The organism is Lactobacillus sp. N54.MGS-719 (genome assembly GCF_000980505.1).
Lineage (GTDB): Bacteria > Bacillota > Bacilli > Lactobacillales > Lactobacillaceae > Lactobacillus > Lactobacillus amylovorus.
Genome location: NZ_LARO01000004.1, coordinates 1 through 57,671 on the forward strand (window position 1 = coordinate 1; position 57,671 = coordinate 57,671).

Sequence of the window (57,671 nt, forward strand, 5' to 3'; positions counted from 1 at the left end):
ATTAAAGAAAAAGCATCAGACTACTATTTAGCAGCCTAATGCCTTTCCCTATTATTTAATTTTTAATTGACTTTTATCAACACCATTTGACAAAGAGCCATTAAAAAGACCAGTAAAATAGTCAATTACTGGTCTTTCTTCTTGATTAAAATGTGGGTAAAACTTACTTGCTTGTCTACGTTCCATTAACCTACTAGCCTCAATAAAAGATTAAAAATCCAAATCAAGACATAATTTTGTACGAAATACAAAATGAATAACGCAATTATTGGAGAAACATCAATCCCCGTTGAATAAGCTAATCTAGCAAGTGGGCCTCTTCTAAATAAGTTTAGATATGGATTAACAACTTTATCTAAGAAGCGCCCCACAGCTGAGTTGCGCAACATTGGCAACCAACTCATAATTGCATCGATTACGATAAAAAGACTGTAGAGCCATAATATCCAAGTAAGAATTAAATAAATTGTATGTATTACGTTGAACATTAACTTAAATTATCTTTCTTATCCACTAAATCACTAATTTTTCCATCAGTGACAAACTTTGGTGGCGTAGCCAAAAAGATTCGATCACCGATGCGTTGGATTTCACCATTCAAGGCATAAACCGTGCCTGTAATGAAATCAACGATTCTACGAGCTGAGTCGTCTTCCATTCTACTAAAATTGATCACCACTGCTTTATTGTTAAGCAAGTTTTGTGCAACATCTTTAGCATCTGAATAAACTCTAGGTTCGTACAACACGATTTTGCTCTTAGATGAATTTAAACCGGATTTAATTGATACTACATTATCACGGCTTACAGAATTTAGAGGTACATCTTCGTTGTTTTCGTTACTCTGAGCAGCATATTCTTCATCATTTTCCAATTCATCATCGTTTGAAATTCCAAAGAATCTGCCTAATTTATCAAAAGCCATCGTTATTTACCTCCAACTACTAGTTTTCGCCACGATGCTTGAAGAATGGGATATCACTGTTATCATCATCGTCATCTTGAGCACTAGTTTCAATTTGAGAAATACTGTCTTGGCCATCATTACCAAAAGCATCAAAACTTTCTTGATCCTTCTTTGGTTCAGCAAGCTTGGCATTTCTTCTTTGATTATCTTGATTATCATTCAAACCCCAAACACTAGTAGGATCTACCATAGTTTGCTTTGGAGCTTCATGCTTTTCTTCTGTTTCAGAAGCTGGGTGAACAGTTTGTGGCCGATCAACTGGTTGAGTTTCAGTTTCAGGTTGAACTGTCTTATTAGCTTCTGATTCAGCAGCCTTCTTAGGTTGAGCCTTAATTTGGTGACTGCGTCCTGGTAATTGCTTTGATGCAGCTTCTTCGGCTTCAGAATCAATACCAGTAGCAATAACTGTTACAACAACTTCATCACCTAAGTTTGGATTAATTGAAGTACCAAAGATAATGTTTACGTCATCGCCAGCTGCCTTAGAAACGATTTCTGATGCATCTTGTGCTTCAAACAAAGTAAGGTCAGGACCACCAGTAATGTTAAGAAGAACTTGCTTAGCACCATCGATTGAAACTTCAAGAAGTGGTGAAGAAATAGCAAGCTTAGTTGCTTCAACAGTTCTGTTTTCACCACTAGCACGACCGATACCCATCAAGGCTGCACCTTGGTTTTCCATAACAGTCTTAACATCGGCAAAGTCCAAGTTAACGTAGTCAGTTGAAGTGATCAAGTCTGAAATACCTTGAACACCTTGCTTCAAGACATTATCTGCTTCCTTGAAGGCATCCATCATAGGGGTCTTCTTGTCAACCATTTCAAGCAAACGGTTATTAGCAATGATAACTAAAGTGTCAACGTATTGCTTAAGTTGAGTAATACCTTCAGCGGCGTTTTTTGAACGCTTAGGGCCTTCAAAACTAAATGGACGTGTAACTACCCCAACAGTTAAAGCACCAGTCTCACGTGCAATTTTGGCTACTACAGGAGCTGCACCAGTACCGGTACCACCACCCATACCAGCGGTAATAAAGATCATATCTGCACCCTTGAGTGCATCTTCAATTGTTTGTTCACTTTCTTCAGCTGCTTTTTGTCCAACTTCTGGATGTGAACCAGCACCTAAACCACGTGTCAATTTAGGTCCTAATTGAATCTTGTTTTCAGCTTTATTGCTGTTTAATGCTTGCACATCAGTGTTTGCTGCAATAAAGGAAACTCCTTGTACACCATCGTCAATCATTCGGTTAACAGCATTGCCTCCGGCACCGCCAACACCAATAACTTTGATGACAGCATTTTTATTGTCGTCTGAATCGAATGTAAAATCCATTAAATTTAACCACCTTTAATCAAAGAATTTCTTAAAGAAACTCTTTAAGCCATTAGTTTTTTCTTGATTATTATCTTTTTCATCCATTGAAGATGCGTCTTCATCGGATATTTTGTTTCTATTATAAGCTTCTTTGGCTTGACTTTCACTATTAGAAGCCGTACTTTTCGAAATCTTGGAACTTTTTGTTTGAACAGGTTCTTCAACTTCGGTTTCACCAAAGCCGTAAATTACTCCGTTAACTAAATAGTCGATTTCTGACATCTTGTATGAATAATTTACAATACCATAAGCAGCAGTATAAATTGGATTACGCATTCCAATTTGATCAGGTTGATAAATACGTGCTTTTACATTTAAACCATTGGCCGTCAAACTATCAATGCCTTCTAACAAGCTTGTACCACCGGTAATTACGATACCACCTGGTTGCTTTAAGGCATGGTGCTTAGCAAGCCCTTTACCTAATCTGGTCAAAATTTGCTCCAAACGAGCATTAATGATTTCACTGAGGTAAACCTCATCAATCATTTGTTGTCCATTAGCGCCTACGCTGTTAATTGCAAACTTATCATTCTTTGAGGCAAAATCAGGATCTGCATAACCATAATCTAATTTAATTTGTTCCGCATCGCTCTTAGAAATACTTAAAACAGTGGAGATATCATTAGTAATATCGCTGCCACCTTCTAAGTCGATGTTAGCGTATTTGATTTGACCATCTTTAATTACAGTCGCAGTACTTACACCGCCACCTAAGTCAATAATAACTGACCCAAAGGTGCGCTCGCTTTCGTTTAATGCAACACTGGAAATTGCCAATGGAGTTGGTACGAAGAAGTTATTATGATATCCAGCTCGTTCGATTGCTTTCTTAATGTTGTGCAATGGACCTGTAGGAGCAGTAAGCAAAATGCCACTTACGCCTAATGAACGAGCAATCATCTTTCTTGGATCGTCAACTTCGGTCTTACCATCGATTAAAAAGCGACTTGGCAAGAAAGTGATTGCATCACGATTATCCTTAGCTGCAGATTTAATAGCAGATTGGATTGCACGCTTAACATCACCATTACTTACTTCTTGGCCTTGTTCGCCAACATTGCTAAAACCAGTAGCTGTCTCTAATTGCAGCATCCCTACTGGAATCCCAGCAACAACGCTATATATTTTAGCGTTAGTCTTTTCAGCTACACTCTTAAGTGCTCTACTAATTGCCGCAGCAGTTTGATCGATATCAACGATTTGACCATGTCTCATGCCAGAATTAGGCGTGGTAACTGCACCGATCACTTTACCTGAATCTGCAACAACGGCTTTTATACTTGTGGTTCCTATATCGAGTCCCACTAAAAGATTTGAATTCTCCAAAATTAAGCCCCCATTAATATTTGCCCTGGAAAAATTTTAACATAGATAAACATTTATAGCAGTTACGATATACCGTAAGCCTTTTTCTCACTAGAAGTTAAAGGTCTACTAAATGCGCCTACTTCCAAATCGATTAAGCTGTTCTTACCAGCCTTGACTTTAATCTGGTCGTAATATTTAACTTTATCTTTGATAGTAACAACATTACCAACAACTACATTGCCATCTTTCATGACAAAAATAATTTGCGAATTTCGTCTAGTGTTCCCACTTAATAATTTTACCTGATTTCTGAAGTTTTTAGGTAAACTATTAAACAACTTTAAATCTTCTTTTAAGAAACCTGATTTGTTATAACCAACGAAAATAGGTTTAACTTGATCTACCTTTGACCAAGTTAAAGACTTACTGCCGATTTGGCCATTATTTAAAATCTTGCGATAATTATCTCCATCTTTCAAATATCCCATTGTTGGCCGCTCATTAACCTGTAAAATCAATTGATTAACATGGCCTAAATGAGCTTGTGCACTTTGAATTTCAGGATATTTCTTGGACAGCTTTTGACTTAAGTCTTTCTGCTGGAACAAATAATCAAAAACCTTATCGCTTGCTTTAATTTTAGAGACCTTAACAACCTCTTTAATTGGCAAATCATCAGCACCTACTACTTTAACCGTACTAATATTTGCTAAGGGCGAAATATAATAGCCTAAACCTACAACTGCCAAAATTGAAACAGTCATTATTAAACCTAGTCTGCGTCTCAATGAACGACGTCTTTCGGCTTGCAGACTAGAAAGCGAGGCAGAGATCTTGGCTTGTCCCTTGCGGCTATTTTTCTGCTGATTAAATTCATGATTCAAGTAAGGAGACAATTCTTTTCTTGGATCAATTTTTGTTACCGGCTTTTTGGCCATCTGCCTCACCTGCTTTCTAACGAGAAATTTCTTGCATTACCTTAATTACTTGATCAGAGGCATCTGGAACACCTAAAGCCTTGGAGGCTTTGCTCATTTCATGAGCATATTTTTCATCAAGCAAAATGTGATCGATTGAAGAGACAAAATTATTTGGATTTAAGTCATCTTCAGGAATAACTAATGCTGCACCAGCTTTTTCCAAATCAAGTGCGTTCTTCATTTGGTGATTATGAGTAACATTTGGACTTGGAATTAAAATTACTGGAACACCTAATGCAGTAAATTCCGCAATACTGGTTGCACCTGATCTAGAAACAACACAGGTCATTTGTGGCAAAAGCTCAGGCATGTTCTTAATATATGGCAAAATCTTAATGTTTGTACCAATATCAACATCCTTTAACTTCTTTTGAACAGAGTCAAAGTAATAAGTACCTGTAGCCCAGATGATTTGATATGGCTTCTTTTTAAGTGTCATTAATGACTGAAGCATGATGCGGTTGATTGCCAATGCACCACGTGAACCACCAAAAACCAACACTGTTGGCATTTGTGGGTTAAGACCCCATTCTTTCTTCAAATCGATCTTTTCCTCGTGCAAGCCTAAAACTTGTTGTGAACGAGGATTACCTGTCTTAACCAATTTTTTCTTTTCAGAAAATTCTTTGGCAGCATCATCAAAGGTGTAACAAATTTTGTCAACATAGTGACCTAAAAACTTGTTAGCTAAACCAACTACAGAGTTTGATTCGTGGATCATGGTTGGAATATGCATCTTGGCAGCTTCATAAACCATCGCACCACTTACATAACCGCCAGTACCTAACACAACGTCTGGTTTAAATTCTTGCAAAATCTTACGTGCACTCTTGGTAGCTTGCAAGAACAACTTTATCGTCTCAAAGTTCTTCAACGGATGCTTACGGTTGAAGCCTTGAATCTTAATGGTTTTAAAGTTAACCCCAGCAGCAGGAACGATTCTTGATTCTAGACCCTTTTGCGTACCTACAAACAAGATTTCATCGTTTTTGCTAATTCCGCGTTCTTTCAAACGTTCAATAATTGCCATGATTGGGTAAATGTGGCCACCAGTGCCGCCGCCTGTAAATATAACTCTCATTTTATTTAGTCTTTAATTCCTTAACAAATCTAACAAAGTAATCGCCACGTTCTTCGAAGGTTCTGAATTGATCCCATGAAGCACATGCTGGTGAGAACAATAATACGTCGCCAGGTTCAGTCAATTCATAAGCTCTTGGAACAGCTTCTTGAAGGGTATTAACGATCACGATATCCTTAATGCCAGCTTTTCTAGCTGCATCAGCCAAAAGATACTTAGTTTCACCATAAAGAACGATTGACTTAACGTGCTTCTTAAATAATGGTACCAAATCGTCAAAGGTGAATCCTCTATCTAGACCACCAGCAATTAATACTTCTGGTTCCTTAAATGCAGGAATGGCTACCGTAGCAGCTTCAATATTAGTTGACTTAGAATCATTATAAACCTTGCGACCATCAAGTGTTGTTACATATTGCAAACGATGCTTAGCACCAGTAAAAGTGCTTAAAACTGCTGCAATATCATCATTGTCAGCACCCATAATCTTAGAAATAGCGATCGCTACTAAACTGTTTTGCAAGTTATGGATACCTGGCAACTTGATATCAGCAATCTTCATAATCTTTTCGTTTTGGCTTTCAAGATATTCATCACCGATAAAGTAATCTGCATTATGATCAGTTTCTGAGAAAGTTTGCATCTTAGCTGGAGATACTTTCTTTTCTTGAGCCAAAATGTCCTTTTGATCATAGTTAGCGATAAAGTAATCGTCACTAGTTTGGGTTCTAGTTACGTTCAATTTTGCGTTGACATAATTTTCAAAGGTCTTGTGGTAGTCCAAGTGAACATTGTGATAAATATCAACGATAGCTGCAACCTTAGGATCAATGTCAGTTACACCTAGAAGTTGGAAGCTTGAAATTTCCACTACTAAGATATCGTCTTTAGTAGCCTTAGGAACAACTTCGGAAATTGGCACACCAATGTTACCAACGGCATAAGCGTGGTGACCAGATTTTTGCAAATGGTGATCCAAAATTCTTTGAGTAAGCATTACTGTAGTAGTCTTACCGTTTGAACCTGTTACACAAACATAAGGCGCCTCACTGCAGCTTAGAGCAATTTCTGGTTCAGTAATAATTGAAATACTTAATTTCTCAGCCTTTTGCACCATTGGGTTTTCATAAGGAATACCTGGGTTTTTAACTAAATAATCAAAGTGTTCTTTTTCAAGAAGATCAACTGGGTGATGCCCGCCAATTACGCGAACGCCTCTAGCCTTTAATTCTTGTGCCTTCTCATTTTTATCAAGATCAGCTTTATCATTTAAAGTCAATTTTGCGCCCAACTTTAAGAGCAACTCACTAACAGCAAAACCGCTTTTTCCTAAACCTAAAACTAAAATATTCTTATCAGTATAAGTTTTAATATCCTTCATTTTTTATCCCCAAATTGCTAAATACAAAATACTACCAATTAAACCAACAATCCAAAATACAGTGTCAACTTTCCATTCGGACCAGCCCAGCATTTCGAAGTGGTGGTGAATAGGAGTCATCTTAAAGATTCTCTTACCTGTTGTTTGGAATGAAATTACCTGCAAAATTACACTAGCAGTTTCGCAAACGAAGACAATTCCGACAAGCAAAAGTGACCATGGTTTGTTAAGCATGATACTTACAGTAGCCAAACCGCCACCTAAAGCAAGGGAACCAGCATCCCCCATAAAGATCTTAGCTGGTTTATGGTTGAAAATAAAGAAGGCAATTAAACCACCGATTACACTCATACAAAAGGCCAAAACAGCAAAATTCTTTTGTTTAAATGCAATATAAGCATAAGTACCGTAAGCCACAACCGATAAGCCAGTTGCTAAACCATCAAGTCCATCTGACAAGTTAACAGCGTTTGAGAAACCAACCAACCAGAAAATAATGAAAATGATGAATAAAACTACGCTATGTACAACTCCGGCGAAAGGAATGTACAAGCCAAATTGGAAATGATCACTTGCAGCAATCATAACAATTACAATCGCAATAATAATTTGAAGAGCTAATTTTTGCCATGCTCTCAAACCTAAATTACGCTTGAAGTAAAGTTTGATTCCATCATCAAGGAAACCAATTATACCGTAGCCCAACAAACTGATAACCAAAATCCAGACTACTTTGTTCAAATTATGTTGCCATGCAGCAACCCAAATAACGGAAATACCAGCAGCGATAACGAAAACTGTTCCTCCCATAGTTGGCGTACCAGATTTTTTCTGGTGCCACTTAGGACCTTCATCACGAATTTCTTGTCCTTCATGGTGTGAACGCATAAATCTAATCAACAACGGTATAAAAATCACTGTCAAAATCAGTGAACTAACTAAAGCAATACAGCTTGCCAGCATAATATTCATTCTATGCTACTCCTTTAAATTAACTTTTATTTTCTTCTCGGCCTTTATTTCTGTCCCTTTAGCCACATCTTGGCTAGCAACAGTTCCGGTTCCCTTTATACTAAATTTAACGTCTGTGAGGTTCGAGAACTCATGTAAATCGTTAATGCTCCAGCCACGCATGTCTGGGCAAGTCACTTTACCTGACGTAGATACAAATATCTTATCGCCTGACTCTAATCTTTCGCCCTTCTTGATGCCTTGATCAGTAATACGCTTGCCACTGCCAACTTTAACTATATTCAAACCAACTTGATTTGCTTTAGTTGCAGCCTGCTTATATGTCATGCCTTTAAAGTTAGGTACTTCAACAGTGGTTGAAGAATTATCGTTTTTAGACATCGAGATGATTCTGCTCATCATTGGTTTAAAGATAGATGCCAAGATCTTTTCAGCAGTAGCACCGCCACCTAAATGAGGCTGCTTAAGAGTCAAGTAAATGCAATAACGTGGATTGCTACCTGGGTAAACACCGACTACTGAGAAGATGTAGTTGCTATCACCTTTCAAATAGCCACCACCTTTTGGATTAGCTATTTGAGCAGTACCGGTCTTAACAGCAATATCTGCATTGCCCATCTTGTAGGCATTACCAGTACCAGATTGCTTATTAAGCACTCTCTTCATATTGGCCAAAACAACTTTTTTAGTCTTGTTGCTATAAATCTTTGAACCAACTTTTTTGATCTCATAGCCCTTAAGGGTTTTACCGTTAGAATCAGTAATCTTATCAACTAATTGTGGCTTTACCATTTGACCATTATTAGCCAATGAACTGTATGCCTGCATCATTTGCATTACATTAACATTTACACCCTGACCAAATGCAGTAACGGCTTGATCAACTGGCGTCTTGAATGAAATGAAGCCAGGTTGTTCTCCCGGAAGTGTAATTCCAGTCTTTTGACCAATGTGGAACTTCTTTAAGTACTTATTCCAAGTCTTTGCACCCATCTTTTGTTCCAGCTTAACAAAACCAGTGTTACTTGAACGCTCAAATGCTTGTGAAAATGGAATCGTACCCCAACCAGAAGTCAACCAGTCATGGATAGTTGAACCACCGACATTTACTGATCCTGAACGGTAATATTCATTCGGATTGTAATTGCCACTATTAACTACTGCCGAAAAAGAAAGAAGTTTAAATACAGAACCTGGTTCATAAGTATCTTGAACCAAGATATTACGATATGCTTTGGTTAAACCTTTCTTAGTCTGAGGATTAAATGTTGGACGCTGTGAAGCTGCTAAAATTTTACCAGTCTTCATATCTTCAACAACTGCAGTTATCGAAGTAGGATCATATGCTTTTTGTACATCAGTCATATGTGATTCAAGATAACTTTGCAGTTGTGAATCAAGCGTCAAATATAAGTTATTACCATTTTTAACTGGCTTATATACTTGATTGCCATTAGGCATTTGATATTCTGAAGCATCAACTGAGGAAATTCTGTAACCATCAGTACCGGTTAAAGTCTTGTTGAAGTAAGCCTCAATTCCCATAGTACCAACCAAATTTTGTGCATTGGTCTTTTTATCATATACAGGCTGAGCTAAACCAACAATGTGAGAAGCAAAATTACCATTAGGATAAAGTCTTGATGGCGTAGCTAAGAATTTGATTCCTGGCAATTTCATAGCTTCAATCTTTTTCTTCTGCTTACTCGTTAATCCACTACCTGCTGTACCAAATTGAACCTGGAAAGCCTTCTGCTTGGGATTCAAATAGCGATAAATTTTATCTGCCGACATCGGCAAAACTGTAGCCAACTTTTCAGCTGTTTCAGACTTATTCACAACATATTCTGGCTTATTCTTGTAGTTGATCGATGACTTATCCAAAATCGCGTAAGATGACTTATCCAAAATCGCGTAAATAGTATATAAATGTGAGTCTTCCGCAATTGCTAATCCATTCCGATCATATATCGTACCACGTGTTGCTTTAATAACTTGATTACGCTTATAAAGCTGCTTGGTACGTGCGGATAAGTTCTGCCCATTAACTGTTTTGGATATACCTATATATAAAAATCTAGCCGTAAATACAAGAAAAACCAAAGCGACAGCTACTTGGAGAAATCTCCCCACTGTAAAGCGGTAGCTGTGGGCTTTGGATTTTTGTAATTTTAAATTACTGTTTTTTTTCATTAGCGAATTGTCCTAATGTTTTTATTAATAAGAGTTAAGCCCTTTTGACGCGCAATCTTGTTCAAACGCGTAGTGGAGGTCAACTCACCAATTTCCTGACGTAAATCGGTAACCCTGTTCTGTTCCTTAGCAACTGACTGTTGTGTTTTTGTCAACTCATGTTGAGCCGAAGTTGCAGAAATGCTAGAAGAAACTAAAAAAATCATCATCCCAAGCGTAATCACGCTTCCAACAATTAATAAAGTTTTTTCTACCCAATTATAAGGAACTTTACGCGGATCAAGGATAATTCGTTGACGTTTCTTAGAACCATTTTGCTTACTTGGTTCATATTCTATTCTTCTTGCTGAACTGTCAGCCATAACATTTTCCTCTTTATAACTTCTCTGCAACCCGTAGTTTTGCACTGTGTGAGCGGTTATTTTTCTCTAACTCCGAAGTCGAGGCGGTAATTGGTTTGCGATTAACCAAACGCAGCGTTGGTTTCATATCGTCTGGTACAAAAGGCATCCCTCTTGGCACCTCTACTTCTGAATACTTCTTAAAAATCTTTTTAACGATTTTGTCTTCATGAGACTGGAATGTAATCACGCTGATTCGACCGCCAGGTCTTAAGACCTTAATTGCTTCTTCCAGAGAAGCTTGCAATACATCTAATTCATGATTAACGGCCACTCGCAAAGCTTGAAAACTCTTCTTTGCCGGGTGTCCTCCTGTCCTTCGTGCATATGCAGGGATTGCCTCTTTAATTATGTCAACCAGTTCAAAAGTTGTCACAATTGGCTTATCCTTACGTCTTTCCACGATTTTGTGAGCTATTTGACGGGAGAATTTTTCATCTCCATATTTGTACAAAATATCCGCTAGTTCTTTTTGACTTAAAGTATTAACTAACTGATAAGCATCTAAGCTTTGACTTTGATCCATCCTCATATCAAGCCGAGCATTATAGCGGTATGAAAAACCGCGATCAGCCTGATCAAACTGAGGGGATGAGACACCTAAATCATAGTATATGCCATCTATGCCATCTGAATAACCTAGCTCAACCAGATCCCGCTGCAGATTCGTAAAGTTGTCATGTACGAGCTTCAATTTAGGTTCACTATCCGGTTCCAATAAATTAGCAAAGTTCAACTTTGCCGATTTTATTGCGTATTCATCTTGGTCAAAACCTATCAACGTACCGGTGTCAATTTTGCTGAGCAAATATCTTGCATGCCCACCACCGCCAAAAGTTGCATCTACATAAAGACCACCGTTTTTTGGTTTCAAATTGTCGATAGTTTCATGTAAGAGTACACTGGTGTGTTTGAATTTCATATTTTATAGTTCAATGTCGTCCAAATTTTCAGCAATGTCATCATAGTCTTCGTTAGCTTCTTCTTCGAAGCTATCCCAACGCTCCTTAGACCAAATTTCAATTCGGTTAGAAACACCTATAATGACACATTCTTTTATGAGTTTAGCATGGTCTTTGAGCGTTGCTGTCAGATTAACGCGACCCTGCTTATCAAACTCACATTCCATCGCACCAGAGTAGAATAAACGCATAAATTTACGCGCATTCCTCTTAGTCAACGGAAGTTTTGCTAATTTAGCTTCAATCTTTGACCATTCGTCCATCGAATAGCCAAAAATGCAGCCTTCCATTCCTCGCGTGAACACCATCTTGTCGCCAATCTGTTCACGCAGTTTCGCTGGTATAATTAAACGACCCTTGCTATCCAGATTGTGGTGGTATTCACCCATGAACATGGTCTAGCCCCCTTCCACTAAATAATTTACCACAATTCACCACTCTCTACCACCTGCATGGGCAAAAAATACAGATTTTTAGATTTATTTATAATTTTTCTTTTTACAAAATTTAAAAAAGGTGCAAAATATTATCATTTTGCACCTTTCGTATATACAAATAAGATCTATCTCATATAAGCATCATTAATAATAATCCCACGTACCATAAACTAGTACATGCGGCTAAATAGTCCCATAATTTGCGTAATGTTTTGCTTAAAGAAATATTTTTATTCTTTATCGCATCATTCAGTGAAACAACGATAACCAAAATAAAATAAATCAAAAAGCCATATGGTAAAAAAGAAGGTTGATTCATATGCGCCGTAATTAAATTGCATCCCGCGATGAAAAAGAATGGCAAAACATCGTAGCCTCTAAACTGCGCATGTGGAAATAATAAATTGATTACAAAAGCAACCGCTAAACCAATAATCGGCATTAGGAAAATATAAAGCATAAAAGTTCCTCCATTCCTTTATTCTAAACTACAATTGATTTGAAAAAAACTATTAATAAGCATAAAATATTGTTCAAATAGGAGGGCTTTTTATGGCACGAAAGAAGAAAAAGAAATCTGGTTTTCAAAAATTGACTATTGTCATGGCATGGCTAATGGCTTTCATTACCTTAGCAGCAGTTATCGCTGGAGCTGTTGGTGCAATGGCCAGTGCAGGAATGTTTTAAAAAAAGACACGGAAAAATTTTCCGTGTCTTTTTTATTTATACTCGATAAGCATTCAAATCAATTAAGAATGGATAATCTTGTGCTAAGTTGCCCCAAATCCAATACAAAAGAGTAAAAACTAAAGTAGACCAGCCTAAGTTGACTAATAATGATAATAATAATGCATGCATTGAGACATCAGCAAAACCTACCGCTTTAAAGATCAGCCAACTATAAGCAATAAAAACTGTAGTTCCAAGCAATATTACTATTAATCTTGCCCAAAAAACTTCAGGTAAGAAGCGTGCGATTCTTTGGCAAAGCCAACAGCTAACCGGTAAAAATACAGTATAGATACCGATAATGCCATAGAAATAAACATCCGCCACGATTCCTGTACCGATTGCCAGCCAAATTTCATTTTCATTTGTATCATCGAATAGCCCAATCAACATCATACTGATTGGCAAAATCACACTGGCTGCACCGAAGCTGCCATAGTTCATGAACTGATGCAAATAAAATGAGCAAATACCATCGATAATCAATGCGACAAACATAGCAATAGCTAAAACCCATTTACGAAAAATAGACATTAGTTAGCCACCTGTCTTTCAATGACTGTGACAACAGAAGGATCATTAATATCGCCTGCTGGCTTAATTCTAATTTGGTCAGACAAGCCGAAAGAATCACGCGTGGTAGTAGTTACAGTACCAATTAATAAGCCCTTAGGTGAATTGCCACCCATACCACTAGTGTAAACTCTAGTACCAGCCTTTAACTTACGGCCATCAACTACTTGAGTAAAGGCTAAATTATTATTAGAAGTAACAGTAATAATTCCGTGCACTGTTTTTCCGTTAACGGCATCTGCTTGCACTGCGAAACGGTTAGCTGATTCATCAGTTGTAGTAATTAATTCAACCTTAGATGAAGCAGCATTGGCTTCAATAATTCGGCCAATAACACCGCCACCACACATAACGGCCATGTTCTTTCTAATACCTGCAGAACTACCCTTGTTAATAGTCAATAAATCTGACCAAGTATCAGGTGATCTCGAAATCACTGATGCATTAACTAAGGTATATCCACTCAATGTGTCCTTTAGTTTCAATGCAGACTTTAATTGACGATTTTCTTTTTCAAGAGCCGAATTCCGTACCTTGGTTTGACCCAAGTTAGTAACTTCACGCTTTAAGTGATTATTCTCTTCTTGAGTATTTAAAATGTCATGAGCACTGTTCAAGCCGCCAGAAACCCAGCCAACAGGAATATCAACAATCCTTGTACCTAAAGCAACAATATCATTGCCTAAGCTTTGGATCAGTAATGGTGTATTACGTTTCTTGCGTAAACTGACGCTTCCACCTAAAACGACTAAAACAACGATAACTATAATAAATGCTGATAATAATTTTTTATTTTGCAGAAATTTTTTCATTAAGAATTGATCCCAAAGAAAAACCGGCAACAGCCGGCTTTTTTATTATTTGCGACTTCTACGCATTACTTCAATATTCTTAAGTGATTCACCAGTACCAATTGCTACACAATCAAGCGGATCTTGAGCAATAAATACAGGTACTTTAGTTGCTTCAGAAATAACTTCTGGCAAATTCTTAAGAAGTGCGCCACCACCAGTTAAAACGATACCGTGATCGATAACGTCAGCGGCAATTTCTGGTGAAGTTTGTTCCAAAGTTTCTTTAATTGCTACGATAATGTCTTGAACAACATCTTGAATAGCCTTAGCAATATCAACTGCTTCAACATCGATTGATTTTGGCAAGCCGGTTACCAAATCACGACCACGGATATTCATTGATTCAATTTCCTTAGCCTTTTCAACAGAAGCTGAGCCAATTTGAATCTTAATATCTTCAGCAGTTCTTTCACCGATTAATAAGTTAAAGTTTGAGTGAATGTAGTTAATAATTGCATTGTTAAACTTGTCACCAGCTTGACGAATTGAAGTTGATGAAACGATACCACCAAGTGAAATAGTAGCAACATCAGTAGTACCACCACCGATATCAACAACCATTGAACCTGTAGGATCCATAACTGGAAGACCTGCACCAATAGCTGCTGCGAATGGTTCTTCAATTACGAAAGCTTCACGTGCGCCAGCTACTCTAGCAGCATCAATTACAGCACGCTTTTCAACTTCAGTAACACCTGATGGTACACAAACCATTACTGAAGGCTTAGAATTGCCAACTGTCTTTTCCATAAAGTATTTAAGCATAGCTGCTGTAGTATCGTAGTCAGCAATTACACCGTCCTTCATAGGACGAATTGCTACAATAGTACCAGGCGTTCTACCAATCATTTCCTTAGCTTCTGAACCTACAGCGATAACTTCACCTGTTTGCGTATTCTTTGCTACTACGGAAGGTTCTCTTAAAACGATTCCTTTACCTTCCATATAAACGAGTGTATTGGCTGTACCTAAATCGATACCAATATTTTTTGTACCTAATCCAAACACAAAAATCTCTCCTTAATTGTTGCGGTCTCTAAATCTTGAATAATTATAGCATACTATAACTTTAAAGGTGATTTTCGCGCGAATTTTAAAGAAGTTTAAACTAATTTTTCTTCACGCATGCTCAGATAGTGACCTTGCCCCACAATAAAGTGGTCCAAAAAGTCAATTTTCATCATCTTTGCTACTTGGCATAAATCCTCCGTTAATTCAAAATCACTGGAAGACGGCATTAGTTTGCCACTCGGATGATTATGAGCAATAAAAATCCCTGAACAGCCATAGATTACAGCCCAACGAAAAATCTCCCGCGGATGGGCTACTGATCTGTTTAATGTACCTTGAAATAATTTTTTCTCGGCAATGATATGACTAGCATTATCAATATATAATGCCCAAAGCTCTTCTTGTTTATGTCCTACTAATTTATCAGCTAAATAATTGCCCACTTCTACGCTGGAAGTCAAAACCGCTTTGCGTTTAGGCGAAGCCAGGCGCAAACGATCTAATACTTCCTCGGCGGCAATAGCAATATCATCTGAACAGTCAGGACCGGTAATAAACTGAACTAAATCATCAAAATTAGCCAACTGATTTTTACCCAAAAAGTTTTCTAATTCTCTAAAATCGGTTATTCCCTTATCCTCAAACTGTCTAAATAATTGAACTAATAACTCTAGGTCTGTTCTTACAAAGCAATGACTTGAATTTTTTTCTTTCATGAAAATTCCTCCTCATTACTTATTACGCAAAAAAAAGCTAAATTCTCTTGAGAAATTCAAAAAAGTTTTGACAAATCATTGCGGCGTTAGTCCGATCTTTTTCCGTTGGGGGAATCAAATCGGGCACCATCACGCATTTTAAACCAGCACTGGCTGCTGATTGAACACCAGTAGATGAATCTTCAAACACCAGAATATTTTCTTTAGGCAAATGCATCTTCTTAGCAGCTGTTAAATAAATATCTGGTGCTGGCTTTGGTTCAATATGACCCTTTTGCACATCTAGGTAACTGATATGGAAATCAAAATAATTTCTAATACCAGTTGCCCAAAGCACGTGTTGCACAACGTCTTCATAATTACTTGAAGCAATGGCCATATGCATTCCACGCTTTTGAAATTCATCTAGTGCTTCTTGCACGCCAGGCTGTAATTTCAATTTTCCTTCATCGGTCCACTGCCAAACGAGGTCGTCGGTTCGCTTAATGAAGCGATCACGATCAGCGTCGGTTTTGAAATACTTATGATAAAAATCCTGCATTTCCTTAACTGTGGCACCAGTTAATTTCAAATATGCATCGCGCGGCGTACCAAGATCTTCCTCTTCTGCCGCTTGGATATTTGCATCCCAATACAGTTTTTCTGAATTAACCAGCAAGCCATCCATGTCAAAAACAATGCCTTGAATATCATCATTTATTCCTTTAACGTGCATCATTTTTTCCTTTCCAATTTAAAATTGCGCTTACCAAATAAAACGAGCCAGTAACTAACAAAATATCGTTATCCGCCATTTTATTCTTTAACGTGGTAAACCCTCTTTGATAGTCCCGTTCATAATTATATCTTCTTTGCACATCAATTGGAAAATCATTTTGTTCGGCTACACGTGGATAATCTAGCGTTGTAAGCAAAACATCATCATTTTGCTTAAACAAGGCAAAGACTTGCTCTAAATCTTTATCCTTCATCATGGTTACTAGCGCATGGATATGACCCTGTCTTTTTTCAGCTAATTGATGAACCGTTTTAAGCAGATTAGTCATGGCCTGAATATTATGAGCACCGTCCAAAATAATCAATGGCTTGGTCTGCAATACTTGATAACGACCAGGTATTACTGTCTGATCAATTGCCTGCTCCACTTTTTCATTTGTTAAAGGCAAATCGAGTAAAAAGAAAGTTCGAACCGCGATAGCAATATCGAAACCCTCAACTTGCGGACGCAATTTAAAGGCAAGCTCATGTTCATTGTCTGAATAAACAATTTGTTCATCTAGTTTAACTTCAAAATCGCGACCTAATTGATAAAGAGGTGCCTGCTCTTTTTCTGCTTTTTGCTTTAAAATAGGCAAAACTTCTTGTGGCACATTACCCAAAACCACTGGTCTATTTCTTTTTATAATGCCACTTTTTTCACGGGCAATATCTTGAATCGTAGGACCAATAATTTGCTCATGATCCAAGCCAATGGTAGTAATAATGCTGGCCTCTGGCGTAATCACATTGGTTTTATCATGTTCACCACCAATGCCTACTTCAATTACGGCATAATCGCATTTTTGGTCTGCAAAATAGACAAAAGCTATCGCTACTTCATATTCAAAGGTAACCAATGAGAAGTCATTATCTTCTTTTTGAATTTCTTCAAAAGCTGCTTGCACCTTATTGGCTGCTTTTACCAAATCTTGATCGCTAATATCTTGATTGTTCAGTTGAATTCGTTCGTTAAAACGATAAACATAAGGTGAGACAAAAAGGCCAGTCTTCTGACCAGCCTTTTTAAGCAGAGTTGCTAAATAATATGAAGTTGAGCCTTTACCATTCGTACCTGTAATATGAACGGTTTTTACTTGATCTTGCGGATTGCCCAATTTTGCCAATATCTTTTTGATAAAAGATAAATCGTTTTTTGGATGCAAGTGTGGCAAAGAATACAAGCAAGAAATTACTTCTTGGGCATTAGTAAACTTCAATTATTTACTCTCCTTCAAGTCTTGAATTCTTTCACGAACGCCACTTAATTGACTTTCGTAGTCAGCCTTCTTTTCCTTTTCTTTGTTAACAACTGCTTCTGGAGCGTGGTCAACAAAGCCTTTGTTAGCAAGCTTCTTTTCACAACGAGCAACTTCGTCTTCAAGACGCTTTTCTTCTTTTTCCATCTTAGCTAATTCGTCATCAACGTTAACAAGTTCAGTCAATGGAACAAAGATTTGTGCGCCTGGAATAACTGCAGTCTTAGCCAATTTTGGAGCTTCAATTTTTTCAGCTACTTCAAGCTTCTTAGGGTGTAAGAAGTTTTCTACGTAGTCAGCATTTTCATCCAAAATGTGCTTATCCTTAGCATCATCCAATTGAATCATGATATCAATCTTAGATGACATTGGTGCGTTAACTTCCATACGGATGTTACGTACAGCCTTGATAGTTTCAATCAAGAAGGCCATATCATTATCTGCTTGCTCATTTTCAAATTCTTTATGAGTTTCAGGGTACTTAGCTACCATGATTGACTTGCCTTCGTGTGGCATTGAAAGCCAAAGCTTTTCGGTTACGAATGGCATAATTGGGTGCATCAAACGCAAGATTTGATCAAGAATCCAAATAAGGTTTTCTTGCTTTCTAGCCTTTAATTCTTCGTCATCACCGTTTAAAGCAACCTTAGAAATTTCGATGTACCAGTCACAGAAGTCGTTCCAGATAAAGTTGTAAAGTTCACGACCTGCTTCACCAAACTTGTATTCATCAAAGAGTCTAGTTACTTCACTTACAGTGTGGTTCAAACGATCAAAGATCCATCTGTCTGACAAATCAAACTTAGAAACTTCAGGCATGTGAGCTGGCTTAGCATCTTCTGGCAAGTTCATGATTACGAAACGACTTGCGTTCCAAATCTTGTTGATGAAGTTCCAAGCAGCTGATAACTTCTTAGGATCATAACGAGTATCTTGACCAGGAGCAGTACCGTTAAGCAAGAACCAACGAAGAGCGTCGGCACCGTACTTGTCAACAACATCCATTGGGTCAACACCGTTACCAAGTGATTTACTCATCTTGCGGCCTTGTTCGTCACGCATCAAACCGTGCAAAACAACATCGTTGAATGGACGCTTGCCAGTAAAGTGCAAACTTTGGAACATCATTCTGGATACCCAGAAGAAGATGATGTCGTAACCAGTTACCAAAGCATTGGTTGGGAAGTAACGCTTGAAGTCTTCTGAATCAGTGTCAGGCCAACCTAAAGTTGAGAAGGGCCAAAGAGCACTTGAGAACCAAGTATCAAGTACGTCTGGATCTTGTTCCCAGTTTTCAGCATCCTTAGGAGCATCAACACCTACGTAAGTTTCACCAGTCTTTTTGTTGTACCAAGCTGGGATACGGTGTCCCCACCATAATTGACGTGAAATACACCAATCATGAACATCTTCCATCCAGTGGTCAAGAGTACCTTCAAAACGTTCTGGGACAAAGTTTACCTTGCCAGCAGTCTTTTGATTCTCAAGAACCTTGTCAGCAAGTGGCTTCATCTTAACGAACCATTGCTTAGAAAGTCTTGGTTCAACTTGAACGCCTGAACGTTCTGAGTGACCAACTGAGTGAACGATTGGTTCAATCTTAATTAAGTAACCTTCTTCTTTAAGGTCCTTAACTAATTGTTCACGACAGTCAAAACGATCCATACCAGCATACTTGCCACATTCTTCGTTCATGGTACCGTCATCGTTCATGACGTTAATTCTCTTCAAATTGTGACGGTTACCAACTTGGAAGTCGTTAGGGTCATGGGCTGGGGTAATCTTAACCAAACCAGTACCAAATTCTGGATCTACGTGTTGGTCTTCAATAATTGGAATATGACGACCAACAAGTGGCAATACCAATTCTTTGCCAACAATGTTCTTGTAACGTTTATCACCAGGAGCAACAGCAACGGCAGTATCACCAAACATGGTTTCAGGACGAGTAGTAGCAATTTCTACATAACCTGAGCCATCTACAAATGGATACTTGATGTGATAGAAGGCACCCTTATCATCTTTGTGAATAACTTCGATATCACTCAAAGCAGTTTGTAAAGCTGGGTCCCAGTTGATGATGTATTCACCACGGTAAATCAAGCCTTCGTTGTAAAGTTGTACGAAGACCTTTTTTACAGCTTTAGAAAGACCTTTGTCCAAGGTAAATCTTTCTCTTGAATAATCAAGTGAAAGGCCCATCTTAGCCCATTGGCCCTTGATGATTGCTGCGTATTCATCTTTCCAGTCCCAAACTTGCTTAACGAAGGCTTCACGTCCCATTTGGTGACGATCCTTGCCTTGCTTACGAAGCTTAGCTTCAACCTTGGCTTGAGTAGCAATACCTGCGTGGTCCATACCAGGAAGGTAAAGCGTATCATAGCCTTGCATACGCTTGAAACGAATTAAAGTATCTTGAATTGCAGTATCCCAAGCATGACCCAAGTGCAACTTACCAGTTACATTTGGTGGTGGAATAACAATTGAATATGGGTGAGCTTTTTTGTCACCAGATGGCTTGAATAAATCTTCATCAAGCCATTCTTGATATCTGCCTTTTTCAACCTCATTTGGGTTGTATTTAGGTGCTAAATCTGTCATTAAAAATTTCCTCCAATAAAAAAGTCCTAGACAACGTTGTCTAGGACGATTTACTAACCGCGGTACCACCTACGTTAAACATATAAAACATGCTTCTCTTATAAGCGATAACGGCGCTGAAGTGTCCGGATTAACTTACTTAATTTCAATTAATCAGCTAATCAAGCTACCAATCAACTTCTGGCCTCTCAGCTATCTGGCTTTTCTCTGTAAACGAAGTCAATACCTCTTGATTCTGGCTTTGTTTTTGATTATAGCATGAATCTATTTTAGAAAAAAGGGATAGATGCATTGTATCATTCAATCAACTAATATTCTTCAACTTAATAACAACAATAATTTTTTCTGCTGATAGTTCTCAATTAGTGTTGTGATGCACCTGAAGTAGCATCTGATTCCGTTGGCATGTCTTCATAAGCAGTATTAGCAGCAATGCGACCGAAAGTGAAGATATCAGCCAATGAGTTACCGCCCAAACGGTTACCTGCGTGAATACCACCGGCATTTTCACCAGCTGAATACAAGCCATCAATAATCTTGCCGTCCTTATTAAGAACATGTGCTTTAGTATCGATGACCAAACCACCCATAGTATGGTGAATAGCAGGCTTACGAGGAGTTGCATAAAATGGAGCGACTTCACATTTCAAGCCTAAAACATTCTTATGAAATTCTGGATCTTTTCCTGCATCAACATATGAATTGTACTTCTTAATGGTATCAACTAAAACATCTGGATCCATACCAATTTGCTTAGCTAAACCTTCTAAAGTATCATCTCTGAACAGGGTGCCAGCCTTAACTTGAGCATCAAGGGACTCTTGAGTAGTATTGTAGGCAGTTTCCTTAATCTTATCGTCAGCAATTTGATAAATTAATCCACCATTGGCAATTACAGCTTTAGCTAGCACATCACGTTCTGCAAATTCATTGACAAAACGCTTGCCTTCTTTGTTAACCATAATGTAGTTTGCTGGCGGAGTTACAACACCAGTGAATAATTCACCAGTTTTGGGATCGGCTACTGGCATTAACTGGATAAAGCCCATACCGAACAAATCAGCACCAGCTTCAAGACCTAAATTAATCCCATCACCAGTAATTGATGGTGAGTTAGTAGTTGCGATATCATCGTCAATCTTTTGCCAGTAAGTATTATATTTTTGTACCATCTTAGTGTTGGCGCCAAAACCACCTGCAGTTAAAATGACAGCCTTTGAATGAACAGTCAACTTACTGCCATCAGCACGTGTAGCAACTACGCCGCGTACCTTGCCATCTTCAATGATCAATTTTTCTGCACGAGTTTCAAGATATGGACCAACACCATGATCTCTTACCCAGTCACCTAAAATATGAATGTAAGCATAACCCATCGGTTCAACTGGCTTGTGACCACGACGCCATAAACCACCAACTGGTTCAGTTACATCACTATTATCAAACTTAACGCCTAAGTCAGCTAACCATTTAACTGAATTTAAAGCATTAGTTACTAATTCATGGACTAAAGCATATTTACCATGAATTTCATTACCCTTAAGGTCAGTTCTCTTACCACCCAGGTAAGTTTGAATTTCATGAAGCAAAGTTGAGTCAAATAAATAATCTGCACCTGAATCAACGTATTCCTTAATTTGCTTTTGTAATCTCTTAAAGTCATCTTGATATTCAGGATCAATTTGATTAATCGGAGTTGCAGCCAATTCCTTCAAAGTATCCTTTTCACCTGGAAGCGCCTTGAAGTTCTTTTGCCAATCAGGTTCAGCGGCATTCATGGGACCGCCAGCACGACTAGTATTACCACCAATTTGTGGGTACTTTTCTAAAATAGCAACTTTTTCGCCATGTTGAATTGAACGAACTGCAGCAGCTAAACCAGCACCACCAGCACCTACAACCGCTACATCAACCGTGATTTCTTCATCTGTTGCCTTTGTAGCTACTGGCTTATTACGCTTCTTCCATTCATCAGCGTCCCCACCAGCTTCAGTAATCGCTTGAGCAATTCCATCTACAACGCCGTGACTTGAAATAGTTGCGCCACTAACTGCATCAACATTTAAAGTTTGGTTATTAATAATTTGTTTAGGCAAGCGATTAAAGACTTCATCGGCAACACCCTTAGTTTCGCCGGATGAATCAATTTCAATATTCTTAATCTTATCATCTTCGATAGTAACGGCCATTGGCATCGATTCTGAGCCATGACCTTGTGCACATACTTGATATTTACCGTTCTTCATTATAAGAATTCTGCCTTTCTTTTTCTCTATATATCTAGAATAGCGTTTTCACAGCTTGAAAATCAAATACTTATTTAACAATTTAAAAATAACAAAGTTGTTATGATACAATTTTTTGCATCTCTAACAAATATTATCCTGTGAGCTATCTGCAAACCAACGCTCAGCTTCGACTGGTATCTTTTCATCTTACTTTCTAACTTTTTTAAAAGTAATTGTTTTATTAACAATGAATTGAATTAGCGTTGCCACAAAGGTCGCTATGACCTTCACGATCAAGTGGGAATAACCTAATCGCGTGACAAATATGAATAAAGAAACTGTGGTAAAAACAGTCGTAATTTGACCGACCCCAAAATACGAAATGAACCGCATAAAAAGATGATCGTGAACCTTAAAGTTAGTATATGAATTCCATAAGAAATTATTGATAATCCCACAGGTTGATGAAATGACATTTGCAAGTTCCACATTCATTTTAAAATGCGTCAAAATTGTGTAAACTCCAAAATCAACTATTAGTCCCAGGAAGCCAATTAAGACATATTTAATTAATTGGACGAAACTTTCTGAATGGGTTATTGTTCTTACTTTCTTCATTCCGCCTTATTTAATCTTACTTACGTCATCCAAATTAAGTTCAATGTATTCGCCACGTTTCAAATCTTTCGGTAATTTCAACTTTCCCATCGAAATCCGTTCAAGTTCAACGACTTTCATCCCTACCGCGCCAAACATTCGCTTAATCTGGTGATATTTTCCTTCACGAATTCTAATCTCAATTTCAGAACTATCATGTTCTTCGTCTTGACTCAAGATCTTTAGTTCAGCTGGCTTTAATTTAGTACTATCGCCCAAGGTCATTCCACTAGCAAAAATTTTTACTGTCTCATCATCGGCTACACCCGCAATTTTTGCCCGGTAAATCTTATCTACGTGCTTATTAGGTGCAAGCAATTTATGATTGAGCTGGCCATCATTAGTGAGTAAAAGCAGGCCGGTTGTATCCTTATCTAGCCGTCCTACTGGAGTAATCCCTTGATACTGATCCTGCGGCTTAAGCAATGAGATAACCGTTCTTTGACTGCGATCTTCAGTTGCTGACAACACGCCTTTAGGCTTATTCATCAAGAAGTAATGATACTTTTGATAGTTGATCTCTTGGCCATCTACCAATACTTCATCGGATTCCTTAACCTGCTGTTTTGGTGTTTTTACCACATCACCATTTACAGTGACAATGCCTTTTTTAATTAAAACGTGCACTTCTTTTCTGGAGCCGACATTCATATTAGCTAAATATTTATCAATGCGCATGGGAACTATCCTTTTTAGTAACCGGTACATTTTGCAAACAAAAAGTAAAATTATCTTCCTCCAATAAGCGGGTATAGAAATCTACTTTCTTAGTATCATTGTCAAATAAAGACACTGCACTGTCAAATAGTTTGTGTAAATAGATTTTTCTCTAGGTAGTGTCCAAATAAACGCAGAAGAACTTGTCACTGAGTTTGCGCTGATGATAGGCCTCGACTTTTGGAATCATCTGCTTGGAGATGTTAGATACCTGAGCTGGGCTGTAATGACTGCCATACATCTTTTCAATCAAGTCGGCTATTTCTCTGGTGGTTACGCCTTTGGAATATAGCTTGATAATCATGCTTTCCAAGACATCGGAGTGCTGCTTGTAGTCAGGGAGCGTGTGCTGATGAAACATGCCGTTGCGATCCCTAGGCACCTGAATTTCAATCTCGCCAAATTGCGTATCAACCTTGCGAAAGTAAGCACCATTGCGTGAATTGCCTGTATTCCAGCCAGCTCTGGCATAAGGATCATAGCCTAAAAACGCAGTCAGTTCAGCTTCCAATAGGTCATTAACTGTTTGCTGGAGTTCTTTGCGCAATAAATCGTTTATTTTGTCTTGATTGAATAGAGCTTGTGCCATATTTTTGGTAAAATCATTCATGAAGGAGTTCTTCTTTCTGTATGTGTTTTTTTGTTCAAACCAATCATACGAGAAAGGAACTCCTTTTTCTAATGTTTTAAGAAATTAATTTAAGGAATCATTCATCCTTACACAAAATATTTTACGGTCTCTTTTTTCTTGCAGATACACTTTTATTTTTGATTTTTTAATGTAATTTCTAAAATAAAACACTTCCTACTTAAAAGTAAGAAGTTAAGAGAGTCGTAGATATCATAAAAAAATGACTTAGAATCATTTCAATTCAAGTCATTTTCATTTTTTAAAGTATGGTCTATGTAATTTCTTATTGCTCACCCATTGCGTGTATTCAACGCCCTTTTCTTTGCTTTCTTTATATTCTTCAAATACTTGCTGCCATTCTTGCAAATCTCTGGAATTAGTTGCATGCATTGTTTTAAATATTATCGGTTACTTGCTGTATTTTTCTCATTACCAGCTATGTCAATCGCCTGTTTAAAGAAACCTACAGGATTAATTTTTCTAGCTTTTAAAAGCTTAACCAAAGTATCTGCATCTATATTATGAATCCCACGTTCTACTTTAGAATAAAACGATTCCGAAGCAACACCAGCTGCCATTTCAGTTTGAGTAAGTCCAGCTGCCAATCTAGTTTCTCTTAGTGATTTTCCGATCTTCACTGTTTTTACCTTTTTCTACAAAAAATGCCAACAGATCATTCTGTCGGCATAACTTTTTACAACAAATCTTGATCTTCTTCGATCTTATCGTTGATAAATTTTTCATTTGGATAAATTGGCATTACTTCAATTCCATCCATCGCTCTTTGAATCAAGCCTTCAACATCAAGACGAGCTTCGTATTCACGAGCCTTATCAAGCTTTGGCTTAGTCTTAGGACGTGGTGGAGCAAAGATAGTACAACAATCTTCAAATGGTTGAATTGAAAGATCAAAAGTACCAATATCTTCTGCCAATTTAATAATTTCAGTCTTATCCATTGTAGCAACTGGACGAATAACTGGTGTAGTTGTCACATCGTTAATAGCAACCATTGATTGCAAAGTCTGTGAAGCAACTTGACCAACAGATTCACCGTTAAAGATTGCAAGACCACCGCGCTTAGCACGAATACGGTCTGCAAGTTGCAACATGAAGCGACGTTGTACAGTCATCAAGTAACCTTCTGGCAATTTTTCCTTAATAGTTTCCTGAATTTCAGCAAATGGCACAGCGATAAAGTTAATCTTACCTGCATAGTTTGCCAAAATACCAGTTAATTCCTTAGCCTTAGCTAAAGCTTTTTCAGTAGTGTAAGGTGGACTGAAGAAGTGCACCATTTCAATATCAACCCCACGCTTCATTGCAAGGTATGAAGCAACTGGTGAATCAATACCACCACTAAGCATCATTACAGCTTTACCAGCAGTACCAACAGGCATCCCGCCAATACCGTGAAGCAATTGGTTAGAAATATAAACAGCATCTTGACGCACTTCGATTCTAAGTACTAAATCAGGGTGCTTCATTTCAGCCTTCAAGTGGTCGATATGATCGAATAAATAATCACCAATCAAATTGTTAAGTTGGTTAGTATCATATTCAAACTTGTGATCACTACGCTTAGTATTAACCTTAAAAGTCATGCCAGGCTTAAAAGTTTCATTCATTAATTCCAAAGAGGTTTTCTTAATATCCTCTAAAGTCTTAGGAACTTTAATAGCTGGTGAGTAGGTTTGAATACCAAAAACCTTTTTAAGTCGCTTATCAACTTCAGTAAATGGTGCACCATTCAAAATGATGTGCATCCGGTCGTGCCGTGGGTGAAATTCAATTTGAGGGAAATCCTTCAAGACTCTTTCAACGTTAGTAGCTAAACGATTGATAAAGTCTTTTCTGTTCTTCCCCTTAGTTGAGAGTTCCCCATAACGGACCATAACTTCTGTATATTCCATTAATTCTCTCCCAAATGATTAATTTTAGCAAAATGATTGTAGATCTTATCAAAGACCTTGATAAATTCATCTGCTTCTGCAAGCGTATTTGTCTCATCAAAACTCAAACGTATTGCACTAGTAGCAATCTTATCATCAATATGCATAGAAACCAAGGTGCTTGCTTCATCTGCTGTCTTTGAAGCACAAGCAGAAGTAGTTGAAGTATAAATATCTTGATCTTCAAGCGTATGCACCAAAGTTTCTCCACGAATACCCTCTAAGGCAAAGCAAAGAATGTGTGGTGCAAAGTTGTCTTGAACTGGTGAAAAGATATCAATACCGGGCTTTTGCTTCAAATAATCAACAATCTTTGCCTTAATTGCAGCTTCTCTAGCAGCCTTTTCAGGTTCATCTTCAAGTAAAAGACGAATTGCTTTTGCCATCCCTGCAATTGCTGGTAAGTTTTCGGTACCTGAACGAAGGCCCTTTTCTTGGCCGCCACCATCATTAAGCGGACTAAGCATCTTGCCTTCTTTTTTATAAAGAATACCAATACCACGAGGTGCATGGAACTTGTGAGCAGATAAGCTAGATAAGTCTACTCTTGGTGTGAAGACTTTATCCCAAATATTCTTGCCAAGTGCTTGAACGTTATCAACGTGGAATTGAATCGTTGGATAATTTTCAAGCAAATCACTAATTTCATCGATTGGTTGAATGGTCCCAATCTCGTTATTGACACCCATGATTGAAACTAGCGTTGTATCTGAATCAATTGCATTTCTCAAATCATTAACGTTAACTCTACCTTCTTTATCTACCGGAAGTCGAGTCACACGCCAGCCCAAGTTTTCCAAAGCAGTGAAGCTATTGGCAACTGAAGCATGTTCAACACTAGAAGTAATGATATGCTTACCAAATTCCCGCTTTTGAATAGCAGTTCCCTTGATCGCTGTATTATTTGATTCTGTACCACCTGAGGTAAAGAAAATTTCATGTTGTTTTACACCTAATAATCCAGCAATTTGCTTGCGAGATGCTTCAAGCAATTGGTGAGCACGGTCCCCCATTTTATGCAAACTGGAAGGATTGCCCCAAATATTGGTTGCTACCTTGTTATAAGTATCCAATACTTGAGGATCTATCTTAGTTGTTGCACTGTTATCAAAATAAATCACAAATATTACCCCTTCATTAAAAAACGGCCAATTGCTTGACCGTTCATTGACTTCTAAATTTTAGCCCAAATAATTAAAAGCTTCAATTATTTACTCTCTTTGTTCTGAATAATATGCATTTTCAAGACGTTGGTAGCTGCCTGGTTCTACTTTTTCAAGTGCAGTAGCAATGGTATCTAATGCATCTTTGTAGTTATATTCATTGTACAGCTGCATTGCGAGCTTTTGGGCCTGCTTAATTGCATCTTTATCAGCGTACTTATTAGAATATTGCATTGTTAATTCAACTAAGTTAGCAGAATTAATAATATCATCAGCTTCGCGCTTAAGTCGCTCGACATCGTCAGAAATCTGAATTAATTCATTAGAAATCTTTTCCATATTAATTCTAACTTGGCTTAATTCATCACTGACATGACCAATTTCATTAACTACCAAGGTATACATTTGAACAAAACTATCTGGATTACCTGGTAAATTGCGTCTCTCAAGACGACGATATACTAATGAAACTTCTTGCTTGAAACGTTTAATAGAATCGTTAGCGACGTTTTCTGAATCATACAAGCCATCAACATCTGTTGACATCTTAGCTTGCTCTTGATCGATTTCACGCAAACGATCTAGCATTTGCAACCATGAATCTTGAATTGCGGAATAAACACCTTTGCCGTCGGCAATACTTTGCGTATCGACGGTATATTGGCGATTCATATCATTGACTTCTTTTTCAAGTTCCTTACTCTTCTCAAGTTCACCGTGAGTTAATTCGTAACTTTCATCAATATGTTGCAATTTTTCAACGAGTTTCTTAGAAGCGGCTTGTTGATGAGCAATCAAAGTCAACATCTTATTTTGATTCTTCTCAACAAATGGACGAGCCTTGTATTCCTTAGCCAAAGCAGTATAAAGTTCATCGATTTCACCAGAGATCTTTTTATTTTCTTTGGCTAATTCATCAACCTTAGTCTCTGCAAGCAACTTGCGCGCATCATCAATTTCACCATGAATTTCTTTAATTCGCTTCAATACATCTATATCAGTAATGTAATACTTTTCTGAAACCATCTTCTTGTAGGCATCAGATAATTCACGCAATTGATCTTGGAAAACAACCTCTAATTGATGATTTCCTTCCTTAATCTTAGGCAAGCGTTTTTGCAATGCGCCTAAAGCCATTCTAATCTTAGACAATACGCGCTTAGCTTCAACATGATCACCTTGAGAAGAAAGGTTCTTGGCTTCTTCAAAGTCACTTTCCATTGATGCAAGTTGATCTTCAATTTGATCAATAGCCGCACCATATTCAAACGAACCAGCCAAAACACTCTTTCTAAGTTCATGATAAACCTTAATCAAAGCATCATATTGCATTTGATTTTCTTTGTTTGATTCAAGTAACTCTGTAAAAACAGCTTTAGTATTGCGAGCGTCTTCTAAAGTTGGCTTGATTATCTCTTGAGCTTTTTTGATATTTTTTCTAGCTTTGAAGAGCTTATAAGTGGTGTTTTCTTGGGCGGCTTCTTCAACTAACTGTTGCACACGAGGCAATTTTTTAGTTGAAGTTTCATTGTAGCTCTTGCGCCAAGTATTTAATGTAGTTAGACTTTCACCGGCCAAATCCATTTTATCTAGTCGCGTAATGTCTTCTTCGAGATGCATTTTTTCAATTTCATTGACTGCTGCGTCAATTACTTCGATCGCACGCAGTTGCCTGCGGTTGACCCAAAGCATGAGTGCAATGACGACTATAATAAGGATGACAACGGCAATTATAATAATAGTTTGAATTGATGACATCGTTTATCCTCCAAAACTACTATAATTATAACAAAACATGGTCTGAAGATGTGAAAAAGCTGTCCTATTTCTTGATTTATTATTCTGAAGCCTATATAATACTAGTCGTGTAAAATATTTGCAGCAATAAGTGACAAGAACGTCAACATCTTGAAACGCTTTAGTGAACGAGTAACCCGCGCTGCATTGGGCGAAAATGTAAATCCAAGATGCACGAATGTTGAACTTATTCGTAATATTTTACTCCAAAAATTATCATTATAAATTTTATGGAGGATTTTTATGTCAAGATATACAGGTCCAAGTTGGAAACGTTCAAGAAGATTAGGTATTTCTCTTTCAGGTACTGGTAAGGAAATCGCTCGTCGTAACTACGCTCCAGGTCAACACGGTCCTAACAGTCGTGGTCGTTTGTCAGAATACGGTCAACAATTGCACGAAAAGCAAAAGTTACGTTGGATGTACGGCTTAAACGAACGTCAATTTAGAACTTTGTTTGCTCGCGCTGGTAAGATTCGTGAAGGTCAACACGGTGTTAACTTCATGATCTTGCTTGAACGTCGTTTGGACAACATTGTTTACCGTCTTGGTTTAGCTACTACTAGAGAACAAGCTAGACAATTAGTTAACCATGGTCACATCACTGTTGACGGCAAGCGCGTTGATATCCCTTCATACGAAGTTTCAGTTGGTCAAACTATCGGTTTGAAGGAAAAGTCAAAGAACTTGCAACAAGTTAAGGATGCCTTAGATGCAGTTACTGCACGTCCATCATTTGTTTCATTTGACGACAACAAGATGGAAGGTTCTCTTGTACGTTTACCAGAACGTGACGAAATGGAACCAGAAATTGATGAATCACTCGTTGTTGAATACTACAACAAGTTACTTTAATTTTTACATTTTATTTTGTCGAAAGGCTTTCCCCATTGTGGGAAAGCTTTTTTTGTTACAATTGGTACTAATAGAAAGGATGAATCATATGACTGAAGATTTAAACAAACGTGTTGAACAAGCTGCTCAAGGTATTACGCCTCAAACCAAGCCAGATGAACGTAGACTTTTTTTAGGTTCTTTACGTGAACGTGTTTTAGTTCGTTTAGATAATACGGAAGTAAATAATTCTAAATTGACTGCCCTCTTTTTAAAACATATCGATGATTTCAAGGGTTACACTATTTTGATCAACGGCAATATCAAAGATGATGGCTTCTTGGGCGATGTTGAAGCAGAATGCAGTAAGAAAGATATTCCTTTTACTCTAGTTAATAATGAAACTGCTCAAACAGGACCAAATGATACCGCAGTTTTAGTTGTAGCCAAAACTGCAATTAACCGTCCACGAATTAAGATTAACCAAGTTTATCCACCTGAAATGCCTAAGACTGAACTTAATGCACCAGCCAAAAAGCATGAAGGCTTTTGGCATCATTTATTTCACGGGGATAAGTAATGAAACCATTAGCATACCGTATGCGGCCTAAAAATTTGGACGAAGTTGTTGGACAGCAGCATTTAATTGGCCCTGGGAAAATCATTCGTCGAATGGTTGAGGCTCGTTTGCTTTCTTCTATGATTCTTTACGGCCCTCCTGGTATTGGTAAAACCAGTATTGCTAGTGCTATTGCCGGTTCCACTAAATATGCTTTTAGAAAGCTTAATGCGGCAACTGACGGCAAGAAGCAACTGCAGCAAGTTGCCGAAGAAGGCAAAATGAGCGGTACTGTCGTTTTATTGCTGGATGAAATTCATCGTCTCGATAAAACCAAACAGGATTTTCTGTTGCCCCTACTTGAATCAGGACAAGTTATTCTAATCGGTGCAACTACCGAAAATCCTTATATATCTATTTCTCCTGCCATTCGTTCGCGGTGCCAAATTTTCGAATTAAAGCCTTTATCAAGCGAAGATGCTTCTAAGGCCATCGATCGTGCACTTGCCGATAAGGAAAATGGCTTGGGCAAATACAATGTTAATCTGACTGATGATGCTCGCCAGCTTTTAATTGAAAAAGGCAATGGCGATTTGAGAGCTACTTTAAATAGCTTAGAACTAGCCGTTCTTTCAACCAAGCAGGAACTTAAAAATGAGCATAAAGATGATTCTACTATTTTAATCACTCAAAAAGAAATGGCCGATTCCATTCAGATGAAGATTCAAAACTTCGATGCATCTGGTGATGGCCACTACGATCTAGTTTCTGCTTTCCAAAAGTCAATCCGTGGTTCGGATACTGATGCGGCATTGCACTATTTGGCTAGATTAATCGAATCTGGTGATTTAATTTCTATCTGTCGTCGTCTGACCGTAATTGCATATGAAGATATTGGTTTAGCTAATCCTGCCGCTGCCGAGCGAGCAATGACGGCTATTCAAGCCGCCCAAATGGTTGGCTTGCCTGAAGCTAGAATTCCACTTGCTAATGCTGTAATCGAACTTGCGCTGTCGCCTAAGAGCAACAGTGCCATTACTGCCATTGATAATGCACTCAGCGATATCCGAAATAAGAAGATTGACTCTATTCCCGCCAATTTGAAGGATGCACATTATTCTGGTGCTAAAAAATTAGGACACGGCATTAACTACCTCTATCCTCATGATTATCAAAATGACTGGGTAGCACAGCAATATTTGCCAGACAATTTAACTAAGGCAAATTACTTCCAGCCAAAAGGAAATTCTAAGGTAGAACAACGTTACAAAGCCATTTATCAAAAACTAAAGCAGATGCAAACTGATGATCTATCTAAAAACTGATTTTATTGACAAATATAGCCAGATCCCTTATCATAATAAGTGATCTGAGTTGATCGACAAGCTTAAATGTATAAAGTTGACCGATCAAACTATAAGACGTGGGAGTTGGCGAATAACTACCGAATCGGAATACTGCCTTAGTGCAGGATCCATATTCGCTGCGACGTCAACTCAAATTTTGAACACTGCGGGTTCAACAAGCGTCATTATGCTATGTTTAGTCAACTCAGATTTTTTAGAATATTAAATGAGACGGCCTTAATTGACCGTCTTTTTCTGTAACTGGAGATATTTTTTATGGTAATAAAAGTTGTAATGATCATTTTTATTTTTCTTTTACTGCTTACCTCTTGGTACCTGTGGCACAGAAGAAATGGTCATTTTTTGATTTTTGATGTTGGTGGCGACCCTCGTTTATCTAATATTTTAAAGTGGACTTCAATTGCGCTATTAATTGAAAGTGTCATTGGAATTATTATTTTATTTATGGGAAACAAGTATCTTAACCTAATCACGCTATTCCTTGCCTCCCTAACCATCTTGGTATTTGGTTTATCAATTACTGGAAATAAAGAGTAATATATTCCTAATAATAACCAAATTTTTGGTAGAATAGATATTAGGAAGAGGTGTTTAGAAAATGCTTTCACAATATAAAAATATTCAAGTATCTGTAGATGGTTCCAAAGAAGCCGATTTGGCTTTTAGTAAAGCTGTAGCCATCGCTAAGCGTAATAATGCAACTTTGGAAATTTTACATGTAATCGATACCCGTTCTTTCCAAAACGTTTCAAGTTTTGATTCTGCAATGGTCGAACAAGTTTCCAAGGATGCTGAAAAGAGAATGAAGGATTACCAAGCTCGTGCTGTTAAGGCCGGCGTAAAGGATTCTCATTACTCAATTGAGTTCGGTTCACCTAAGACAATCATTGGTCACGACTTCCCTAAGAAGCACAACATTGACTTGATCGTTGTCGGTGCAACTGGTCTAAATGCAGTTGAACGTTTGCTCATCGGTAGTGTTACCGAATACGTTACCAGAACTTCAAAGTGCGATGTTTTGGTATGCCGTACCAAAGAAATTGCTAACGCTTTAGAGAAATAATTTATATTTTATACCCAAAGAGAACCGGTTTGTTCGGTTCTTTTTTGTTACCATTCTTTATTTAATATTATGGTTATTTCAACTAAAATAATCATAGTTAAACAAGAAGGTTATATCATGAAAAAGAAACTATTAATTTTGACTGCTTTAGCGACTACGGCATTATTAATTACCGGTTGCCAGCATCAGATAAAAGCTGACAGTAGAACAACTAATTTTAAAACTACGGCTGTTAAAAAGAAAACCAAAAAAATCGATTTGATCCTTAAGCACATGACTTTAAACGAAAAAATAGGACAATTGTATTTTGCTCATAGTACAGGCAACACCAAGCAAATGATGCAAGATGTTAAAAAATATCACTTGGGCGGTACTACTCTATTTGCACCGGATTTTCAAAATAAGACTAAGGCTCAATTTGATTCGGAAATGCGCAATTATCAAAAAAACAGCAATCATGGTTTACTAATTGCCACCGACCAAGAAGGTGGAACAGTTTCCCGAATTGATACCAATCCTAGTATTTCACAACGAAAATATCCTAGTCCCCAAGAAATTTATAATACTCAAGGTCTAACTGGCATCCAAAAAGAAGATCAAACAGTAGCTAAAATTCTGCATCAAAATGGTATAAACATGAATTTTGCCCCTGTTGCTGATGTTGCCAAAGATAAGAATAGTTTTATCTATGATCGAACCTTAGGACAAGATTATGAAACAACAGCTAAGTATATTCCAGTTGCTGTCAAAAGCATCCAAAGTCAAAAAGTTGCTAGTTGTCTTAAACACTTTCCAGGATACGGAGATGCCGGTGATACTCATACCGGTTTTGCCCAAATCAATAAGCCATTGTCTGAATATAAAAAGGAAGATCTTTTACCTTTTAAGGCTGGAATTAAAGCTGGCGTGGATGGAATCATGTTTTCACACATCGTGATCAAAAATATTGATGCTAAAATGCCGGCATCCCTCTCCCCAGCCGTGCACAAATTACTCCGTAAGAATTTAGCTTATCAAGGTCTAATGATTACTGACGACTTACAAATGGGAGCAATCACTCAGTACGCTAAGCAGCACCACATTAATGCCGACGTTCTGGCTCTAAAAGCTGGCAATGATATGCTTTTAGGTGGGAATTATCAAACTGGCATCATTGCTATTAAGAAAGCCGTACAAAAAGGTACAATCAGCCAAAAGCAAATTAATGATTCAGTTAGAAGAATTTTGCAGTTAAAAGAAAAGTTAGGCATTCTTAAATAATTTAAAACCAACAAAAAAGGATCCAAGTTTTTACTTGAATCCTTTTCATTATTTTTAAAAATCGCCAGCCGTACTAAACATGTAATCACGATTGTGGAATTTCATTGATAAGATCAATCCAATACCAATCATGTTACCTAACAAGGCTGAACCACCTTGAGAAACGAACGGCAACGGAATACCAGTCAATGGTAATAAGTCAATATTCATACCGATGTTTTCAAATACGTGGAATAAAATCATCATGATAACACCAGTAGCGATGTATGAGTAAAATACATTTCTAGTGTCAAACGAAATTTTAACCATTTGAACGATTAAGTATAAATAAATCAAAATCAAAGCTACACAGCCGACAAAACCGAAGTTTTCACCAATAACTGAGAAAACCATATCGGATCCACGAACTGGAACATATACACTAGCTTTGCCAAAACCATTACCAAATAATTGACCGGAACCAATGGCCTTCATACTTTGCCATAACTGGTAAGCACCGGATGAAGTATCACCGGACGGATCTAGCCATGATTTAATTCTTTCAAACTGATAAGCTTGGAAGAAGTGACTTAAGAAAGATTGTCCTCCTGGTGTAACAACCAGCAAGATAACTGTGATTGCGCCAATAATTACGATTCCATACAGTGGAACAATAATCTTCCACGATATACCTGATACTAATACCACACCACCAACAATAGCGATGAAAACTAACATAGTACCAAAGTCGTTTTGCAATTTTAACAAAATCGCAACTGGTGCTAACCAAGCAATAATCTTACCAAGCAACAGCCAATCTGTTTTAATGGTATGTTCATATTTATCATTGTGATCTTTAACCACACGTGCCATCATCAAGATAAACGCCGGTTTCATCAACTCAGATGGCTGGAAAGTAATTGGCCCTAACTTGAACCAACTTTTTGCCCCTGTATCTGCAGCTACACTACGGTTATACAGGAATAAAACTGCTATCAGTAAAATTATGCCAAAACCAAAAAAGATCGGCGCTATTTTAAAGAGCTGCTCCGCATCGAATTGCATCACGACAACAACAATTGCAATCGAGATCAAATACCACAGAGCCTGCATTACCACAGCTCTAACAGGTGAACCAACATGCGATGGATCCCCGAGTGCTGCAACGTAAATACAGTACAAACTGATTATAGCCAAAATTGCCACTGGAATAATAATGTTCCAGGCCAATCGGTCAATCAGACTCGTTTTATTTTCAACTTTTGCCATTAAATAATCACTACTTAAATTTTATTTTTCATGTAATGTGAAGTATGAAAGCAAATCGTTGATACTACTTTCAAGACTGTTAGCAAATAAAATGTTGCTAGTCTTAGTTGTAGTAGCGCGGTAACGGCCTTCAACCTTCTCAATTAAACCAATGGACTTTTTCTTAGGAATAATAACTTCCCAAGTTGGCAAATTCTTACCCTTAAGTTCATTAACTTCAATATCAATATTTTCTAACTTTTTAGACATAAATCCTCCTACTTGCTATCCGGATGAAACTTAGAAGCGATAATCTCGTCTTCATACCTTTCCGGATGTGGATTTCGAAAAATAGTAAAATTATCAGGAACTGGGTCCACCCCACCACGAATAAATGGGTTACATCTTAGTATACGACAAATCCCCATGATTAGCCCTAAAATAGGGCCATGTTTTTTCAGAGCATCAATCATATAGTTAGAACATGTAGGATAATATCTACAACTTGGTGGAAAAAGCGGTGAAATTAGTGTCTGATAAATACGCACTAAACCGATCAAAATCTTACGCAAGTAATCTCCTCACTTAGTGTCGTTGATGCTTTTCAATATTCTTAAGCAAAGTACCTGTACCTAAAGCAACAGCTTCCAATGGATGATCAGCTGTTAAAACAGGAACTTGTAAGTAATATGAAATTAGCTTATCAATATTCTTCAACAATGCTCCACCACCGGTGAGCATAATTCCACGGTCAATAATATCTGCTGAAAGTTCTGGTGGAGTAGTTTCAAGAACTTCCTTAGCGGCTGCGATAATTGACATCAAACCTGGTTCCAATGCCTTTTGAATTTCAGGTGCGGTAACTGTAGTTTGCTTGGGCAAACCATCAACCACATCACGACCGCGAACGGTAACTTGTTTATCTTCATCAGGTTCAAATGCACTACCTATTTCAATCTTAATTTGTTCTGCGGTTCTAGAACCAATAAGCAAATTATGCTTATTCTTAATGTAGCTAATTACAGCTTGGTTCATTCTATCACCGGCATAACGAAGTGATTGTGAAGTTACAATTTCACCCATTGATAAAATTGCAACATCAGTAGTACCACCACCGATATCAATAACCATATTTCCTTGTGGCTTGAAAATGTCTAAACCAGCTCCAACAGCTGCAACCTTAGGTTCGAAATCAAGATATACCTTGCCGCCACCTGATTTTTCAGCTGCTTGAATAATTGCCTTTTGTTCAATTGAAGTAACTCCAGTAGGAGCACAAATCAAAATATTTGGCTTAGACATGAAGCCTTTAACATTTAATTTTTCAATAAAGTAAGACAGCATTTCTTCAGTAATATCGAAATCTGCAATTACACCGTTTTTAAGCGGACGAATTACGCGGATATTACCAGGGGTTCTACCTACCATCTCGTATGCCTCTGAGCCAACCGCAACTACCTTGTTAGTATCAGTATTTACGGCAACAACAGAAGGTTCGTTTAAAACAATACCTTTTCCAGAGACATTAATTAATACATTAGCTGTCCCCAAATCAATTCCTATATCTCGTGCCACGATAACCCTCCATAATTATTCATCGTCCATTTTACCATAAATAACTAAGAGTTTCCTTTACTGTCCTTGTTTTAACACAATCTTTAAAACAAATTACTAAGTTGCATTGAAGTATCAATAAAAGTAATTACAAAATTGCCGATTAAAAAGCCTAACGCAATTGCACCAAATAAATATAAAAGTTGAGTTTCAAAAACTCTACCCTTACGCACAATTTTATCTAATTGAACAGCCTTCATTGCCTGAAAAGCTAATCCAATGGCAATCAAATAAATGATGATACTTATAATTGCATGAACACCTAATTGAAACATAAATTTTTCCCTTTAATAAAAAAAGACGGATGCAATTTGCATTCGTCTTTTTCACTTTATCTAGTGACCTCTATCATTGTAAACACTGATTCTGTTCATTGCTCGTCTCAAAGCAACTTGAGCACGTTCCACAGTACGTTCATCATGCTTCTCACGTGCTTCCTTAAGACGCTTCTCAGCTCTTTCCTTAGCAGCTTGAGCACGAGAAACATCAATGTTTCTAGCACGTTCGGCACTATCCGCAATAATTGTAGCTACGTTCTCTGAGAAATCAATATAACCACCACTAATAGCGATGTGATCGATTCTTGAACCCATTTCTTGACTACGTTTTACTTTAACTTCACTAATAACTAATGGAGTCAAAAGCGGGGTGTGATTGTACAATATAGAACGTTCACCATCAACAGCGCGTACATCAACGATGCTTCCACGATGGGAATAAATCATTCCATTAGGAGTTACAACATTTACTCTAAAAAGCTTTTCTGGATCTGCCATTTGACATCACCCTACTTTTCTAGCAATGCTTTAGCTTCTGGATCACTTGGAGTTACACCCATAGATTGTGCTTTCTTCAAAACATCTTCGATTGGGCCAACACCACGGAAGGCATCTTCTGGTAGATCATCAAGGTGACCATCCAAAATAAGTTTAAAGCCTTTAATGGTCTCCTTAATTGGAACATATGAACCAGGTACACCAGTAAATTGTTCAGCAACGAAGAAGTTTTGTGACAAGAAGAATTGAACTTTACGTGCACGTGCAACGATCAATTTTTCTTCATCAGACAATTCATCCATACCCAAAACAGAAATAATATCTTGCAATTCGTGGTAACGTTGCAAAATATGTTGAACACGAGTAGCAACTTCGTAGTGTTCTTGACCAACAACTTCTGGGTCAAGGGCACTTGAAGATGATTCAAGTGGGTCAACGGCTGGGTAAATACCTTGTTCTACCAAGCTACGTTCCAAGTTAGTAGTAGCGTCCAAGTGTGCGAATGTAGTTGATGGAGCTGGGTCAGTATAGTCATCGGCAGGAACATAAACGGCTTGAATTGAAGTAATTGAACCCTTCTTCGTTGAAGTAATTCTTTCCTGCAATTGACCCATTTCTGTTGCCAAAGTTGGCTGGTAACCAACGGCACTTGGCATACGACCAAGCAAAGCGGAAACTTCTGAACCAGCCTGAGTGAATCTAAAGATATTGTCGATAAAGAGCAATACGTCTTGACCTTCAACATCTCTGAAGTATTCAGCAAGAGTCAAACCAGTTAATGCAACACGCATTCTGGCACCAGGCGGCTCGTTCATCTGACCAAATACCATGGCAGTTTTACTTAAAACGCCTGAAGCTTTCATTTCGAAGTAAAGATCATTACCTTCACGTGTTCTTTCACCAACACCAGTAAATACGGAAATACCACCGTGTTCTTGAGCGATGTTGTGAATTAATTCCTGAATGATAGTTGTTTTACCAACACCGGCACCACCGAACAAACCAACTTTACCACCACGTACATATGGTTCAAGTAAGTCGATAACTTTAATACCAGTTTCAAGGATTTCTCTACTGGTAGTTAAATCTTCATATTTAGGTGCTTCTTTGTGGATACCTTCACGAGGGTGATCTTTTGAAAATTCTGGACCACCATCAATTGGTTGACCCAAAACGTTGAACACACGACCTAAAGTATCTTCCCCAACTGGAACTGAAATTGGAGCACCAGTATCTTCAACCTTCATACCACGGCGAAGACCATCGGTAGATTCCATGGCGATCGTTCTTAAGACACCATCACCGAGTTCAAGCGTAACTTCAAGGACGATGCTTTCATCCTCTGATTTGATTACGCGCAAGGCATTGTTAATATCAGGTAAATTCTTATCGATTGGGAATTTAACATCGACAACTGGGCCGATTACTTGAACGATTTCACCTTCACTCAAAACATCTACCTCCTTTTCTTTATTACTCTAAGTTTACTCTAAGGCATTTGCACCACTGATAATTTCGGTAATTTCAGTAGTAATTTGTGCCTGTCTAGCACGGTTTAATTTTGTAGTTAAACTTGATACCAAATCATTGGCATTATCAGTCGCACTTTGCATAGCTGTCATTGAACTAGCATGTTCTGCAGTCTTGGCGTCTAGAATGGCACCATAAATTGTTGAACGAGCATACTGTGGCAACAACTTTGTAAGTACACTGTTAATGTCTGGTTCGATATCATATTCTAATTCTTTATGTGCTTCAGCTTCTTTTACGCCGATATCCAAATCAACGATTGGCAACATCTTTTCAACACGAAAAGCAGATGATAATGAGTTTACGTGGTGAGTATAACATACGTAAAGTTGGTCATAGACACCATTTAAATACATCTTAATTGCAGTTGAAACAATTGGTAAAGCTTCATCAAAGGTTGGCACATCTGAAACGCCATCTTTTTCGTAAACAACATTAACGTTGTTTTTCTTAAAGAATTGAGCGCCGACAGAACCAACGGCTAAAACTTTAACTTCATGTCCTTGTGCACGTTCATCTTCAAAAATGCTCATCATGTTTTTGATGACATTGCTGTTGTAAGAACCTACAAGACCACGATCACCGCTAATTACTAAGAAACCTGTAGTCTTAACTTTTTTGCGGGTTTGAATCATATCAGCAGTAATACCTAAACCAAACACATCAGTATAATCGATCTTCGCAACATTGTTCTTATCGATAGAGATGTTCTTTTCACGTAGATTATCTACGACTTGGGAACTGATTAAACGAGAAATCGTTTTACGAACATAGTCGTTATAAACGGTATATCCTTTATCACGATTTTCAGTTTGATTCAATTTTGATGCTGAAACCATTCGCATGGCTTCTGTGATCTTACCGGTTTGTTTTACTGAAGCAATCTTTTTCTTTAACTCAAGTAAAGATGCAGGCATAATCTACCTCCTATTTTTCACTTGGTGTAAAGCTTTCACTGAATTCCTCAACGGCTGCTGATAATTTCTTATCATCAGGTAATTCACCAGTTTCACGAATTGTCTTAAGCAAATCAGCATGACTGCTATCAAAGTTGTCGAACAATTCATTTTGGAAGCGTCCAATGTCTTCTACTGGAACAGCATCAAGGTAACCGTGAGTCAAAGCATAAAGAATCAATACTTGCTTTTCAACAGGGATCGGATCATGAAGTGGTTGCTTCAATACTTCAACAGTTCTTTGACCTCTGTTCAACTTAGCTTGAGTTGCTTGATCAAGATCACTACCAAATTGAGCGAAACTTTCAAGTTCACGGTAAGCTGCAAGGTCAGTACGTAAAGTACCAGCAACTTTCTTCATTGCCTTAATCTGAGCGTTACCACCAACACGAGAAACTGAGTTACCAGCATCGATAGCTGGACGAGTACCGGCAAAGAACAAGTCACTTTGCAAGAAGATCTGACCGTCAGTAATAGAAATTACGTTGGTTGGAATATATGCAGAAATGTCTCCGGCTTCAGTTTGAATAATTGGCAAAGCTGTCAATGACCCACCACCAAGTTTGTCACTCAACTTAGCACTACGTTCAAGAAGACGTGAGTGTAAGTAGAAGACGTCACCTGGATAGGCTTCACGACCAGGCGGACGACGGAGAAGCAAGGAAAGTTCACGGTAAGCGACGGCTTGTTTGGATAGGTCGTCAAATACGATTAATACGTCCTTGCCATTGTACATAAATTCCTCACCCATAGCAGTACCAGCATATGGTGCAATATAAAGCATAGGTGCTGGTTCACTTGGGCCCGCTTCAACAACAATGGTGTAATCCATTGCGCCAAAACGCTTTAAAGTTTCTACTTGAGTTCTAACGGTTGATTCCTTTTGACCAATAGCAACGTAAATACAAATTACGTCTTGTCCCTTTTGGTTAAGAATAGTATCAATAGCCAAACTAGTCTTACCAGTCTTACGGTCACCGATAATCAATTCACGCTGACCACGACCAATTGGAACTAAGGCATCGATAGCTTTAATACCAGTTTGAAGTGGTTGCTTAACTGATTGACGGTCCATAACACCTGGAGCTTTAGCTTCGATAGGACGAGTCTTATCAGCTTTGATTTCACCCTCACCGTCAACAGGTTGACCTAATGGGTTAACTACTCTACCAATTAAGGCGTCACCAACAGGAACTTCCATGATTCGACCAGTTCTTTGAACACGGTCACCTTCACGAATGTTGTCAAATTGACCCAAAATAATGATACCAACATCGTTGGATTCAAGGTTTTGAGCGATACCGTATGAACCGTTATCAAATTTTAACAATTCACCGGCCAATACATCGTTAAGTCCGTGAGCTCGGGCGATACCATCACCAACGTAAGTTACAACACCAACTTCGTTAATGTCGAGCTTATCATCGTAATGTTCAAGTTGTTGCTTGATCAAGGAGCTAATTTCTTCCGCTTTAATGCTCAATGGTTTCACCTCTTTTAATTTTTATCAATTATTTGCGCACGGATCTTCTTCAGTCTATTTTTAACTGATCCATCAATCACGCGGTCCTTCACTTGGAGGACTACGCCGCCTAATATACTTGGATCAACTTTATTCTCAAGACGCACAGCGTTTAAATCATACTTTTTAGCATAACTATCACCTAAACGCTTAAGTTGATCATCATCCAGTTTAACTGCAGTAGTTGCAGTACCAGCTGCGATCTTCTTTTCATCGTCATAAAGTAAAGCAAATTCATCGATAATATCGATTAAATCAGCAAAGCGGTTATATTCAAGTAACAAATTCAAAAAGCCTTGTACTTCATCTGAAAAATCTTTTTCAACTGCAGTTAAAAGAGACTTTTTATCTTTACTACTTAAAATAGGATCGCTAAGGACACTGATGAATTTAGGATTGGCAACTGCTGCCTTTTTCAATTCCATCATTTCATCGTAAACAGTATCCAGTACTTTATTATCTTGCGCATAACCGAACAAAGCAGTACCGTACCGTGCAGCTATTTCTTCTCTACTTAAAGCCATTAATCATCCAACCCCTTAATAAATTGGTCGACTAAATCTTTTTGGTCTTCAGCAGATAAATTCTTAGCAATAACTTTTTCGGCAATTGCTACAGAAATATCAGCTACTTGATCACGTGCGGCATTTAAAGCATCTGATTTAGCCTTAGCAGCTTCTTCATTTGCTTTCTTACGAATTGCTGCAGCGTCTTCGTTTGCACTAGCTACGATTTCCTTGCCTGTGTTTTGCGCATTAGTTTTAGCGTCAGAGAGAATCTGTGTTGCTTCTTGTCTTGAGTTCTTCAAGGCAGCTTCACGCTCATTAGCAAGCGTTTCAGCCTTTTTACGATCACTTGCAGCTGAATCCAAGTCATTAATAACTTTTTGCCGCCGCTTTTCCATCATATCTGATACTGGACCCCAAGCGTAATGCTTGACCAATAACAGCAAGATGGCAAAACAAATTAAATACCAAATAGCATTACCTAGGTAAATATGATGTGAGGCTGCAAATAATGTTTGAATAGTCATTTACTGCCCTTCTCTCTTTAAACTTAAATCCTTCAAACAGAAAAACCTTATTAAAGGAAAAGAATTAAGAAGGCAACAACAATAGACAAAATAGGAACGGCTTCGATCAAACCAACACCAATGAACATTGTTGCTCTTAAATTACCTGCACTTTCAGGTTGGCGAGCCATACCTTCAAGAGTCTTTGAAATAACTTTACCGTTACCAAGTGATGCAGCCAATGCTGCTAAACCAGCTGCGATAGAAGCAGCGAGATATTTAAAAGCTTCTGCCATAAATTTATACCTCCGAAAAATTATTCTGTAGTAACTTTTTTACCAATGTAAACCATTGACAGAGTTACGAAAACATATGCCTGGATAGAGCCAATGAAGACAGAGAAACCTTGCCAAATCATGGCTAATGGAGCTGCTAGAATCAACGTAAATGGTCCGCCAGCATGTGCTAGATCATTACCAATTAAAGTTAGCAAAACTTCACCAGCATATATATTCCCATAAAGACGCAATGATAAGGTTAAGAAGTTGGTGAACTCTTCAATTAAATTAATTGGAAGCATAAAACCAACTGGTTGCGTATAATTCTTTAAATATCCGCCAACACCAAATCTTTGTACGCCGAATGTGAACGATAGAAGCAAGGTCATCATTGCAAACGACATTGTCGCTACTGGATCGGCAGTTGGTGATTTTACAAACACCCAATCATCAACTTTGACTTCTAGGAACATACCCAATTGGTTCATGAACCAGATGAAAAGGAACAATACAAAAGCATATAAAGACAAGTGGTTTTGAGCATCTACGTCGCTGACGTTATCTTTTACAATACCGTTAGTAAATTCAAGCAAATACTCAAGTACATTTTGTCTTTTATTTGGCTTTAGTTCGACTTTTCGTGCAAGCCAAAAGCAGATAAAGAAAACTGTCAAAGCCATTAGCGTTGAACCAATGATCCCAGTAAGATCAAAATTCAAGCCCATGAATTTAAAAACAAATGATTTCTCCATTACTTCGTGACCTCCCTTCTCGTGTTGAATAAAACTCGAACACGTAAATCATCTTAACACCAAATATCTTCTTTGTGTAACATGAAAGCGCATTAGAGAAAATATTTTTCAGAAAAAGGAAGTTTACTTAGTACCGAAGAGTCTGTCACCGGCATCTCCCAAACCTGGGAAGATATAACCGTTATCCATTAACTTCTCGTCTTCTGCTGCAGCATAGATATCAACGTCAGGGTTTTCCTTCTGAACAGCCTTGATACCTTCTGGAGCTGCTACTAAAACTGCTAACTTAATTTCTTTAACGCCACGCTTCTTTAATGCAGCAATAGCGTCATTAGCAGATCCACCAGTTGCAAGCATTGGATCAACAACTAAACATTCACGTTCAGCGATGTCCTTTGGAGCCTTGAAGAAGTATTCATGTGGTTTCAAAGTCTTTTCATCACGGTACATACCGATAACCGCAATTTTAGCTGATGGAACCATCTCAAGAACACCGTTAAGCATCCCCATACCGGCACGTAAAATTGGCACGATTGTCAATTTCTTACCGGCGATTTCTTTTTGAACTGTCTTACCCATTGGTGTCTCAATTTCGACATCTTCAAGTGGCAAGTCTCTAGTGATTTCATAGGTCATCAGACCACCAATTTCACCAACAATTCTACGGAATTCGTTTGAACCCGTATCCTTGCGACGAATAATTGTCAATTTGTGTTGAATCAATGGGTGATCCAAAACTACGAACTTTCCCATATATACCTCCTATTAACAAATAACATAACTCACTAAACATTTTAATCAAAAACGCAAAGGGTTTAAAGCCCTTTGCGTTTTATTTTTTATTTATTCAAATGATGTCCGCCCGCTGCTTTGTTAAGACGGTTCATGTAAGCTAAACTTTCTTCACCTTCATTGAAGCCTTGTACATAAATGGTTTCAATGTTGTCTTTGTCATCGAAATAGCGCAATGCACCAAATAAATTATGATCAGCGTCAACTAAGTTTTCACCTAAATCAAATTTATTGTCATCGCTTAAATCGATTTTAGCTAAAATTGAACCTAAAGCAGCTACACCAGTTTTTTCGTTAAAATCAATTTTGGCAAAATCAGCTGGATTATCAACTACGATTACAGGTTCACTTGGAGCATAGTGACGATACTTCATGCCTGGTGCTTTCGGCACATCTTTATCTGAAACCTTGCCTGTGTTGATTAAAACTTTTTCGCCTAAAACTTTGCTCAATTCTTCTGGCGTAATTTCACCAGGACGAAGCACGATTGGTGTTTTAACAGACAAATCGATAATCGTTGATTCAAGTCCAACACGAGTGGGACCGCCATCGATAATACCGGCAATTTTACCCTTTAAATCATGATATACGTGTTCAGCCGTAGTAGGACTTGGCTTAGTTGACGTGTTAGCAGAAGGTCCTACAATTGGGTAACCCAATTTAGCAATCAAATCGTGAGTCAATTGATCGTCTGGGCAACGAAAAGCAACGGTCTTAAGACCGCCGGTTACAGCATCAGGAAGTGTACCTGGTTTTACAAACAAAAGAAGAGTCAAAGGACCTGGCCAGAAGTGCTTAATTAGCGTTTTAGCCCGTTCTGGAACCTCTTTAGCGTAGCGTTCCATCATCTTTTCATCAGAAATCGTTACAATCAAAGGATTATCGCTAGGACGACCCTTAGCTGCATAAACACCTTTAACTGATTTTTCATTGGTTGCAATCGCACCTAAGCCATAAACAGTTTCTGTAGGGAAAGCAACTAATTCACCCTTGGCCAATAGCTTAACGGCTTCATCAAGTTGATCCTTTTTAAAAATCTTTGTTTCCATTTCTATTTTTGCCACCTTCCATGAACCATGCGTGGCTTGCCGGCCATATCTTTTCTAAATTCAATCTCAAAATCAGGCAATTCTTTGGCAAATAATTCTTTCAATTGTTCTTCTTCATTAAAGCCAAATTCTAAGAAAAATTCACCGTGACTATTTAAGTGGTCACGAACTTGTTTGGCAAACTTCTTGTAAAAGTCTAATCCATCTTTACCAGCAAACAGAGCTTCTTTAGGCTCATTTTGCAAGACATTCTTATCCATGTCTTTCTTCTCATTTGTCTTGATATATGGTGGATTAGAAATGATTTTGTCGAACTTTTCAAGACCAATTAATACATTAGCTTTACGGGTAGTGACGTCAAGATCATAGTTTAAAAAGTTTTCTTCACTTGTTCTTAAAGCACTATCAGTAATATCACTAGCATAAAGGGTCAGATCCTTGATTCCCTTCTTTTCTGCTTCTTTAGCAAGAGCAACGGTAATGCAACCAGAGCCGGTACCTAAATCAAGCACCTTATCACCACTTTTAAGTGACTTTAATGCCCATTCAACCAACTCTTCGGTTTCAAAACGAGGAATCAATACGCCGCGCTGCACCATGATTTTGTAGCCTAAAAACCAAGCGTAACCCAAAATGTATTGTGGTGAAACGCCTCTAGCCAGCTTCTTAATGTCTTTATTGGCTTGCTTGACTTGATCTTCTGACAAAACCATGTCTTGCTTTAATTCAAACTCGCTAGGAGTCAAATTAAGACGCTCAGCCAAAACAAAATCAATATCCTCTGGTCGAACATCTTCGGCAGCCTCTCCTGCCTTAATTCTGATTTGCTTTAAAGTCAACTTAGGCATTTTTATCAGCCAACTCCTCCAATTGCTTAGTTTGATTGTAAAGAATCAATGCATCGATAATTTCGTCAAGTTCACCGTTCATTACACGGTCAAGCTTATTAATAGTCAAACCAATACGGTGGTCGGTAACTCTGTTTTGTGGGTAGTTGTAGGTTCTAATTCTTTCTGAACGGTCACCAGTACCTACAGCATTCTTACGTTTTGCATCATATTTAGCTTGGTTTTGACTTTCGTAGTAGTCATAAACACGTGATTTCAAAATTTGCATAGCTTTTTCACGGTTTTGTTGCTGACTACGTTGATCCTGCATGGCAACTACGATACCAGTTGGAAGGTGAGTCATACGAACGGCACTTGAAGTCTTGTTAATGTGCTGACCACCGGCACCACTTGAACGGTAAACATCGACACGAATATCCTTTGGATCGATATCAATATCTACTTGCTCGTATTCAGGCATAACAGCAACAGTAGCAGTTGAAGTATGAACACGACCTTGTGATTCGGTTACTGGGATACGTTGAACACGGTGTGCACCATTTTCATACTTTAATTTTGAGTAAACTTTGTCACCAGTGATCATAATAGCTACACGCTTATAACCACCAACTTCAGTTGGTTCAGAATCAATCAATGAAACCTTCCAGCCTTGTCTTTCAGCGTATTTTTCATACATTCTAAGAAGATCGCCTGCAAACAATGAAGCTTCGTCACCACCGGCTGCACCACGAATTTCCATGATAATATCCTTATCATCATTAGGATCTTTAGGCAGCATCAAAATCTTGATTTGATCTTCCAATTCAGGAATTTCTTTTTCGATTTCTGAATTTTCTTCTTTAGCCATTTCGATCAAATCTTCATCAGATTCATTAGCGATGATCTTCTTGTTGTCTTCTAATTCCTTTTTATCTTGCTTATACTTCTTGTATTTTTGTACAACTTCACGCAAGTCGGCTTCTTCCTTGGAAATTTCCATGTAACGCTTAGTATCGTTAATAACTTCAGGATCGGCCATCATTTCTTGCAGTTCTTCATAGTGGGCTACTAAACCCTCTAATTGAGCCATAACGTTATCCATAAACTAATTTTCCTCTCTATCTCTTGCTACCTGGGTGAAAATAGTGATAACGACAAACAGGATAGTAACTCTCGTCACCACCGATTTGTACTTGTTCACCTTCATATACAGGTTTGCCATTATTTACTCTCAAATTCATTGTTGCCTTATGCCCGCAATAATGACAAATAGTCTTCATTTCCTCTATTTTATCAGCAAAAATCAATAAATTCTCGCTGCCTTCGAACAAATGATTTTGGAAATCATTCTTAAGACCAAAAGTCATCACAGGTATATTGAAATCATCAACAATTTTAGCGCATTCTAAGACATGATGTCTCTTTAAAAACTGAGCTTCATCAATTAAAACGCAAGCTAGTTTTCCATCACCATCAGCTAAGTCATGATCGTTCATTTTTTTGATATATTCGAACAAATTCATTTCACTGGTAATTGGAATTGCTTTTCGATGAAGGCCAATTCTTGAAGCAACCGTACCAACGCCGCTACGATTATCCAGGCCGCTAGTCATTAAAGCAATCCTACGTCCTTGTGCTTCATAATTGTGCGCTACCTTTAATATTTCAATCGTCTTGCCACTGCTCATTGCACCATAACGAAAAAATAATTGCGCCACTTCTGTCCTCCCCTTTGCTCAAAAAAAGTCTTTGCTTTAATAGTATAGTGGAAAAATAAAATTTGTGCAGTCAAATAGATGGTAAAACTCGTTTTCTATGCTAAACTAAAACATAGTTTTAAAGTGAGGGATGTACATGAGTTTTAAATCAGGAGTCGCTAAAGTCGCCGGAAAATCTAGTTACTGGTTTTTGCATAACGTCATGAAAGGCGGCACTAGTTTTCCTGGAAAATTAGCGATGAAAATCGATCCAAACGTGCTGAATTCTTTAGCTAAAGGCTATGAAACCGTCATTGTTACTGGTACTAATGGCAAGACCATGACCACAGCTTTGATCGTTGAAGCCTTGAAGAAAAAATATGGTGATGTTTTAACCAACCCATCTGGTTCCAACATGCAACAAGGAATCGTCACAGCATTTTTAGCACATAAGCACAAACGCGTTAAGCGCAAGATTGCTGTGCTTGAAGTAGACGAAGCAAACGTTAAGATGGTAACCAAGCTGCTTCACCCTAGTGTCTTTGTTTTGACCAATATTTTCCGTGATCAAATGGACCGTTATGGTGAAATTTATACTACTTATGAAAAGATCGTAAATGGGATTAAGTTAGCACCAGATGCAACAATTATTGCTAACGGTGATGCCAGCATCTTTTCATCAGTTAAGTTGCCTAACAAAAAGATTTTCTATGGTTTCAAGTTGCCTGGTGACAAGCCAGAAAATGACTTTAAGGCAGCTGTTAACACAGATGGTGTGCTTTGTCCTAAATGCGATCACATCTTGCACTACCATGAAAGAATTTACGCTAACTTAGGCGATTTCTTCTGCCCTAACTGTGGCTACCATCGTCCTGATTTAACCTTTACAGTTAACAAGATTATTGAGCAAACGCCTAACAGCCTAAAGTTCCAAATGGGCAACAAAGACTACTCAATCAACATCGGTGGTACTTACAACATCTACAATGCTTTAGCTGCTTACTCAGTTGCTCGTCACTTTGGTTTGACTGAAGCTGAGGTTGCACAAGCCTTTGCAGAAAACAAGCGTATCTTCGGTCGTCAAGAATTAATCCACTATGGTGGTAAAGACATCGACTTGATCTTAGTTAAAAACCCTGTTGGTCTTGATGAAGTTTTGCATATGCTTAATACCGAAAAAGATGACTACTCATTAGTCGCTTTACTTAATGCCAACCATGCGGATGGTATTGATACTTCTTGGATTTGGGATGCTGATTTCGAAGGATTAGATTGTAGCAAGATCAAGAAAGTACTTGTTGGTGGTCAACGTTGGCACGACATGGGCTTTAGACTTGAAATTGCTGGATTTGATCCTGGTGCAATGAACATCAATCCTGACGATGACAGCTTGATTGAAGAAATTAAGAAATTACCAACTAAGAAAGTTTACATTCTTTCCACTTATACTGCTATGCTTGCCTTACGTAAGACCATGGCTGAAAAGAAAATTATCAAAGCTGGTATGTAAAACTAAACGATCCATAATGTTTATGGATCGTTTTTTTGTATCAAAAAAGCTGGATCAAATCGATCCAGCCTTTGATTATTCATTCATCCTTATTGGGATATTGGGGCTCGAACCCAAACATCCAGGAACCAGAATCCTGTGCCTTACCAATTTGGCTATATCCCAGTAAATCACCCGTACGAGAATTGAACTCATAACTCCACCTTGAGAGGGTGGCGTCTTAACCATTTGACCAACGGGCGAATCAACACTCATAATTATGCTTTTTTCTGCTAGGCTTGTCAAGTCATTTTGTCTATAATTAGTGGTAATGGACGGTGAAAAATACAAATGATCAATTACAATAAAACGCAACATTTTATCGAGTCAATGGTGTTTGATCGCGTTGTTCCTGGAGTTAATTATACCTTTATTAATAAAAAGCAAATATTCACCTCGACAACGGGCTTTGCTAGCATTTATCCTGAGGTTACACAACTTAGCCCCTTCGCAGAATATGATCTTGCTAGTCTAACTAAGGTGTTAGCCACAGAAAATGTACTGCTTAAGCTTTATGATCAAGGCAAACTCAATTTCACTGAGCCCTTGCAACAATTCATTCCTGAATTCAAAGATCCACAAATTCGACTTTACCATCTATTAACTCACACCAGCGGTATTCGCGGCTGGATTCCTCATCGCGATGAGTTAAATCATGATGAACTATTAAAAGCATTGATTAATTTGCCTGTTACCGATGAATTTGAACACAAGATGCGCTATGCTGACACTAACTTCATTCTACTCGGCTTGGTAATCAAAAGCATTTATGGCAAACCAGTGCAAGAAGTGGCTACTCAAGAGGTATTAGATCAAATGCCACTTGTTAACACGACTTTTTCTCCAAAAAAAGAAGATTGCGTACCTACTGCCATTGTTGATGGTACGGTGTTGCAAGGCATCCCTCATGATCCAAAAGCAAGGCAACTAGGCAGTGATTGCGGCTCCGCTGGACTTTTCTCCAACATGCGTGATCTAGTCACCTTTAGTCAAGGATACTTAGGTCTTAAGCGAGATGTTCTTCCTTTTAGCCAAGATACTGTCAGCCAATTATTCGATGACAAAACACCTAGAGGTGTTAAGTCACGTTCATGGGGCTGGGACCTACGCTTTGATCCTAAACAAAATTACCCCATCATTTTACATACTGGTTTTACCGGTACTTTGATCATTCTCGATCGACTAAAACAAACAGGTTTGATTTTGCTAACTAACCGCGTGCATCCCACTGGTCATAACACTATCTTCCTGGCCATGCGCGAAAAAATTATCCGTAGTTTCCTCACAGAAAATTCCAAAGCATAGAAAAAAGACGACTGTGTGTCAGCCGTCTTTTTATCTCTCACTAAATTTCATCATTCGTCTATTATTATAACTTATTTTCTTTATCTAGCCCAATTTATTTAGCTTTTTCTGCTCTAAACATTTTCCAATAACTAAACATAATGATCAAACTCATCAGCAAAGTAAAGCAAAAGGCTGCTTGACTACCTTGAGCTGTAGCCATTGTATAAGAACCATGACCTTGTTTTTGCCAAACTGACATAATTGAAGCAAGGATGGTCGTACCAACTGAACCGGCAAGCTGTTGACTAGTTTGACAAACAGCTGTGGCGTCAGCACGCAACTTACCTGTTTCTACCTTTAAAGCTTCTGCCATAGTATTACTGAAAGACATTCTGTGACCCATCATCATAATGCCATAGAAAATTATGATCATCATTGCACTTAGGTTCAAACCAAAAATAGCAAATAATAAACAACTAAGAGCCATAAAAAAGCCACCTAGATACAATGGTAATTTAGCACCACGTTTATCATATAAGCTACCAAAATATGGATTAAGTAAACCAGCAATAATACTTCCTGGAAGTAATACCAAGCCACCAACCAGTGAACTTTGTTTACCTACAATTTGGATATAGTTAGGCAAAACGAAACTGATACCAATATTGTTAAATTGCAAAAGAAAGTATGCTAGTGCCCCAAAAACAAAGGCTTTTTGTTTAAATACTGCTAAATCCAATAATTTTTTGGATGATTTTTGTGATAATTTTACAAAAGCCCATACTAATAAGGCGGTAACTACTAACAAAATCCATAATAGTGGATTAGCCATGCCATAGCTAATTTGGTTAACGCCCAATGTTAAGGTGATGAATGCTGCAGCTAATGTAATAAATGAGAGATAATCAAAATTACTCTTAACTTGATCATGATATTTCCCTATTACTAGTGTTCCAGCAACAAATACAATCAGAGCAAAAATAGTAACGAAAACAAAGATCCAACGCCATTTTAAATAGAAGGTAGTAATACCACCAAAGGCAGGCCCTAAGGTTGGTGCCATTGCGACAACTAAACCAGCGATTCCCATATAAACGCCCCACTTAGATCGTGGCATAATCTCCGTTATCAAGTTGAACATTAGTGGCGTACTTAAGCCAGCACCTAATGCGGAAATCAGTCTGCCCAAAAGCAAAATTGGAAAGTTAGGTGCAATCGCACTAATAACGCTACCTACCATAAAGCCAACACAGGCAATGATAAATAACTGTCTAGCAGTAAAACGGTCATTTAAATAGGATGAACAAATCATAATAATGGCGATCATCAATAAATAGCCTGTTGTCGTCCACTGAATAGTATCAAGCGACACTTTGAATTCTTTCATCATGGTCGGAAATGTAACGTTTAAACTTGTTTCCGTCAAAATTCCTACAAAAGACATAAAAGCCGCGGATAAAACAGCCAAAATATTTTTTGTGCTCTTCTTCATAATCTCTTCCTTCATAAATAATCAAACAAAAAGAGTAGAAACTAATCGGGTTTCTACTCTTTCTTTAATTGGTAAAACCAATTATATTAAAACGCATACTATCAAATATGCTGAGTAAAGCTAATTATTAAAGACGCTTAGCTAAATCGTCGTGTAAGTTTTCGTAACCTGGCTTGTTAAGAAGACCAAACATGTTACGCTTGTAAGCTTCAACACCTGGTTGGTTGAATGGGTTGATACCGTTCAAGTAACCTGAAATAGCAATAGCTAATTCGAAGAAGTAAATCATGTAACCTAAAGTATGTGCTGATTGGTCTGGAATGTTAACAGTCATAACTGGAACACCACCGTCAGTGTGAGCCAAAACAACACCTTCGTAAGCACGGTCGTTTACGTAGTTCAAGCTCTTGCCTTCCAAGAAGTTAAGTTGGTCAAGGTTCTTTTCATCGCCTGGGATCTTAACGTCGTGGCGTGGGTTTTCAACACGGATAACAGTTTCGAACAAGTTACGTAAACCTTCTTGGATGTATTGGCCAAGTGAGTGAAGGTCAGTAGTGAAGTTAGCACTTGATGGGTAAATACCCTTTTGGTCCTTACCTTCTGATTCACCCATTAATTGCTTGCACCATTCACCAAACATTCTAAGGCTTGGTTCATAGTTTTCAACAATTTCAGTAGTGTAACCCTTACGGTAAAGGATGTTACGAAGTGCTGCGTATTGGTATGGTGAGTTCTTTGACAAATCAGTGTCAGTGTAGTCAGCACGAGCGTCTGCAGCACCCTTCATTAATTCGTCAATGTCAGCACCTGAAGCAGCGATTGGAAGTAAACCAACAGCTGAAAGAACACTGTAACGACCACCAACGTCATCTGGAACTACGAATTCTTCGTAACCTTCTGCGTCAGCTTCAGTCTTCAAAGCACCCTTTTGACGGTCAGTAGTTGCGTAAATTCTCTTGGCAGCTTCTTCTTTACCGTACTTCTTGATTAACTTGTCTTTGAAGATTCTGAATGCTACTGATGGTTCAGTAGTAGTACCTGACTTAGAAATTACGTTAACGCTGAAGTCCTTGTCGCCTAACCATTCGATTAAGTCGTAAAGGTATGAACCTGAAAGTGAGTTACCACAGAAGACAACAGTTGGCATATCACTGTCAACCTTGCCGTAGAAGTTGCTGTTCAAGAATTCAATTGCAGCTTGTGCACCAAGGTATGAACCACCAATACCGATACAAATTAAAACATCTGAATCGTTTTGAATCTTCTTGGCAGCCTTCTTGATACGAGTGAATTCATCCTTGTCGTAATCTACTGGCAAATTAAGCCAACCACGGAAATCGTTACCAGCACCAGTACCTTCACGGAGTTCAGTGTTAGCAGCGTTTACCATTGCTTGCATTTCACTTAATTCATTTTCGTGAACAAATGGAGTTAATTTACTACTATCAAATTTAATTAAACTCATAAATCTGCTTCCTAACTATAAAAAAATTTTACAACCCTATTTTAACAATCTTATTTAATGAATACCAGTCTCAAAGTACAAGCGCATTCATTTTTTTCGAAACAAACGATAAATTAAATAGCCTAAAATGGCACCGCAGGTATTAAAGAAGACATCATCAATATCGCTTACGCCGGTTTCCAATAAAAACTGCAAAGTTTCAATACTAATTGAAAAGAGCATCCCTGTTAACACAGTCTTAACAAACGACTGCTTCTTGGAAAATACAATTGGAAACAGGATACCAAATGGTACAAGGCAAAGAATATTGCCGAATGAATTATAAAAGAAGTCCAGCCTGCTAGGAGCATACACTAATTTCCAGGTTTCTTTCATAAAGACTAAATTAACATCGCTAAGTGGCCTGTTGAAATTAAAAACGAGCTGCCAAGGGAAATACGTATCTCGGAAAGTCGTTAACATCAAAACCAGAATCATATAAAATGCAAATATCCAAACACTAGCTTCTGATTTAAGTGAACGTCTTCTGCGAATAAAAAGAAGCCAGATTAAGCGTAAAACAGCAAAAATCAAAAAATAAAAAACTGTTTTATCTAATGCCATTAAAGTCAACTTAACTAAAGCGAAATGATTGATACTGGTCGCATATTGTTTTGCTAGAAAATTATATATTGGGCCAAAAAATAGCATGCTCTGCCTCTTTCCAAGTTATTCCTATAAAATTATACCCACTTTTTAATAACTAAATTATTAAAAAAGAGATAACTATTAGCAAAACATTGTTTTAACCCAGCTTAACCTTTAAAATTAATGTTTGTTAAGGAGTTAATTATATGAAGAAAAAGAAAATCATCGCTTTTATCCAAACTAGACCTGGCTTTTTAGCACTGCTAGTTTTCTGCTTTTGGGTAAAATACATTTTTGCTGCTTATTTCGACTTTAATTTAGGACTAACTGATCCTTATCAGCACATTATCATGTGGCTCAGTCCTATCGGAACAGCAATCATCCTTATCAGTATCGGTTTTTATTTTCCAAGACCAATCGTGTCATACATTGCAATGCTGGTGATGGATTTTGCCAATACTGCATTATTATTTGCCAACATCATTTACTACCGGCAATTCACGGATTTCCTAACCATCAAAACAATGACCAATGCTGGCAAAGTATCACAGGGATTAGGTAAAAGTACCGTTGCCCTGCTTCATCCCAGCGATATCATTATTTGGATAGATCTAGTCATCATCATTACCCTTTTGATCATTCATAAAATTAAAATTGATCAAAAGTCATACGGTTTATCAATGTCTTTGGCTATTACCTCCATTGGTGCACTTCTGACCACCTTAAACATCTTATTAGCCGAAACGTCTCGTCCTCGACTTTTGCGTAATACTTTTGATCGTTCCTACGTAGTTAAATATTTAGGTGTCGATACTTTTACCGCTTATGACGGAATTAAAAGTGCTCAAAATGGTCAGGTAACCAGAAATGCTAATGCTTCAGATTTAAACAATATTCTGAATTTCACCAAGCAAAATTATGCCGCTCCTTCTTCTTCATATTTTGGCATTGAGAAAAATCGCAATGTAATCGTGATTCACCTTGAAAGTTTCCAACAGTTTTTGATCAATCTTAAGGTTAACGGTAAAGAAGTAACCCCATTTTTAAACTCGTTATACAAGAATAAACATACCATCAGCTTCAGTAACTTTTACCATCAAGTAGGTCTAGGCCGTACCAGTGATGCAGAAAACATGCTTGAAACTGGCACATATGGTATTTCAGACGGTTCGCTTTTTACTTCATTGGGTTCAGAAAATACATTCCAGGCCGCACCTCAAATTTTGCGCCAGGATGGTTACACTTCAGCCGTCTTCCATGGCAACGTAGGTACTTTTTGGAACAGAAATGATGTCTATAAAAACATGGGCTACAATTATTTCTTCGACAAAAACTATTACTCTACACAGCCTAAAGATGCTAGTGGCTATGGTTTAAAAGATAAACTGTTCTTTGCCGAAAGTATTAAATACCTAGAGCAGATGCAGCAACCGTTCTACACTAAATTTATTACGGTTACTAACCACATTCCGTTCAATTTGGATAAAGAAGATCAAGATCCTAACTTTAAGACTACAAATACTACGGATCAAACCATCAATAATTATTTTGTAACGGCTCACTACCTTGATGAAGCAATTCATGAATTCTTCAATTACCTTAAATCTTCTGGTTTATACAAGAATACCATGGTAGTAATTTATGGTGACCACTATGGTTTAAGTAATTCAGAAAATGAAACTTTAGCTCCAATTATCGGCGAAAGTTCTGATACTTGGAATACTTACAACAACGTCCAAATGCAACGTGTGCCATTCATGATTCATGCTAATAATCTTAAGGGACAAATCAATCATGAAGTCGGTGGTGAAATTGACGTTTTACCTACTCTACTTCATTTGCTTGGCGTTAATACAAAAGACTACGTTCAATTCGGAAATGACTTACTTTCACCTCACAGACAAAATTGGGTAGTCTTTAGAAACGGCACAATCGTTAGTTCTAAGTACGTCATTGTTGGTGCCAAAGGAATCAAGGGTACTGTCTATGACCGTAAAAATGGTAAACAGATTATCAACTTTACCCCTCAAGAAAAGAAAGAAATTGCGGAACTAGCCAAAAAAGGTAAAAACTCCTTGCGCTACTCAGATCTATTAAACAATCACAACCTGTTGCGCTTCTACACGCCTAAGGGCTTTATCCCAGTAGATCCAGATCAATTTAATTATTCTGAGAACTATCAAAGAATGATCAATATTAGACAGCAACTTGCAGGCCATTCTACTTCCCTCTATAGCAGACACCACGGTTCAACTACTAGCCTCTATAAAACTGATGCACCAGAACTAAAAGGGCGCCAAGAGGAAATTGATCAAGTCTCTGAAGTGATAAAAAACAACAGCAGTAAAAATTCCGCTACAAGCAGTAGCAGTGAAGATGACCAATAAAAATAGCCTGGAAAAATATTTCCAGACTATTTTTTATTTTTCA

Annotated in this window: 60 protein-coding genes, 2 tRNA genes and 2 pseudogenes (1 of these 64 running past the window's edge); 10 read left to right on the forward strand and 54 right to left on the reverse strand. The window is 37.9% G+C overall.

The annotated features are described in order from the left end of the window. Nucleotides 1-99: 99 nt before the first annotated feature. The 14 genes and pseudogenes from WS44_RS09745 to WS44_RS01125 all read right to left on the reverse strand — a co-directional run. Nucleotides 100-186, reverse strand: a pseudogene (locus WS44_RS09745) (RNA-binding protein); the annotation flags it as partial. After that, a complete protein-coding gene (locus tag WS44_RS01065; RefSeq protein ID WP_013437631.1) occupies nucleotides 186-488 on the reverse strand; it encodes a YggT family protein in 303 nt (100 codons plus the stop codon). The gene WS44_RS01065 and the pseudogene WS44_RS09745, both read right to left, overlap by 1 nt. After that, entirely contained in the window at nucleotides 488-925 is a 438-nt protein-coding gene (locus tag WS44_RS01070; protein ID WP_013641731.1) for a cell division protein SepF, read from the reverse strand. The genes WS44_RS01065 and WS44_RS01070 overlap by 1 nt, the downstream gene beginning before the upstream one ends. Nucleotides 926-944: 19 nt before the next feature. Beyond that, nucleotides 945-2,303 carry a cell division protein FtsZ gene (gene ftsZ / locus WS44_RS01075; RefSeq protein WP_046432608.1) on the reverse strand — a complete coding sequence of 453 codons (1,359 nt, stop codon included), beginning with the start codon at nucleotides 2,301-2,303 and terminating at the stop codon, nucleotides 945-947. A 15-nt stretch (nucleotides 2,304-2,318) separates the two neighbouring features. Beyond that, on the reverse strand, nucleotides 2,319-3,674 hold the full coding sequence (ftsA, locus tag WS44_RS01080) for a cell division protein FtsA (RefSeq protein ID WP_013437628.1): 1,356 nt from the start codon (nucleotides 3,672-3,674) through the stop codon (nucleotides 2,319-2,321). Nucleotides 3,675-3,736: 62 nt separating this feature from the next. After that, on the reverse strand, nucleotides 3,737-4,594 hold the full coding sequence (locus WS44_RS01085) for an FtsQ-type POTRA domain-containing protein (RefSeq protein WP_013437627.1): 858 nt from the start codon (nucleotides 4,592-4,594) through the stop codon (nucleotides 3,737-3,739). Nucleotides 4,595-4,610: 16 nt separating this feature from the next. Further along, entirely contained in the window at nucleotides 4,611-5,717 is a 1,107-nt protein-coding gene (gene murG / locus WS44_RS01090) for an undecaprenyldiphospho-muramoylpentapeptide beta-N-acetylglucosaminyltransferase (protein ID WP_013437626.1), read from the reverse strand. Between the two features lies 1 nt (nucleotide 5,718). Then, nucleotides 5,719-7,098, reverse strand: coding sequence for a UDP-N-acetylmuramoyl-L-alanine--D-glutamate ligase (gene murD, locus WS44_RS01095; protein ID WP_046432610.1), 1,380 nt, complete (start codon nucleotides 7,096-7,098; stop codon nucleotides 5,719-5,721). A 3-nt stretch (nucleotides 7,099-7,101) separates the two neighbouring features. Continuing rightward, entirely contained in the window at nucleotides 7,102-8,070 is a 969-nt protein-coding gene (mraY, locus tag WS44_RS01100; RefSeq protein ID WP_022087710.1) for a phospho-N-acetylmuramoyl-pentapeptide-transferase, read from the reverse strand. 6 nt (nucleotides 8,071-8,076) lie between these two features. Further along, nucleotides 8,077-10,263 carry a penicillin-binding transpeptidase domain-containing protein gene (locus tag WS44_RS01105; protein ID WP_046432612.1) on the reverse strand — a complete coding sequence of 729 codons (2,187 nt, stop codon included), beginning with the start codon at nucleotides 10,261-10,263 and terminating at the stop codon, nucleotides 8,077-8,079. Further along, nucleotides 10,263-10,625, reverse strand: coding sequence for a cell division protein FtsL (gene ftsL, locus WS44_RS01110; RefSeq protein WP_046432615.1), 363 nt, complete (start codon nucleotides 10,623-10,625; stop codon nucleotides 10,263-10,265). Before ftsL ends, WS44_RS01105 begins: the two co-directional genes overlap by 1 nt. A gap of 13 nt (nucleotides 10,626-10,638) precedes the next feature. Then, a complete protein-coding gene (rsmH, locus tag WS44_RS01115; RefSeq protein WP_046432617.1) occupies nucleotides 10,639-11,586 on the reverse strand; it encodes a 16S rRNA (cytosine(1402)-N(4))-methyltransferase RsmH in 948 nt (315 codons plus the stop codon). A gap of 3 nt (nucleotides 11,587-11,589) precedes the next feature. After that, the gene (gene mraZ / locus WS44_RS01120) at nucleotides 11,590-12,021 is read right to left on the reverse strand and encodes a division/cell wall cluster transcriptional repressor MraZ (RefSeq protein WP_013437620.1); all 432 of its coding nucleotides are present in this window, start codon (nucleotides 12,019-12,021) and stop codon (nucleotides 11,590-11,592) included. Nucleotides 12,022-12,193: 172 nt separating this feature from the next. Next, nucleotides 12,194-12,523 (reverse strand): DUF3397 domain-containing protein, encoded by a 330-nt coding sequence (locus tag WS44_RS01125; RefSeq protein WP_013437619.1) that lies wholly within the window; start codon nucleotides 12,521-12,523, stop codon nucleotides 12,194-12,196. Between the two features lie 92 nt (nucleotides 12,524-12,615). Here WS44_RS01125 and WS44_RS09750 point away from each other — a divergent pair, with 92 nt between their 5' ends. Then, nucleotides 12,616-12,750, forward strand: coding sequence for a DUF4044 domain-containing protein (locus WS44_RS09750; RefSeq protein ID WP_013437618.1), 135 nt, complete (start codon nucleotides 12,616-12,618; stop codon nucleotides 12,748-12,750). Between the two features lie 36 nt (nucleotides 12,751-12,786). Here the strand turns inward: WS44_RS09750 and mreD are convergent, their stop codons facing one another. The 16 genes and pseudogenes from mreD to ezrA all read right to left on the reverse strand — a co-directional run bounded on the left by mreD (nucleotide 12,787) and on the right by ezrA (nucleotide 29,667). Beyond that, entirely contained in the window at nucleotides 12,787-13,326 is a 540-nt protein-coding gene (gene mreD / locus WS44_RS01130; protein WP_013437617.1) for a rod shape-determining protein MreD, read from the reverse strand. Next, on the reverse strand, nucleotides 13,326-14,177 hold the full coding sequence (mreC, locus tag WS44_RS01135; RefSeq protein WP_014565721.1) for a rod shape-determining protein MreC: 852 nt from the start codon (nucleotides 14,175-14,177) through the stop codon (nucleotides 13,326-13,328). The genes mreD and mreC overlap by 1 nt, the downstream gene beginning before the upstream one ends. A 45-nt stretch (nucleotides 14,178-14,222) precedes the next feature. Next, nucleotides 14,223-15,227 (reverse strand): rod shape-determining protein, encoded by a 1,005-nt coding sequence (locus tag WS44_RS01140; protein ID WP_013437615.1) that lies wholly within the window; start codon nucleotides 15,225-15,227, stop codon nucleotides 14,223-14,225. 95 nt (nucleotides 15,228-15,322) lie between these two features. Further along, nucleotides 15,323-15,946, reverse strand: a complete 624-nt coding sequence (locus tag WS44_RS01145; protein WP_013641719.1) for a JAB domain-containing protein — start codon at nucleotides 15,944-15,946, stop codon at nucleotides 15,323-15,325. Between the two features lie 37 nt (nucleotides 15,947-15,983). Continuing rightward, a complete protein-coding gene (locus tag WS44_RS01150; RefSeq protein WP_013437613.1) occupies nucleotides 15,984-16,661 on the reverse strand; it encodes an HAD family phosphatase in 678 nt (225 codons plus the stop codon). Next, nucleotides 16,651-17,922 carry a folylpolyglutamate synthase/dihydrofolate synthase family protein gene (locus tag WS44_RS01155; RefSeq protein ID WP_013437612.1) on the reverse strand — a complete coding sequence of 424 codons (1,272 nt, stop codon included), beginning with the start codon at nucleotides 17,920-17,922 and terminating at the stop codon, nucleotides 16,651-16,653. The genes WS44_RS01150 and WS44_RS01155 overlap by 11 nt, the downstream gene beginning before the upstream one ends. Further along, nucleotides 17,923-20,562 (reverse strand): valine--tRNA ligase, encoded by a 2,640-nt coding sequence (locus tag WS44_RS01160; protein ID WP_013437611.1) that lies wholly within the window; start codon nucleotides 20,560-20,562, stop codon nucleotides 17,923-17,925. A gap of 362 nt (nucleotides 20,563-20,924) precedes the next feature. Further along, complete coding sequence (locus tag WS44_RS01165; RefSeq protein ID WP_046432622.1) at nucleotides 20,925-22,808, reverse strand: flavocytochrome c; 1,884 nt, start codon at nucleotides 22,806-22,808, stop codon at nucleotides 20,925-20,927. A 189-nt stretch (nucleotides 22,809-22,997) separates the two neighbouring features. Next, on the reverse strand, nucleotides 22,998-23,408 hold the full coding sequence (locus WS44_RS01170) for a GtrA family protein (protein ID WP_013437609.1): 411 nt from the start codon (nucleotides 23,406-23,408) through the stop codon (nucleotides 22,998-23,000). Nucleotides 23,409-23,414: 6 nt separating this feature from the next. Continuing rightward, nucleotides 23,415-24,125, reverse strand: a complete 711-nt coding sequence (locus WS44_RS01175; RefSeq protein WP_013437608.1) for a pseudouridine synthase — start codon at nucleotides 24,123-24,125, stop codon at nucleotides 23,415-23,417. A gap of 160 nt (nucleotides 24,126-24,285) precedes the next feature. Then, nucleotides 24,286-24,774: pseudogene (locus WS44_RS01180) on the reverse strand (transposase); the annotation flags it as partial. Nucleotides 24,775-25,047: 273 nt separating this feature from the next. After that, complete coding sequence (locus tag WS44_RS09755) at nucleotides 25,048-25,185, reverse strand: hypothetical protein (RefSeq protein WP_013437606.1); 138 nt, start codon at nucleotides 25,183-25,185, stop codon at nucleotides 25,048-25,050. A gap of 11 nt (nucleotides 25,186-25,196) precedes the next feature. Continuing rightward, complete coding sequence (locus tag WS44_RS01185) at nucleotides 25,197-25,433, reverse strand: helix-turn-helix transcriptional regulator (RefSeq protein ID WP_013437605.1); 237 nt, start codon at nucleotides 25,431-25,433, stop codon at nucleotides 25,197-25,199. A 56-nt stretch (nucleotides 25,434-25,489) separates the two neighbouring features. After that, nucleotides 25,490-26,707, reverse strand: coding sequence for a tRNA uracil 4-sulfurtransferase ThiI (gene thiI, locus WS44_RS01190; RefSeq protein WP_013437604.1), 1,218 nt, complete (start codon nucleotides 26,705-26,707; stop codon nucleotides 25,490-25,492). Further along, nucleotides 26,707-27,867, reverse strand: coding sequence for a cysteine desulfurase family protein (locus tag WS44_RS01195; protein ID WP_013641713.1), 1,161 nt, complete (start codon nucleotides 27,865-27,867; stop codon nucleotides 26,707-26,709). Before WS44_RS01195 ends, thiI begins: the two co-directional genes overlap by 1 nt. A 90-nt stretch (nucleotides 27,868-27,957) precedes the next feature. After that, a complete protein-coding gene (gene ezrA, locus WS44_RS01200) occupies nucleotides 27,958-29,667 on the reverse strand; it encodes a septation ring formation regulator EzrA (protein WP_013437602.1) in 1,710 nt (569 codons plus the stop codon). Between the two features lie 282 nt (nucleotides 29,668-29,949). Between ezrA and rpsD the strand changes: the two genes are divergently transcribed. From rpsD to WS44_RS01230, 6 genes are all read left to right on the forward strand, one after another. After that, the gene (gene rpsD / locus WS44_RS01205) at nucleotides 29,950-30,561 is read left to right on the forward strand and encodes a 30S ribosomal protein S4 (protein WP_013437601.1); all 612 of its coding nucleotides are present in this window, start codon (nucleotides 29,950-29,952) and stop codon (nucleotides 30,559-30,561) included. Nucleotides 30,562-30,649: 88 nt separating this feature from the next. Continuing rightward, nucleotides 30,650-31,120, forward strand: a complete 471-nt coding sequence (locus WS44_RS01210; RefSeq protein WP_046432627.1) for a YueI family protein — start codon at nucleotides 30,650-30,652, stop codon at nucleotides 31,118-31,120. Next, complete coding sequence (locus WS44_RS01215; protein ID WP_013437599.1) at nucleotides 31,120-32,424, forward strand: replication-associated recombination protein A; 1,305 nt, start codon at nucleotides 31,120-31,122, stop codon at nucleotides 32,422-32,424. Before WS44_RS01210 ends, WS44_RS01215 begins: the two co-directional genes overlap by 1 nt. Before the next feature lie 297 nt (nucleotides 32,425-32,721). After that, nucleotides 32,722-33,003: a hypothetical protein gene (locus WS44_RS01220; protein WP_013437598.1), complete on the forward strand. Its 282-nt coding sequence runs from the start codon at nucleotides 32,722-32,724 to the stop codon at nucleotides 33,001-33,003. A 61-nt stretch (nucleotides 33,004-33,064) separates the two neighbouring features. Continuing rightward, nucleotides 33,065-33,529, forward strand: a complete 465-nt coding sequence (locus WS44_RS01225) for a universal stress protein (RefSeq protein WP_013437597.1) — start codon at nucleotides 33,065-33,067, stop codon at nucleotides 33,527-33,529. Nucleotides 33,530-33,646: 117 nt separating this feature from the next. Continuing rightward, nucleotides 33,647-34,789, forward strand: coding sequence for a glycoside hydrolase family 3 N-terminal domain-containing protein (locus WS44_RS01230; RefSeq protein WP_046432630.1), 1,143 nt, complete (start codon nucleotides 33,647-33,649; stop codon nucleotides 34,787-34,789). A 54-nt stretch (nucleotides 34,790-34,843) separates the two neighbouring features. On the opposite strand, the gene WS44_RS01235 is transcribed toward WS44_RS01230, so the two are convergent. From WS44_RS01235 to WS44_RS01315, 18 genes are all read right to left on the reverse strand, one after another. Next, the gene (locus WS44_RS01235) at nucleotides 34,844-36,037 is read right to left on the reverse strand and encodes an FtsW/RodA/SpoVE family cell cycle protein (protein ID WP_013437595.1); all 1,194 of its coding nucleotides are present in this window, start codon (nucleotides 36,035-36,037) and stop codon (nucleotides 34,844-34,846) included. A 21-nt stretch (nucleotides 36,038-36,058) separates the two neighbouring features. Continuing rightward, on the reverse strand, nucleotides 36,059-36,286 hold the full coding sequence (locus tag WS44_RS01240; RefSeq protein ID WP_013437594.1) for a DUF2969 domain-containing protein: 228 nt from the start codon (nucleotides 36,284-36,286) through the stop codon (nucleotides 36,059-36,061). A gap of 8 nt (nucleotides 36,287-36,294) precedes the next feature. Then, on the reverse strand, nucleotides 36,295-36,588 hold the full coding sequence (gene yidD, locus WS44_RS09760; RefSeq protein WP_013437593.1) for a membrane protein insertion efficiency factor YidD: 294 nt from the start codon (nucleotides 36,586-36,588) through the stop codon (nucleotides 36,295-36,297). Between the two features lie 13 nt (nucleotides 36,589-36,601). After that, complete coding sequence (locus tag WS44_RS01245) at nucleotides 36,602-37,591, reverse strand: rod shape-determining protein (RefSeq protein WP_013641710.1); 990 nt, start codon at nucleotides 37,589-37,591, stop codon at nucleotides 36,602-36,604. An 83-nt stretch (nucleotides 37,592-37,674) separates the two neighbouring features. Continuing rightward, nucleotides 37,675-37,905 carry a DUF1146 domain-containing protein gene (locus WS44_RS01250; protein ID WP_013437591.1) on the reverse strand — a complete coding sequence of 77 codons (231 nt, stop codon included), beginning with the start codon at nucleotides 37,903-37,905 and terminating at the stop codon, nucleotides 37,675-37,677. Between the two features lie 60 nt (nucleotides 37,906-37,965). Next, the gene (locus WS44_RS01255; RefSeq protein ID WP_013437590.1) at nucleotides 37,966-38,406 is read right to left on the reverse strand and encodes a F0F1 ATP synthase subunit epsilon; all 441 of its coding nucleotides are present in this window, start codon (nucleotides 38,404-38,406) and stop codon (nucleotides 37,966-37,968) included. Between the two features lie 11 nt (nucleotides 38,407-38,417). After that, nucleotides 38,418-39,857 carry a F0F1 ATP synthase subunit beta gene (gene atpD, locus WS44_RS01260; protein WP_013437589.1) on the reverse strand — a complete coding sequence of 480 codons (1,440 nt, stop codon included), beginning with the start codon at nucleotides 39,855-39,857 and terminating at the stop codon, nucleotides 38,418-38,420. Between the two features lie 33 nt (nucleotides 39,858-39,890). Further along, the gene (locus tag WS44_RS01265; protein ID WP_013437588.1) at nucleotides 39,891-40,853 is read right to left on the reverse strand and encodes a F0F1 ATP synthase subunit gamma; all 963 of its coding nucleotides are present in this window, start codon (nucleotides 40,851-40,853) and stop codon (nucleotides 39,891-39,893) included. A gap of 10 nt (nucleotides 40,854-40,863) precedes the next feature. Next, complete coding sequence (gene atpA, locus WS44_RS01270; protein WP_013437587.1) at nucleotides 40,864-42,375, reverse strand: F0F1 ATP synthase subunit alpha; 1,512 nt, start codon at nucleotides 42,373-42,375, stop codon at nucleotides 40,864-40,866. Between the two features lie 14 nt (nucleotides 42,376-42,389). Continuing rightward, nucleotides 42,390-42,938 carry an ATP synthase F1 subunit delta gene (gene atpH, locus WS44_RS01275; protein ID WP_013437586.1) on the reverse strand — a complete coding sequence of 183 codons (549 nt, stop codon included), beginning with the start codon at nucleotides 42,936-42,938 and terminating at the stop codon, nucleotides 42,390-42,392. Then, nucleotides 42,938-43,447, reverse strand: coding sequence for a F0F1 ATP synthase subunit B (atpF, locus tag WS44_RS01280; protein WP_013437585.1), 510 nt, complete (start codon nucleotides 43,445-43,447; stop codon nucleotides 42,938-42,940). Before atpF ends, atpH begins: the two co-directional genes overlap by 1 nt. Nucleotides 43,448-43,497: 50 nt before the next feature. Then, nucleotides 43,498-43,722: a F0F1 ATP synthase subunit C gene (atpE, locus tag WS44_RS01285; protein WP_013437584.1), complete on the reverse strand. Its 225-nt coding sequence runs from the start codon at nucleotides 43,720-43,722 to the stop codon at nucleotides 43,498-43,500. 20 nt (nucleotides 43,723-43,742) lie between these two features. After that, nucleotides 43,743-44,456: a F0F1 ATP synthase subunit A gene (gene atpB, locus WS44_RS01290; RefSeq protein ID WP_013437583.1), complete on the reverse strand. Its 714-nt coding sequence runs from the start codon at nucleotides 44,454-44,456 to the stop codon at nucleotides 43,743-43,745. Nucleotides 44,457-44,579: 123 nt separating this feature from the next. Then, nucleotides 44,580-45,209: a uracil phosphoribosyltransferase gene (upp, locus tag WS44_RS01295; protein ID WP_013437582.1), complete on the reverse strand. Its 630-nt coding sequence runs from the start codon at nucleotides 45,207-45,209 to the stop codon at nucleotides 44,580-44,582. Between the two features lie 86 nt (nucleotides 45,210-45,295). Further along, the gene (locus WS44_RS01300) at nucleotides 45,296-46,297 is read right to left on the reverse strand and encodes an L-threonylcarbamoyladenylate synthase (RefSeq protein ID WP_013437581.1); all 1,002 of its coding nucleotides are present in this window, start codon (nucleotides 46,295-46,297) and stop codon (nucleotides 45,296-45,298) included. A gap of 2 nt (nucleotides 46,298-46,299) precedes the next feature. Further along, nucleotides 46,300-47,145, reverse strand: coding sequence for a peptide chain release factor N(5)-glutamine methyltransferase (gene prmC, locus WS44_RS01305; RefSeq protein WP_013437580.1), 846 nt, complete (start codon nucleotides 47,143-47,145; stop codon nucleotides 46,300-46,302). Continuing rightward, nucleotides 47,138-48,226, reverse strand: a complete 1,089-nt coding sequence (gene prfA / locus WS44_RS01310; RefSeq protein WP_013437579.1) for a peptide chain release factor 1 — start codon at nucleotides 48,224-48,226, stop codon at nucleotides 47,138-47,140. Before prfA ends, prmC begins: the two co-directional genes overlap by 8 nt. A gap of 16 nt (nucleotides 48,227-48,242) precedes the next feature. After that, nucleotides 48,243-48,842, reverse strand: a complete 600-nt coding sequence (locus tag WS44_RS01315; RefSeq protein ID WP_013437578.1) for a thymidine kinase — start codon at nucleotides 48,840-48,842, stop codon at nucleotides 48,243-48,245. A gap of 136 nt (nucleotides 48,843-48,978) precedes the next feature. On the opposite strand from WS44_RS01315, the gene WS44_RS01320 reads away from it, so the two are divergent. Then, entirely contained in the window at nucleotides 48,979-50,331 is a 1,353-nt protein-coding gene (locus WS44_RS01320) for a Mur ligase family protein (RefSeq protein WP_046432634.1), read from the forward strand. A gap of 92 nt (nucleotides 50,332-50,423) precedes the next feature. Here the strand turns inward: WS44_RS01320 and WS44_RS01325 are convergent. Together WS44_RS01325 and WS44_RS01330 are read right to left on the reverse strand one after the other, a co-directional pair. Continuing rightward, a tRNA-Gln gene (locus WS44_RS01325) sits at nucleotides 50,424-50,496 on the reverse strand. 5 nt (nucleotides 50,497-50,501) lie between these two features. Next, a tRNA-Glu gene (locus WS44_RS01330) sits at nucleotides 50,502-50,573 on the reverse strand. Nucleotides 50,574-50,661: 88 nt separating this feature from the next. Here WS44_RS01330 and WS44_RS01335 point away from each other — a divergent pair. Further along, entirely contained in the window at nucleotides 50,662-51,675 is a 1,014-nt protein-coding gene (locus WS44_RS01335) for a serine hydrolase domain-containing protein (RefSeq protein ID WP_013641706.1), read from the forward strand. Between the two features lie 94 nt (nucleotides 51,676-51,769). On the opposite strand, the gene WS44_RS01340 is transcribed toward WS44_RS01335, so the two are convergent. The 3 genes from WS44_RS01340 to WS44_RS01350 all read right to left on the reverse strand — a co-directional run bounded on the left by WS44_RS01340 (nucleotide 51,770) and on the right by WS44_RS01350 (nucleotide 55,304). After that, the gene (locus WS44_RS01340) at nucleotides 51,770-53,149 is read right to left on the reverse strand and encodes a DHA2 family efflux MFS transporter permease subunit (RefSeq protein WP_046432638.1); all 1,380 of its coding nucleotides are present in this window, start codon (nucleotides 53,147-53,149) and stop codon (nucleotides 51,770-51,772) included. Nucleotides 53,150-53,276: 127 nt separating this feature from the next. Beyond that, nucleotides 53,277-54,614, reverse strand: a complete 1,338-nt coding sequence (locus tag WS44_RS01345) for a glucose-6-phosphate isomerase (protein ID WP_046432641.1) — start codon at nucleotides 54,612-54,614, stop codon at nucleotides 53,277-53,279. Nucleotides 54,615-54,701: 87 nt separating this feature from the next. Then, nucleotides 54,702-55,304: a VanZ family protein gene (locus WS44_RS01350; protein ID WP_014565712.1), complete on the reverse strand. Its 603-nt coding sequence runs from the start codon at nucleotides 55,302-55,304 to the stop codon at nucleotides 54,702-54,704. 143 nt (nucleotides 55,305-55,447) lie between these two features. Between WS44_RS01350 and WS44_RS01355 the strand changes: the two genes are divergently transcribed. Next, on the forward strand, nucleotides 55,448-57,628 hold the full coding sequence (locus WS44_RS01355; RefSeq protein WP_013437572.1) for an LTA synthase family protein: 2,181 nt from the start codon (nucleotides 55,448-55,450) through the stop codon (nucleotides 57,626-57,628). 33 nt (nucleotides 57,629-57,661) lie between these two features. On the opposite strand, the gene WS44_RS01360 is transcribed toward WS44_RS01355, so the two are convergent. After that, nucleotides 57,662-57,671: the final stretch of a HAMP domain-containing sensor histidine kinase gene (locus tag WS44_RS01360; RefSeq protein ID WP_046432644.1), read on the reverse strand. Its footprint extends 1,442 nt past the window's final position; 10 of the gene's 1,452 nt are visible here — the last part of the coding sequence; the start codon falls outside the window, past its right edge — the gene reads right to left on this strand; it ends in the stop codon at nucleotides 57,662-57,664.

Bases quoted from the DNA above. Each gene is read 5' to 3' on its own strand.
- upp (WP_013437582.1), bottom strand. From the start codon at position 45,209: ATGGGAAAGTTCGTAGTTTTGGATCACCCATTGATTCAACACAAATTG.
- prfA (WP_013437579.1), bottom strand. From the start codon at position 48,226: ATGGATAACGTTATGGCTCAATTAGAGGGTTTAGTAGCCCACTATGAA.
- rsmH (WP_046432617.1), bottom strand. From the start codon at position 11,586: ATGAAATTCAAACACACCAGTGTACTCTTACATGAAACTATCGACAAT.
- WS44_RS01145 (WP_013641719.1), bottom strand. From the start codon at position 15,946: ATGAAAGAAAAAAATTCAAGTCATTGCTTTGTAAGAACAGACCTAGAG.
- WS44_RS01070 (WP_013641731.1), bottom strand. From the start codon at position 925: ATGGCTTTTGATAAATTAGGCAGATTCTTTGGAATTTCAAACGATGAT.
- WS44_RS01210 (WP_046432627.1), top strand. From the start codon at position 30,650: ATGACTGAAGATTTAAACAAACGTGTTGAACAAGCTGCTCAAGGTATT.
- WS44_RS01220 (WP_013437598.1), top strand. From the start codon at position 32,722: ATGGTAATAAAAGTTGTAATGATCATTTTTATTTTTCTTTTACTGCTT.
- prmC (WP_013437580.1), bottom strand. From the start codon at position 47,145: ATGCCTAAGTTGACTTTAAAGCAAATCAGAATTAAGGCAGGAGAGGCT.
- WS44_RS09755 (WP_013437606.1), bottom strand. From the start codon at position 25,185: ATGCATGCAACTAATTCCAGAGATTTGCAAGAATGGCAGCAAGTATTT.
- atpE (WP_013437584.1), bottom strand. From the start codon at position 43,722: ATGGCAGAAGCTTTTAAATATCTCGCTGCTTCTATCGCAGCTGGTTTA.
- rpsD (WP_013437601.1), top strand. From the start codon at position 29,950: ATGTCAAGATATACAGGTCCAAGTTGGAAACGTTCAAGAAGATTAGGT.
- mreD (WP_013437617.1), bottom strand. From the start codon at position 13,326: ATGTCTATTTTTCGTAAATGGGTTTTAGCTATTGCTATGTTTGTCGCA.
- WS44_RS01170 (WP_013437609.1), bottom strand. From the start codon at position 23,408: ATGAAGAAAGTAAGAACAATAACCCATTCAGAAAGTTTCGTCCAATTA.
- atpB (WP_013437583.1), bottom strand. From the start codon at position 44,456: ATGGAGAAATCATTTGTTTTTAAATTCATGGGCTTGAATTTTGATCTT.
- WS44_RS01125 (WP_013437619.1), bottom strand. From the start codon at position 12,523: ATGCTTTATATTTTCCTAATGCCGATTATTGGTTTAGCGGTTGCTTTT.
- WS44_RS01350 (WP_014565712.1), bottom strand. From the start codon at position 55,304: ATGCTATTTTTTGGCCCAATATATAATTTTCTAGCAAAACAATATGCG.
- mraZ (WP_013437620.1), bottom strand. From the start codon at position 12,021: ATGTTCATGGGTGAATACCACCACAATCTGGATAGCAAGGGTCGTTTA.
- ftsL (WP_046432615.1), bottom strand. From the start codon at position 10,625: ATGGCTGACAGTTCAGCAAGAAGAATAGAATATGAACCAAGTAAGCAA.
- WS44_RS01175 (WP_013437608.1), bottom strand. From the start codon at position 24,125: ATGCGCATTGATAAATATTTAGCTAATATGAATGTCGGCTCCAGAAAA.
- WS44_RS01165 (WP_046432622.1), bottom strand. From the start codon at position 22,808: ATGAAGAACGGTAAATATCAAGTATGTGCACAAGGTCATGGCTCAGAA.
- murD (WP_046432610.1), bottom strand. From the start codon at position 7,098: ATGAAGGATATTAAAACTTATACTGATAAGAATATTTTAGTTTTAGGT.
- WS44_RS01105 (WP_046432612.1), bottom strand. From the start codon at position 10,263: ATGAAAAAAAACAGTAATTTAAAATTACAAAAATCCAAAGCCCACAGC.
- WS44_RS01235 (WP_013437595.1), bottom strand. From the start codon at position 36,037: ATGGCAAAAGTTGAAAATAAAACGAGTCTGATTGACCGATTGGCCTGG.
- ezrA (WP_013437602.1), bottom strand. From the start codon at position 29,667: ATGTCATCAATTCAAACTATTATTATAATTGCCGTTGTCATCCTTATT.
- WS44_RS01335 (WP_013641706.1), top strand. From the start codon at position 50,662: ATGATCAATTACAATAAAACGCAACATTTTATCGAGTCAATGGTGTTT.
- WS44_RS01345 (WP_046432641.1), bottom strand. From the start codon at position 54,614: ATGAGTTTAATTAAATTTGATAGTAGTAAATTAACTCCATTTGTTCAC.
- murG (WP_013437626.1), bottom strand. From the start codon at position 5,717: ATGAGAGTTATATTTACAGGCGGCGGCACTGGTGGCCACATTTACCCA.
- ftsZ (WP_046432608.1), bottom strand. From the start codon at position 2,303: ATGGATTTTACATTCGATTCAGACGACAATAAAAATGCTGTCATCAAA.
- WS44_RS01225 (WP_013437597.1), top strand. From the start codon at position 33,065: ATGCTTTCACAATATAAAAATATTCAAGTATCTGTAGATGGTTCCAAA.
- mraY (WP_022087710.1), bottom strand. From the start codon at position 8,070: ATGAATATTATGCTGGCAAGCTGTATTGCTTTAGTTAGTTCACTGATT.
- WS44_RS01085 (WP_013437627.1), bottom strand. From the start codon at position 4,594: ATGGCCAAAAAGCCGGTAACAAAAATTGATCCAAGAAAAGAATTGTCT.
- WS44_RS01340 (WP_046432638.1), bottom strand. From the start codon at position 53,149: ATGAAGAAGAGCACAAAAAATATTTTGGCTGTTTTATCCGCGGCTTTT.
- WS44_RS01250 (WP_013437591.1), bottom strand. From the start codon at position 37,905: ATGTTTCAATTAGGTGTTCATGCAATTATAAGTATCATCATTTATTTG.
- atpF (WP_013437585.1), bottom strand. From the start codon at position 43,447: ATGACTATTCAAACATTATTTGCAGCCTCACATCATATTTACCTAGGT.
- WS44_RS01215 (WP_013437599.1), top strand. From the start codon at position 31,120: ATGAAACCATTAGCATACCGTATGCGGCCTAAAAATTTGGACGAAGTT.
- WS44_RS01300 (WP_013437581.1), bottom strand. From the start codon at position 46,297: ATGGAAACAAAGATTTTTAAAAAGGATCAACTTGATGAAGCCGTTAAG.
- WS44_RS01320 (WP_046432634.1), top strand. From the start codon at position 48,979: ATGAGTTTTAAATCAGGAGTCGCTAAAGTCGCCGGAAAATCTAGTTAC.
- mreC (WP_014565721.1), bottom strand. From the start codon at position 14,177: ATGAAAAAATTTCTGCAAAATAAAAAATTATTATCAGCATTTATTATA.
- WS44_RS01265 (WP_013437588.1), bottom strand. From the start codon at position 40,853: ATGCCTGCATCTTTACTTGAGTTAAAGAAAAAGATTGCTTCAGTAAAA.
- WS44_RS01230 (WP_046432630.1), top strand. From the start codon at position 33,647: ATGAAAAAGAAACTATTAATTTTGACTGCTTTAGCGACTACGGCATTA.
- WS44_RS01150 (WP_013437613.1), bottom strand. From the start codon at position 16,661: ATGCACGTTAAAGGAATAAATGATGATATTCAAGGCATTGTTTTTGAC.
- thiI (WP_013437604.1), bottom strand. From the start codon at position 26,707: ATGGAATATACAGAAGTTATGGTCCGTTATGGGGAACTCTCAACTAAG.
- atpH (WP_013437586.1), bottom strand. From the start codon at position 42,938: ATGGCTTTAAGTAGAGAAGAAATAGCTGCACGGTACGGTACTGCTTTG.
- WS44_RS01160 (WP_013437611.1), bottom strand. From the start codon at position 20,562: ATGACAGATTTAGCACCTAAATACAACCCAAATGAGGTTGAAAAAGGC.
- WS44_RS01065 (WP_013437631.1), bottom strand. From the start codon at position 488: ATGTTCAACGTAATACATACAATTTATTTAATTCTTACTTGGATATTA.
- WS44_RS09750 (WP_013437618.1), top strand. From the start codon at position 12,616: ATGGCACGAAAGAAGAAAAAGAAATCTGGTTTTCAAAAATTGACTATT.
- WS44_RS01255 (WP_013437590.1), bottom strand. From the start codon at position 38,406: ATGGCAGATCCAGAAAAGCTTTTTAGAGTAAATGTTGTAACTCCTAAT.
- WS44_RS01240 (WP_013437594.1), bottom strand. From the start codon at position 36,286: ATGTCTAAAAAGTTAGAAAATATTGATATTGAAGTTAATGAACTTAAG.
- WS44_RS01355 (WP_013437572.1), top strand. From the start codon at position 55,448: ATGAAGAAAAAGAAAATCATCGCTTTTATCCAAACTAGACCTGGCTTT.